Origin of the sequence: Streptomyces sp. T39, from assembly GCF_008042045.1 — a bacterium.
Lineage (GTDB): Bacteria > Actinomycetota > Actinomycetes > Streptomycetales > Streptomycetaceae > Streptomyces.
Window position 1 is genome coordinate 1,122,340 of record NZ_RDBP01000012.1, and the last position, 47,777, is coordinate 1,170,116.

At 71.5% G+C, this 47,777-nt stretch carries 54 protein-coding genes and 1 pseudogene; 22 read left to right on the top strand and 33 right to left on the bottom strand.

Features of this window, described 5'->3' with window-relative positions; genetic code table 11:
• The 6 genes and pseudogenes from EAO77_RS05910 to EAO77_RS05935 all read right to left on the bottom strand — a co-directional run.
• Positions 1 to 214, bottom strand: a pseudogene (locus tag EAO77_RS05910) (hypothetical protein); the annotation flags it as partial.
• 221 nt (positions 215 to 435) lie between these two features.
• Positions 436 to 1,383, bottom strand: coding sequence for a 23S rRNA (guanosine(2251)-2'-O)-methyltransferase RlmB (rlmB, locus tag EAO77_RS05915; protein ID WP_147987027.1), 948 nt, complete (start codon positions 1,381 to 1,383; stop codon positions 436 to 438).
• Between the two features lie 125 nt (positions 1,384 to 1,508).
• A complete protein-coding gene (gene cysS / locus EAO77_RS05920) occupies positions 1,509 to 2,909 on the bottom strand; it encodes a cysteine--tRNA ligase (protein ID WP_147987028.1) in 1,401 nt (466 codons plus the stop codon).
• Positions 2,910 to 3,013: 104 nt separating this feature from the next.
• Positions 3,014 to 3,511 (bottom strand): 2-C-methyl-D-erythritol 2,4-cyclodiphosphate synthase, encoded by a 498-nt coding sequence (gene ispF / locus EAO77_RS05925; protein ID WP_147987029.1) that lies wholly within the window; start codon positions 3,509 to 3,511, stop codon positions 3,014 to 3,016.
• Complete coding sequence (gene ispD, locus EAO77_RS05930) at positions 3,501 to 4,238, bottom strand: 2-C-methyl-D-erythritol 4-phosphate cytidylyltransferase (RefSeq protein WP_147987030.1); 738 nt, start codon at positions 4,236 to 4,238, stop codon at positions 3,501 to 3,503. The genes ispF and ispD overlap by 11 nt, the downstream gene beginning before the upstream one ends.
• Positions 4,239 to 4,568: 330 nt before the next feature.
• Positions 4,569 to 5,051: a CarD family transcriptional regulator gene (locus EAO77_RS05935; protein WP_003953493.1), complete on the bottom strand. Its 483-nt coding sequence runs from the start codon at positions 5,049 to 5,051 to the stop codon at positions 4,569 to 4,571.
• Positions 5,052 to 5,694: 643 nt separating this feature from the next.
• Here EAO77_RS05935 and EAO77_RS05945 point away from each other — a divergent pair.
• The gene (locus tag EAO77_RS05945) at positions 5,695 to 6,366 is read left to right on the top strand and encodes a DUF461 domain-containing protein (protein WP_147987031.1); all 672 of its coding nucleotides are present in this window, start codon (positions 5,695 to 5,697) and stop codon (positions 6,364 to 6,366) included.
• 133 nt (positions 6,367 to 6,499) lie between these two features.
• Here the strand turns inward: EAO77_RS05945 and EAO77_RS05950 are convergent, their stop codons facing one another.
• On the bottom strand, positions 6,500 to 7,180 hold the full coding sequence (locus tag EAO77_RS05950) for a response regulator transcription factor (protein WP_018847140.1): 681 nt from the start codon (positions 7,178 to 7,180) through the stop codon (positions 6,500 to 6,502).
• Positions 7,177 to 8,493, bottom strand: a complete 1,317-nt coding sequence (locus EAO77_RS05955; RefSeq protein WP_147987032.1) for a sensor histidine kinase — start codon at positions 8,491 to 8,493, stop codon at positions 7,177 to 7,179. Before EAO77_RS05955 ends, EAO77_RS05950 begins: the two co-directional genes overlap by 4 nt.
• 199 nt (positions 8,494 to 8,692) lie before the next feature.
• On the opposite strand from EAO77_RS05955, the gene phoU reads away from it, so the two are divergent.
• The gene (gene phoU / locus EAO77_RS05960) at positions 8,693 to 9,370 is read left to right on the top strand and encodes a phosphate signaling complex protein PhoU (RefSeq protein WP_147987033.1); all 678 of its coding nucleotides are present in this window, start codon (positions 8,693 to 8,695) and stop codon (positions 9,368 to 9,370) included.
• A gap of 501 nt (positions 9,371 to 9,871) precedes the next feature.
• On the opposite strand, the gene EAO77_RS05965 is transcribed toward phoU, so the two are convergent.
• From EAO77_RS05965 to EAO77_RS05970, 3 genes are all read right to left on the bottom strand, one after another.
• Positions 9,872 to 10,060, bottom strand: coding sequence for a hypothetical protein (locus EAO77_RS05965; protein WP_187283128.1), 189 nt, complete (start codon positions 10,058 to 10,060; stop codon positions 9,872 to 9,874).
• A gap of 322 nt (positions 10,061 to 10,382) precedes the next feature.
• Positions 10,383 to 10,559: a hypothetical protein gene (locus tag EAO77_RS38450; RefSeq protein ID WP_187283129.1), complete on the bottom strand. Its 177-nt coding sequence runs from the start codon at positions 10,557 to 10,559 to the stop codon at positions 10,383 to 10,385.
• 169 nt (positions 10,560 to 10,728) lie between these two features.
• Positions 10,729 to 11,484, bottom strand: a complete 756-nt coding sequence (locus tag EAO77_RS05970) for a GntR family transcriptional regulator (protein WP_147987034.1) — start codon at positions 11,482 to 11,484, stop codon at positions 10,729 to 10,731.
• 78 nt (positions 11,485 to 11,562) lie between these two features.
• Between EAO77_RS05970 and EAO77_RS05975 the strand changes: the two genes are divergently transcribed.
• The 7 genes from EAO77_RS05975 to EAO77_RS06010 all read left to right on the top strand — a co-directional run bounded on the left by EAO77_RS05975 (position 11,563) and on the right by EAO77_RS06010 (position 15,255).
• Positions 11,563 to 11,841, top strand: a complete 279-nt coding sequence (locus tag EAO77_RS05975) for a hypothetical protein (protein ID WP_147987035.1) — start codon at positions 11,563 to 11,565, stop codon at positions 11,839 to 11,841.
• Positions 11,842 to 11,964: 123 nt separating this feature from the next.
• On the top strand, positions 11,965 to 12,165 hold the full coding sequence (locus EAO77_RS39775; protein WP_261993814.1) for a hypothetical protein: 201 nt from the start codon (positions 11,965 to 11,967) through the stop codon (positions 12,163 to 12,165).
• Entirely contained in the window at positions 12,165 to 12,377 is a 213-nt protein-coding gene (locus tag EAO77_RS05985; RefSeq protein WP_187283130.1) for a hypothetical protein, read from the top strand. Before EAO77_RS39775 ends, EAO77_RS05985 begins: the two co-directional genes overlap by 1 nt.
• Positions 12,374 to 12,598: a hypothetical protein gene (locus EAO77_RS05990; protein WP_147987037.1), complete on the top strand. Its 225-nt coding sequence runs from the start codon at positions 12,374 to 12,376 to the stop codon at positions 12,596 to 12,598. The genes EAO77_RS05985 and EAO77_RS05990 overlap by 4 nt, the downstream gene beginning before the upstream one ends.
• 8 nt (positions 12,599 to 12,606) lie before the next feature.
• Positions 12,607 to 13,362, top strand: coding sequence for a GntR family transcriptional regulator (locus tag EAO77_RS05995; protein WP_147987038.1), 756 nt, complete (start codon positions 12,607 to 12,609; stop codon positions 13,360 to 13,362).
• Between the two features lie 541 nt (positions 13,363 to 13,903).
• On the top strand, positions 13,904 to 14,698 hold the full coding sequence (locus EAO77_RS06005) for a TIGR04255 family protein (protein ID WP_147987040.1): 795 nt from the start codon (positions 13,904 to 13,906) through the stop codon (positions 14,696 to 14,698).
• On the top strand, positions 14,695 to 15,255 hold the full coding sequence (locus EAO77_RS06010; protein ID WP_147987041.1) for a hypothetical protein: 561 nt from the start codon (positions 14,695 to 14,697) through the stop codon (positions 15,253 to 15,255). The genes EAO77_RS06005 and EAO77_RS06010 overlap by 4 nt, the downstream gene beginning before the upstream one ends.
• A 1,181-nt stretch (positions 15,256 to 16,436) precedes the next feature.
• On the opposite strand, the gene EAO77_RS06015 is transcribed toward EAO77_RS06010, so the two are convergent.
• Positions 16,437 to 16,907, bottom strand: coding sequence for an NUDIX hydrolase (locus EAO77_RS06015; RefSeq protein ID WP_147987042.1), 471 nt, complete (start codon positions 16,905 to 16,907; stop codon positions 16,437 to 16,439).
• Positions 16,908 to 16,925: 18 nt separating this feature from the next.
• Here EAO77_RS06015 and EAO77_RS06020 point away from each other — a divergent pair, with 18 nt between their 5' ends.
• From EAO77_RS06020 to EAO77_RS39785, 4 genes are all read left to right on the top strand, one after another.
• The gene (locus EAO77_RS06020; RefSeq protein ID WP_147987043.1) at positions 16,926 to 17,705 is read left to right on the top strand and encodes a GntR family transcriptional regulator; all 780 of its coding nucleotides are present in this window, start codon (positions 16,926 to 16,928) and stop codon (positions 17,703 to 17,705) included.
• Positions 17,706 to 17,843: 138 nt separating this feature from the next.
• Positions 17,844 to 18,200 (top strand): hypothetical protein, encoded by a 357-nt coding sequence (locus EAO77_RS06025; protein ID WP_147987044.1) that lies wholly within the window; start codon positions 17,844 to 17,846, stop codon positions 18,198 to 18,200.
• A 2-nt stretch (positions 18,201 to 18,202) separates the two neighbouring features.
• Complete coding sequence (locus EAO77_RS06030; RefSeq protein ID WP_147987045.1) at positions 18,203 to 19,570, top strand: FtsK/SpoIIIE domain-containing protein; 1,368 nt, start codon at positions 18,203 to 18,205, stop codon at positions 19,568 to 19,570.
• 81 nt (positions 19,571 to 19,651) lie between these two features.
• Positions 19,652 to 20,317: a DUF2637 domain-containing protein gene (locus EAO77_RS39785; protein ID WP_261993815.1), complete on the top strand. Its 666-nt coding sequence runs from the start codon at positions 19,652 to 19,654 to the stop codon at positions 20,315 to 20,317.
• A 215-nt stretch (positions 20,318 to 20,532) separates the two neighbouring features.
• Here EAO77_RS39785 and EAO77_RS06040 read toward each other — a convergent pair whose 3' ends face one another.
• Complete coding sequence (locus EAO77_RS06040; RefSeq protein WP_147987046.1) at positions 20,533 to 21,504, bottom strand: asparaginase; 972 nt, start codon at positions 21,502 to 21,504, stop codon at positions 20,533 to 20,535.
• Positions 21,505 to 21,578: 74 nt separating this feature from the next.
• Positions 21,579 to 22,172 carry an ABC transporter substrate-binding protein gene (locus EAO77_RS06045; RefSeq protein WP_147987047.1) on the bottom strand — a complete coding sequence of 198 codons (594 nt, stop codon included), beginning with the start codon at positions 22,170 to 22,172 and terminating at the stop codon, positions 21,579 to 21,581.
• A 158-nt stretch (positions 22,173 to 22,330) separates the two neighbouring features.
• On the opposite strand from EAO77_RS06045, the gene dtd reads away from it, so the two are divergent.
• Positions 22,331 to 22,768 (top strand): D-aminoacyl-tRNA deacylase, encoded by a 438-nt coding sequence (gene dtd, locus EAO77_RS06050; protein WP_147987048.1) that lies wholly within the window; start codon positions 22,331 to 22,333, stop codon positions 22,766 to 22,768.
• Positions 22,769 to 22,872: 104 nt separating this feature from the next.
• Here the strand turns inward: dtd and EAO77_RS06055 are convergent, their stop codons facing one another.
• From EAO77_RS06055 to EAO77_RS06085, 6 genes are all read right to left on the bottom strand, one after another.
• Positions 22,873 to 23,838: a YgfZ/GcvT domain-containing protein gene (locus tag EAO77_RS06055; protein WP_147987049.1), complete on the bottom strand. Its 966-nt coding sequence runs from the start codon at positions 23,836 to 23,838 to the stop codon at positions 22,873 to 22,875.
• 9 nt (positions 23,839 to 23,847) lie between these two features.
• Positions 23,848 to 24,285: a Fur family transcriptional regulator gene (locus tag EAO77_RS06060; protein ID WP_147987050.1), complete on the bottom strand. Its 438-nt coding sequence runs from the start codon at positions 24,283 to 24,285 to the stop codon at positions 23,848 to 23,850.
• A gap of 55 nt (positions 24,286 to 24,340) precedes the next feature.
• Complete coding sequence (locus tag EAO77_RS06065; protein WP_147987051.1) at positions 24,341 to 24,913, bottom strand: FABP family protein; 573 nt, start codon at positions 24,911 to 24,913, stop codon at positions 24,341 to 24,343.
• Positions 24,914 to 25,136: 223 nt separating this feature from the next.
• A complete protein-coding gene (locus EAO77_RS06075) occupies positions 25,137 to 26,222 on the bottom strand; it encodes a hypothetical protein (RefSeq protein WP_261993816.1) in 1,086 nt (361 codons plus the stop codon).
• A complete protein-coding gene (locus tag EAO77_RS06080; RefSeq protein ID WP_261993817.1) occupies positions 26,219 to 26,962 on the bottom strand; it encodes a hypothetical protein in 744 nt (247 codons plus the stop codon). The genes EAO77_RS06075 and EAO77_RS06080 overlap by 4 nt, the downstream gene beginning before the upstream one ends.
• A 146-nt stretch (positions 26,963 to 27,108) precedes the next feature.
• On the bottom strand, positions 27,109 to 27,771 hold the full coding sequence (locus EAO77_RS06085; protein ID WP_147987054.1) for a hypothetical protein: 663 nt from the start codon (positions 27,769 to 27,771) through the stop codon (positions 27,109 to 27,111).
• A gap of 334 nt (positions 27,772 to 28,105) precedes the next feature.
• Between EAO77_RS06085 and EAO77_RS06090 the strand changes: the two genes are divergently transcribed.
• On the top strand, positions 28,106 to 28,468 hold the full coding sequence (locus EAO77_RS06090) for a DsrE family protein (RefSeq protein WP_147987055.1): 363 nt from the start codon (positions 28,106 to 28,108) through the stop codon (positions 28,466 to 28,468).
• Positions 28,469 to 28,541: 73 nt separating this feature from the next.
• On the opposite strand, the gene EAO77_RS06095 is transcribed toward EAO77_RS06090, so the two are convergent.
• The 9 genes from EAO77_RS06095 to EAO77_RS06130 form a co-directional block, all read right to left on the bottom strand.
• Positions 28,542 to 28,805, bottom strand: a complete 264-nt coding sequence (locus EAO77_RS06095) for a DUF3099 domain-containing protein (RefSeq protein ID WP_147987056.1) — start codon at positions 28,803 to 28,805, stop codon at positions 28,542 to 28,544.
• A gap of 111 nt (positions 28,806 to 28,916) precedes the next feature.
• Positions 28,917 to 29,210: a DUF1416 domain-containing protein gene (locus EAO77_RS06100; RefSeq protein ID WP_147987057.1), complete on the bottom strand. Its 294-nt coding sequence runs from the start codon at positions 29,208 to 29,210 to the stop codon at positions 28,917 to 28,919.
• A gap of 5 nt (positions 29,211 to 29,215) precedes the next feature.
• A complete protein-coding gene (locus EAO77_RS06105) occupies positions 29,216 to 29,503 on the bottom strand; it encodes a DUF1416 domain-containing protein (RefSeq protein WP_010985465.1) in 288 nt (95 codons plus the stop codon).
• Between the two features lie 32 nt (positions 29,504 to 29,535).
• Positions 29,536 to 30,375, bottom strand: a complete 840-nt coding sequence (locus EAO77_RS06110; protein ID WP_147987058.1) for a sulfurtransferase — start codon at positions 30,373 to 30,375, stop codon at positions 29,536 to 29,538.
• A 145-nt stretch (positions 30,376 to 30,520) separates the two neighbouring features.
• Positions 30,521 to 30,604, bottom strand: coding sequence for a putative leader peptide (locus EAO77_RS41250; RefSeq protein WP_355648638.1), 84 nt, complete (start codon positions 30,602 to 30,604; stop codon positions 30,521 to 30,523).
• Positions 30,605 to 30,841: 237 nt separating this feature from the next.
• On the bottom strand, positions 30,842 to 31,591 hold the full coding sequence (locus tag EAO77_RS06115) for a DUF2993 domain-containing protein (RefSeq protein ID WP_187283131.1): 750 nt from the start codon (positions 31,589 to 31,591) through the stop codon (positions 30,842 to 30,844).
• Between the two features lie 220 nt (positions 31,592 to 31,811).
• The gene (locus EAO77_RS06120; RefSeq protein WP_147987059.1) at positions 31,812 to 33,407 is read right to left on the bottom strand and encodes a hypothetical protein; all 1,596 of its coding nucleotides are present in this window, start codon (positions 33,405 to 33,407) and stop codon (positions 31,812 to 31,814) included.
• A 10-nt stretch (positions 33,408 to 33,417) separates the two neighbouring features.
• Entirely contained in the window at positions 33,418 to 33,672 is a 255-nt protein-coding gene (locus EAO77_RS06125) for a MoaD/ThiS family protein (RefSeq protein WP_147987060.1), read from the bottom strand.
• Between the two features lie 44 nt (positions 33,673 to 33,716).
• Positions 33,717 to 34,562, bottom strand: a complete 846-nt coding sequence (locus tag EAO77_RS06130; RefSeq protein WP_147987061.1) for an alpha/beta hydrolase — start codon at positions 34,560 to 34,562, stop codon at positions 33,717 to 33,719.
• A 264-nt stretch (positions 34,563 to 34,826) separates the two neighbouring features.
• Here EAO77_RS06130 and EAO77_RS06135 point away from each other — a divergent pair, with 264 nt between their 5' ends.
• Both EAO77_RS06135 and EAO77_RS06140 read left to right on the top strand, forming a co-directional pair.
• Entirely contained in the window at positions 34,827 to 35,606 is a 780-nt protein-coding gene (locus EAO77_RS06135; RefSeq protein ID WP_147987062.1) for a response regulator transcription factor, read from the top strand.
• A 23-nt stretch (positions 35,607 to 35,629) separates the two neighbouring features.
• Positions 35,630 to 36,658, top strand: a complete 1,029-nt coding sequence (locus EAO77_RS06140) for a LacI family DNA-binding transcriptional regulator (protein ID WP_147987063.1) — start codon at positions 35,630 to 35,632, stop codon at positions 36,656 to 36,658.
• A gap of 219 nt (positions 36,659 to 36,877) precedes the next feature.
• On the opposite strand, the gene EAO77_RS06145 is transcribed toward EAO77_RS06140, so the two are convergent.
• Complete coding sequence (locus tag EAO77_RS06145) at positions 36,878 to 38,092, bottom strand: peptidase inhibitor family I36 protein (protein ID WP_147987064.1); 1,215 nt, start codon at positions 38,090 to 38,092, stop codon at positions 36,878 to 36,880.
• A gap of 271 nt (positions 38,093 to 38,363) precedes the next feature.
• On the opposite strand from EAO77_RS06145, the gene EAO77_RS06150 reads away from it, so the two are divergent.
• The 4 genes from EAO77_RS06150 to EAO77_RS06165 all read left to right on the top strand — a co-directional run bounded on the left by EAO77_RS06150 (position 38,364) and on the right by EAO77_RS06165 (position 43,426).
• Positions 38,364 to 39,470: a S1C family serine protease gene (locus EAO77_RS06150; RefSeq protein WP_147987065.1), complete on the top strand. Its 1,107-nt coding sequence runs from the start codon at positions 38,364 to 38,366 to the stop codon at positions 39,468 to 39,470.
• A gap of 20 nt (positions 39,471 to 39,490) precedes the next feature.
• The gene (locus EAO77_RS06155; protein WP_147987066.1) at positions 39,491 to 40,204 is read left to right on the top strand and encodes a response regulator transcription factor; all 714 of its coding nucleotides are present in this window, start codon (positions 39,491 to 39,493) and stop codon (positions 40,202 to 40,204) included.
• Positions 40,201 to 41,661 (top strand): sensor histidine kinase, encoded by a 1,461-nt coding sequence (locus EAO77_RS06160; protein WP_147987067.1) that lies wholly within the window; start codon positions 40,201 to 40,203, stop codon positions 41,659 to 41,661. Before EAO77_RS06155 ends, EAO77_RS06160 begins: the two co-directional genes overlap by 4 nt.
• Positions 41,662 to 41,806: 145 nt before the next feature.
• Entirely contained in the window at positions 41,807 to 43,426 is a 1,620-nt protein-coding gene (locus EAO77_RS06165; RefSeq protein ID WP_410088279.1) for an ATP-binding cassette domain-containing protein, read from the top strand.
• Between the two features lie 39 nt (positions 43,427 to 43,465).
• Here the strand turns inward: EAO77_RS06165 and EAO77_RS06170 are convergent, their stop codons facing one another.
• Together EAO77_RS06170 and EAO77_RS06175 are read right to left on the bottom strand one after the other, a co-directional pair.
• Complete coding sequence (locus tag EAO77_RS06170) at positions 43,466 to 44,338, bottom strand: phosphatidylinositol-specific phospholipase C (protein ID WP_147987069.1); 873 nt, start codon at positions 44,336 to 44,338, stop codon at positions 43,466 to 43,468.
• Positions 44,339 to 44,451: 113 nt separating this feature from the next.
• Positions 44,452 to 46,272, bottom strand: coding sequence for a bifunctional metallophosphatase/5'-nucleotidase (locus EAO77_RS06175; RefSeq protein ID WP_147987070.1), 1,821 nt, complete (start codon positions 46,270 to 46,272; stop codon positions 44,452 to 44,454).
• Between the two features lie 251 nt (positions 46,273 to 46,523).
• Here EAO77_RS06175 and mshD point away from each other — a divergent pair, with 251 nt between their 5' ends.
• Positions 46,524 to 47,447, top strand: coding sequence for a mycothiol synthase (mshD, locus tag EAO77_RS06180; RefSeq protein ID WP_147987071.1), 924 nt, complete (start codon positions 46,524 to 46,526; stop codon positions 47,445 to 47,447).
• Positions 47,448 to 47,592: 145 nt separating this feature from the next.
• Here mshD and EAO77_RS06185 read toward each other — a convergent pair.
• The coding region (locus EAO77_RS06185; protein ID WP_147988980.1) for a GNAT family N-acetyltransferase at positions 47,593 to 47,777 on the bottom strand (185 nt) is incomplete at its 5' end.

The window sequence follows — 47,777 nt, forward strand, 5'->3', positions numbered from 1 at the left end:
CCGCGCCGGGCACTCCCGCGCCGCCGGCCGCGCCGAAGGGGGCGAGCCGCGCGGAGTCCGCCAGGTCGCGCGCGGGGCGCGCGCTCTGCCCGAGCTGCACCCGGAAGCTGGCGTGGTTGACGATGACCTGCGCGGGATCGCAGTGCACCTTGACCATGCTCAGCGCAGGCTGATCGTCGAACCCGGACCGGGGTGTTCTGGTGTCCACACTCATCTAACCGAGTGATGCGGGTTTAGGGCACGGCCCCGGGACGCTCTACGTGTCCGAGACCCGTCAAGAGCACCTTGTGTGCATTTTTGACCGCCCCGCCCCCGATCCGTACCGCGGGGACACCGTGCCTGTGCGGACCGGAGCGCCGGCCGTCCCGCCCGGGACGCCGCCCACGGCGCACCCGCCCGGCGGCCCCGGCCGGACCGGGGCCGCTCCGGGAGCGGTCAGCGGCGCTTGGCCGCCTCGTACAGCACGACGCCCGCGGCGACACCGGCGTTCAGCGACTCGGCGCCGCCCGGCATCGGGATGCGGACCAGGAAGTCGCACGTCTCGCCGACGAGGCGGGACAGACCCTTGCCCTCGCTGCCGACGACGATGACGACCGGGCCGCCCAGCGCCTCCAGCTCGCCGACCTCCGTGTCACCGTCGGCGGCGAGGCCGACGACCGTGAGACCGGCCTTCTGGTACGACTCCAGCGCACGCGTCAGGTTGGTGGCACGCGCCACCGGCGTCCGCGCGGCGGTGCCCGCGGACGTCTTCCAGGCACCCGCCGTCATCCCGGCGGCCCGGCGCTCGGGCACCACGACGCCGTGTCCGCCGAACGCCGACACCGAACGGACGACCGCACCGAGGTTGCGCGGGTCGGTGACGCCGTCGAGCGCGACGATCAGCGGGTCCTCGCCGTCGTCGAAGGCGGCGGCCGCGAGGTCCTCGGGGTGGGCGTACTCGTACGGCGGGACCTGGAGGACCAGACCCTGGTGGTTCAACCCGTTCGTCATGCGGTCCAGCTCGGGGCGCGGCGCCTCCATGATGTGGATGTTGCCGCGGCCGGTGGCGAGCTGGAGCGCTTCGCGCACCCGCTCGTCGTTGTCGATGAACTGCTGGACGTAGAGGGTGGAGGCGGGCACGCCGTCGCGCAGTGCCTCGAAGACCGGGTTGCGGCCGACGACCATCTCCGAGGTGCCCTTGCCGCCGCGGCGGGCGACCGGGCGGCGCTGGGCCTGCTTGGTCCTGGCGTTGGCGATGCGGTTCTTGACGTGTCCCTTGCGCGCGGAGGCGGGCGGCGTCGGGCCCTTGCCCTCCAGGCTGCGGCGCCGCTTGCCACCGCTGCCGACCGTCGCGCCCTTCTTGTTGGACGTGCGGCGGTTCCTGCGCTGGCTGTTCCCGGCCATGACCTACCTGTTCCTGTAAAGCTCGCTCAGACGAAAAAACGAGTCTGCGTCTGCGTGTGTCTGCGTATGTGTCTACGTAAGGAAGTGTGCCGCCCGGAGCTCCGGGCGGCACATCGCCTGCGGCCTCAGCGGGGCCCGAGGGTCCACCGGGGCCCGTCGGGGCTGTCCTCGATGACGAGGCCGGACTGGTTGAGCTGGTCGCGGATGGCGTCGGCGGTCGCCCAGTCCTTGCGGCCGCGGGCGGCCTCGCGCTGGTGGAGGACCATCTGCACCAGGGTGTCGACGACACCGTAGAGGTCGTCCCCGCGCTCGCCGGCGCCGCCGCCCCACCGCTCGTCGAGCGGATCGAGGCCGAGCACGCCCAGCATGGCGCGGACCTCGGCGAGACGGGCGACGGCGGCTTCCTTGTCGTCGGCCGCGAGCGCCGAGTTGCCCTGGCGGACGGTGGTGTGGACGACCGCGAGCGCCTGCGGCACCCCGAGGTCGTCGTCCATCGCCTCGGCGAACGCCGGCGGCACCTCGTCGGCGGGCGCCACGACGCCGCCGGCCTTCTCCATCACGCGCTGCACGAAGCCCTCGATCCGCGCGAACGCGGACTCGGCCTCGCGCAGGGCCTCCTCGCTGTACTCGATCATCGAGCGGTAGTGCGGGGTGCCGAGGTAGTAACGCAGCACGATGGGACGCCAGTTCCTGACCATCTCGCTCACGAGGACCGAGTTGCCCAGCGACTTGGACATCTTCTCGCCGCTCATGGTGACCCAGGCGTTGTGCACCCAGTACGTGGCGAAGGCGTCGCCGAACGCCTTGGCCTGGGCGATCTCGTTCTCGTGGTGCGGGAAGATCAGATCGAGCCCGCCGCCGTGGATGTCGAAGGCGGAACCGAGGTACTTGTGGGCCATCGCCGAGCACTCCAGGTGCCAGCCGGGCCGTCCGCGTCCCCACGGCGTCTCCCAGTCGGGCTCGCCCGGCTTGGTCGCCTTCCACATGGCGAAGTCGCGGGGGTCGCGCTTGCCGGAGACGCCCTCGTCGGGCTGGCGCAGATCGTCGATGTCCTGGTTGGACAGCTCCAGGTAGCCGGGGAACGAGCGCACGTCGAAGTAGACGCTGCCGTCCGACTCGTAGGCGTGGCCGCGCTCGATCAGGCCCCGCATCATCTCGATCATCTCGGGGACGTGCCCGGTGGCACGCGGCTCGTAGGTCGGCGGCAGGCAGCCGAGGGCCTCGTAGCCGCTGTTGAACGCGCGCTCGTTCTCGTAGCCGATCGACCACCAGGGGCGGTTCTGCTCGTCCGACTTCTTGATGATCTTGTCGTCGATGTCGGTGACGTTCCGCACGAAGGTCACGTCGTAGCCGCGGTACTCGAACCAGCGGCGCATGATGTCGAAGTTCAGCCCCGACCTGATGTGCCCGATGTGCGGGGCCGCCTGCACGGTGGCGCCACACAGGTAGATCGAGACACAACCCGGCACGAGAGGGGTGAAGTCACGGATCTGCCGGGCGCTGGTGTCGTACAGGCGAATGGTCACGCAACCAGGGTAGTGGGCGAAGGGCAGTGCCCCACGCCCCCCGGGCACACTCAGGGGGCGGTCTTCCGCACCGCCCCCGGCCCCGCCCGCCCCCCTGTGCCGGATCAGGCCGTCCGCACCACGAGGGCGGTCGCGACGGCGGCCAGACCCTCGGCCCGTCCGGTCAGGCCGAGGCCGTCCGTCGTGGTGCCGGACACCGAGACCGGGGCTCCGGCCGCGGCCGACAGCGCCTTCTGCGCCTCGTCCCGCCGCTTGCCGATCTTGGGCCGGACGCCGATCACCTGAACGGAGACGTTGCCGATCTCGAACCCCTCCGCCCGCACGATCCGCGCGGCCTCCGCGAGGAGGGTGACGCCGGAGGCGCCGGACCACTCGGGACGGGAGGTCCCGAAGTGGGCTCCGAGGTCGCCGAGCCCGGCGGCGGAGAAGAGGGCGTCGCAGGCGGCGTGGGCGGCCACGTCGCCGTCGGAGTGCCCGGCGAGGCCGTAGCCGTCGGCGTCCTCCCACAGCAGACCGGCGCACCACAGCTCACGGCCCTGTTCGAAGGCGTGCACATCGGTGCCGATCCCCACCAGGGGGAGAAGCGGGCGGTCAGAAGCCATCGTTGGCCCTCCTGCGGGCGAGTACGGCCTCGGCGAGGACGAGGTCGAGCGGACGGGTCACCTTGAAGGCCTCCTCGTGCCCGGGCACCACGACCACCTTCCGGCCGAGCCGCTCGACCATGCTCGCGTCGTCGGTGACCTCACCGGTGACGGTCCGGTGGGCGTCCGCGAGGGTCTCGTGGGCGAAGCCCTGGGGCGTCTGCACGGCACGCAGCCGTGCCCGCTCCGGGGTGGCGACGACGGGCTCGGGCTCGCCGGCCGGGGCCGGTCCGACCTCCTTGACGGTGTCCGCGAGCGGCAGCGCCGGCACGACGGCGGTGGCTCCCTCGCGCACCGCGTCGATCACGGCGTCCACCGTCTCGACGGGGACGAGCGGACGGGCCGCGTCGTGGACGAGGACGATGTCGATGCCCTCGGGGAGCGCGTCGAGCCCGAGGCGTACGGACTCCTGGCGGCTCTCCCCGCCGGGGACGACGAGGTAGTCGGTCCGCTCGGGGAGGGTGTGGTCGTCGAGGAGGCGTCTGACGTCGGGGGCGCCCTCGGGGGGAGCCACGACGACGACGAGGGAGACGGCGCGCGAGGCGGCCATCGCGCGGACCGCGTGGACGAGCATCGGCGTGCCGTTCAGCGTGCGGAGCGCCTTGGGGGCGCCCGGTCCGAGGCGCACGCCCCGGCCGGCGGCCGGGATCACAGCGGCGGTGCGACGAGGACGCGGTTGGTCGGACATCGGTTGCACTCCGGAGGTTTGTTTCCTGAGTCGACGTGGGTATGGCCTGGTCGTGCCCCCGGCCGACAGGTCGGGGGAGTGCCGGGCGCGTCGCCTTGACCGGACCCTTCCGTGACCACTGGTCTGCGCCAGCCGCCCGGGCCCGGCACATCACAGCATCACGTCGGTGACAGACGTCGGCACCGGTCGTGCGAGTTGCCGGCCCCCACGCGGGATCGGGGAACGGACCGCACAGGGAGCGGACGGGCAGAGGGCGAACATGCCGCAGCGCCCGGCGACAGGCTGGAGACTTCCCAGCATGTCAGCGGGCACCGCGGCATCAATCGTGCGTCAGGACGCGAGAACCTCGTCGAGCAGGGCCTCGGCCTTGTCCTCGTTGGTGTTCTCCGCGAGCGCGAGCTCGCTCACCAGAATCTGGCGCGCCTTTGCGAGCATCCGCTTCTCACCTGCGGACAGCCCTCGCTCGCGCTCCCGACGCCACAGGTCACGCACCACTTCGGCGACCTTGATGACATCGCCGGAGGCGAGCTTCTCGAGATTTGCCTTGTACCGACGGGACCAGTTCGTCGGCTCCTCGGCATAGGGTGCACGCAGCACCTCGAAGACCCGGTCCAGCCCATCCTGGCCGACCACATCGCGAACGCCGACGAACTCCGCATTGTCAGCAGGGACGCGAACCGTCAGGTCGCCCTGAGCGACCTTGAGCACCAAGTAGGTCTTGTCCACGCCTTTGATCTGGCGAGTTTCGATGGCCTCGATCAGCGCGGCCCCGTGATGGGGATAGACCACGGTGTCGCCAACCTTGAACGTCATGTGACAGGTACCCCTTCCGTGGCTATCCAGGGTAACACGAGAACAGCGTGTTCTGAATGGCGTTTTCGCAGGTCAGGGCATATCTCAGGGCTTGACAACACGGACAGGAACGTGCTGCGGACGACGAGCGGAAGGGGGTATTCGCAGGTCGGAGCGGCTGCGCGGGCGCACGGAAACTCCCGTGTCACACCTCGCACTACCCTCCCCCGACGGGGCGAAAGTCCCGTTTTGTCCGGGTGGGGAGCGATCACTTTCCGTACTCCGTTCGGGGATCGCTCACCCGTACGGAGTGACGCCGCGCCGATTCATGAATTGATCACTAATGATCACGCCGCCGTCTCGTCCGCGCTTTTCCGGGAAAGCCCGAGCGCGCGAGAGAATTGATCACTCACGTTATGTGAACAGCATGTGTACTGCTCCTGCCCGAGGTCTTCGCACACGTCCGCGCCACTCCCCGGCGCCGGCGTCCGAAAACCGCCGCCCGCCACGGCGGACCGCGAGCCCGCCGCCGCGTGACGCCAAAGGGCGGGTCGGGTGCGGGGGGTGACGGGCCGCTCGGTAACCTAAGCGCGAGCTGACGCCCAGCCCGGTGACAGCCGTTCCACAGTCCGTACGTCCGCTCGTCCAAGGAGATGCCGCCGCCGTGAGCAGCAGCCTTCGTCGCGGTGCCCTCACCGGCGCTGCCGTCGTCTTCTCGATCGCCTCGCTCTCCGCCTGCGGTGCGGGCAACGACGCGCAGACCCTGGGCGTCCGCCCGGACAACGCCGCGACCGCCGTCGACAGCCTCAAGCTGCAGAACGGCACCGTCATCACCCAGCCCGAGCCCGACGCCGAAGGCCCGGCCGTCGTGTCCGTCACCGTCTTCAACGACGGCACCAAGGACCAGACGCTGGAGTCGATCACCCTCCCCGGCTCGGACGCGAAGGTCGAGCTCAAGCCGGCCGAGGGCTCCGGTCCGCTGACCGTCCCCGCCGGCGGCCGCGTGATCATCGGCGGCAAGGGCAACGCCTCCGCCGTGATCGCCGACGGCCGCGAGGCCGTGGAGGACGGCCGCACGCAGGAGGTCGTCTTCACCTTCAGCGAGACCGGCGACGTCAAGCTCCTGGCCTTCGTCGTCCCGGCGAGCGGCTTCTTCTCCGGCTTCGGTCCCAGCAGCGTGCCCAGCCCGCCGGCCGCCAAGCCGTCGCCGTCCGCCTCCGGGTCGCCGGACGCCTCCCCCTCCGGGTCTCCGTCGGGCTCCGCCTCCGGTGAGGCCGAGGGCGAAGCGGGCGCCGAGGGCGACGCGGCCTCGGCCTCGCACGAGGCCGGTCACTGACCCGGCTCCGCCACAGACGGCCCGAGGGGGCGTCCACCACGACGGTGGACGCCCCCTCGGCGTATCCGGGGGCCCTGGGCCGGAGAAGTCCCGGAACCCCCAGAGGGCCCCGGGCCGTGCCGGGCCGTGCGGCCTACGGCTCGAACTTGTAGCCCAGGCCGCGCACCGTCACCAGGTACCGCGGCGCGCCCGGGTCCGGCTCGATCTTGGCGCGCAGGCGCTTGACGTGGACGTCAAGGGTCTTGGTGTCGCCGACGTAGTCCGCGCCCCAGACCCGGTCGATCAGCTGCATACGGGTCAGCACCCGGCCCGCGTTGCGCAGCAGCATCTCCAGCAGGTCGAACTCCTTCAGCGGCAGGTCGACCTTGCCGCCGGAGACGGTGACCACGTGGCGGTCGACGTCCATCCGCACCGGGCCGGCCTCCAGGGCCGCCGGCGTGACCTCCTCGGGCTCCCCACGGCGGCGCAGCACCGCGCGGATACGGGCGACCAGCTCCCGCGAGGAGAAGGGCTTGGTGACGTAGTCGTCGGCTCCTATTTCCAGGCCGACGACCTTGTCGATCTCGCTGTCCTTGGCCGTCACCATGATGACCGGCACGTTCGACCGGCCGCGGAGCTGGCGGCAGACCTCGGTGCCCGGCAGGCCGGGGAGCATCAGATCGAGCAGGACGAGGTCGGCGCCGTTGCGCTCGAATTCGTCGAGCCCCTCGGGCCCCGTGGTCGCCACCGCGACCTCGAAGCCCTCCTTGCGGAGCATGTAGGACAGAGCGTCGCTGAAGGATTCCTCATCCTCGACGACGAGCACTCGGGTCACGGAAGGACCTCCGGGGCTGGAATTTCGCTGTTCGGATCGGTGTCGTAGAGCCGGTCGTCGTCCTTGACGACTCGATCGCGGCCTGAGTGGTCCCGGGCGGCCGCCTCGGGCAGCCGCAGGGTGAAGGTGGAGCCCTGTCCCTCGGAGCTCCACACCGTGACCTCCCCGCCGTGCGAGGCGGCCACGTGCTTGACGATGGCGAGGCCCAGGCCGGTGCCACCGGTGGCGCGGGAGCGGGCGGGGTCGACGCGGTAGAACCGCTCGAAGATCCGCTCCCGGTCCTTCTCGGAGATGCCGATGCCCTGGTCGGTGACGGCGATCTCGATCAGCCCCGGTCCCGACCCCGGTGAGATGCCGGCGGTCCCGGGCCCGGCGACGCGGCGCGCGGAGATGCCGACCCGGGTGCGGGCCGGTGAGTAGTTGACGGCGTTCTCGACGAGGTTGCCGAGCGCCGCGGCGAGCTGGCCGCGGTTCCCCCAGATCCGCAGGTCGGCGGCGGCGCCGCCCTCGCGTCGCCCGCCACCGGTGTCGGGCGTCCACATGTTCGACGCCATGGTGATCTGCTTGGTCGACGCGGTGTGCCGGGAGCGGTCGATGGCCTCGGCCACCAGTTCGTCCACCCGCACGGGCTCGGAGTCCTCCAGCGGGTCGTCGTTCTGGACCCGGGAGAGGTCGATGAGCTCCTGCACGAGGTTGGTGAGCCGGGTCGCCTCGATCTGCATCCGGCCCGCGAAGCGGGTGACCGCCTCGGGGTCGTCCGAGGCGTCCATGACCGCCTCCGAGAGCAGGGAGAGCGCCCCGACGGGGGTCTTGAGCTCATGGCTGACGTTGGCGACGAAGTCGCGGCGCACCGCCTCTATCCGGCGCGCCTCGGTGAGGTCCTCCACCAGGAGCAGCACGAGGCGTGAGCCGAGGGGCGCCACCCGGGCGGAGACGGCCAGCGCCTCGCCGCGGCCGGTGCCGCGCCGGGGCAGGTCGAGTTCGACCTGCCGTATCTCGCCGTCCCTCCGGGTGTCACGGGCCATGTGCAGCATGGGTTCGACGGCGAGCTTCCCGCCGCGGACCAGGCCGAGGGCGTACGCCGCGGAGCTGGCCTTGACGACCGAGTCGGACTCGTCGAGGACGACCGCGGAGGAGCGGAGCACGGACAGGACCGTGTCGACGCCGGGCGGGAGCACGGCGTCCGTGTGGAGGGAGGTGCGGGTGGGGCGTTTCTGTTCGCGCTCGCTCCAGCGGAACGCCAGCACCGCGATGACACCGGTGCACAGACCGGCAATCGCTGCTGCTGCGGCGACCGCCGCGTTCACGTCCATGCTCACCAGGTTATGCGGGGTGCCGGGCGGTCTCCCAGCCAAACGGGTGGCACCTCGAACAGTCGTCGCTCAGAGTTCACCGAGGGGAAAGTGCTGGTTCATTTGAGCGGGAGGGTCCGGACCACTGCGGGCTCGAACGTGGGAGCGTGGGGGTTCGGAGCCCCATCCGGACCCCGGTCGCACAAGAGAGGGACACCCCATGCGGGACGCGTACCACGAGGAACTGGACTCCATCGGCGAGGGCCTGGTCGAGATGGCCCGGCTGGTCGGGTCGGCGATCGGGCGCGCCACCACGGCCATGCTCGACGCCGACCTCAAGCTGGCGGAGAACGTGATCGCCGGCGACCAGAAGGTCGACGACCTCCAGCACGACCTGGAGGCACGGGCGATCGCGCTGCTGGCCCGGCAGCAGCCGGTCGCCACGGATCTGCGGATCGTGGTGACCTCGCTGCGGATGAGCGCCGATCTGGAGCGCTCGGGCGACCTGGCCCAGCACGTCGCCAAGCTGGCACGGCTGCGCTTCCCCGACCGTGCGGTGCCCAACGACCTGCACGCCACGATTCTCCAGATGGGCCAGCTCGCCCAGCGCCTGATGGCGAAGGCGGCGGAGGTCATCATCACCAAGGACGTCGACCTGGCGCTCCAGCTGGAGCAGGACGACGACGAGATGGACCTGCTGCACCGCACGCTCTTCCAGCACCTGATGGACGACCGCTGGAAGCACGGCATCGAGACGGCCGTGGACGTGACCCTGCTCGGCCGCTACTACGAGCGCTTCGCGGACCATGCGGTCTCGGTCGCCAAGCGGGTCGTCTACCTGGTCACCGGTGAGCACGCGGACGAGCTCCAGCAGCCGACGCAGGTCGAGGGCGCGTAGCGCGCCGACAGGGCGCGTTCCGCACCACCGCGGGCCCCGGGAGGGCGCATTGCGGCACTGACGGCGCGTTCGGGGGCGCTTGCGCGGGTGCGCCGTCCATGCGCCGTTGATGCGGGCGACCGGCCGGGCATGCAATGGGCGAAGGCGGCAATCCGCACGCCGGTGATACGCGCACGCCCGGGGGCGTGCGCCCGTCAGGAGGCACCTCATGGCCGATACCCCCATGCCCGACTCCCCGCAGGAAGCGAGCCCGGTCGGCGTGGACTTCCTCCCCCTTCTCGGCGCCTGCGGATGCGGCTCGGGCTGCGGCTGCGGCTGCCAGTCGGGCTCTCCGTGCCAGTGCGGCGGCTGCTGCGGCTGACCACACAGGGAAGGGCCCCGTCCGCTGTCCGGACGGGGCCCTTCCCTGTGCGCGCGCCTGCGCGTCTCACGGCGCCCGGCGCCCGGCGGTCGTACCGCCGGCGCACCCGGCCCACCCGTGCGTGCCCACGCCACGCCGGCTCAGCGCCCGGCCGCGCGGTACCGCTTCAGCAGCACCGTGATGCGCGCCTGGTCGGCGGCGCCGTTCAGTTCCGTCAGCAGATCGTCGGGACACAGCTCGTAGTGGTCCCCCCACCACGTGCGTCCCCTGGTGTCCCAGATCCGGTATCCACCGGGCACGCCTCTGGCCACGGAGCGCCGTCTGGCCATGACACCCCTCCCCCAGGTCCCGGCACGCTACCGCCCGTGCGGGACCGGCGGACAGCGAAAAAGCCCCCGCCCCGCGAGTTCCTCGCAGGTCGGGGGCTTCTTCGTGGCGTCGGGCTACTTCTTGCCCTGGGTCTTGCCGCCTCACTCGTCCACCAGCGGTCGTTGCAGGTCAGAGCAACTGCAGCCCGCTTCGGAGGGATCGTCAGTGGTCGTCGTTGGCCGCTGCGGAGTGCCCTCGGACGGCCCAGGGACGGCCCAGATCCGGGGCGGCTCAGCACCTCCGCGATGGCAACCGCTGGGAGCTCGGCAGCCACTCGCTTCGCTAGCGCTTCTTCCGCAGCTTGCGCATCTTGGCTTCGGCTTCCTTCTTCTTGCGCTGCTCCACTCCGTACGAGGACCACGGCCCTTGGTGCCTGGCACAGCGTGAGCTGTTCATGATCGCCTTGTTCCGGCAGCGCGTCCCGGACTGCGTCAGAGCGCCGCACTTCGACTGAACCATCCCGCCCCCTCCGTCGGTCATCGGCATCCCTCAAAGGTTCGCGATGCGGAGGGAGGCGCGGGTAGGGCGTACAGCGGCACAACACCGCGAACGGCTGGAGGGAGCGCCATCAGAAGCCGACAAGGTAGGAGCGTTGCCCGGATGTTCAAGGGCGCCCCCTTGCGCGGCGTCAACGGCTAACCGGCACCTCGTACACGATCTCGCACAGCGCGGCGGGAACGACGATGTCCGCCGTCTCGACGGGCCGTCCGTCGTCGCTGTAGTAGGTCCGCCGGATGTGGGTGACGAGTGCGGCCTTCTGGATTCCGAGCAGCGTCGCTTCGTCGGCGGTCGCCTGCCTGGGCTCCGGCTGCTCGACGGCGTGGCTGACGGTGATGCCGATCTCGGCCATGCGGTTCACGACGCCAGCGCCAGCATGCGGCCCGCCCTCGGGAAGGACTACGAGCGTTCCGCCGGTGAGGTCGTAGGGCTCCCAGCTCGTCGACAGCTGCACCGGGCGTCCGTCGGCGAGGAACTCGTACGTCGTCCGCACGCACAGCTCGCCCTCGGCGATCCCGAGCCGTGCCGCGATCTCCGCCGGCGCGGGCACCTTTGCATCGGTCCGGCTCTCCCAGCCCCCGGCCCGCCCGACAGCCTTCATGTCGGCACGGAACGGCGACCTGTCGGGCTGCTCCCGCGCCGACGAACGCACCATCCGCACCCGCTGCCTGGGCTCGGCCACGTACGTGCCTGACCCGGCACGGCCCTCCAGCACTCCCTGGGAGATCAGCAACTCCTGAGCGCGGCGGACCACGTTGTCGCCCACGCCGTACTCCTGGCCGATCCGGGCGCGTGAGGGCAGGCGGTCACCCGGCTCCCACACATGTTCCGCGATGCGCTGCCGAAGTTCGTCGGCGATGCGCAGGTATGGCGGCTGCTCAGGCATATGGAAAATCTAGTCCACTAGCTCTAATCTAGTTAACTAGCTTCACCCAAAGTGATCGTCGGTGACGGAGGCTGCCCTGTGCCCGCTTCGGGATCGACCGCGGCGGCCCTCGCCGTCCGGCTGTCCGCCCTCGGGCTCTCCACCCGCGTGGAAGAGCACGCCCGTCACACGACGGTCGTGGCGGAAGTACCGGACGCGCTCTCCGCCGAGTCATGGCGGGAGGTCCTGGGAGCGGTTGCTGAGGCCGACCGCTTCGGCCTCCTCGCCACCAGCCAGCACGGCCGCACCCTCTGGGCCGTCTTACGCAAATCGGTCCCCACGACGGGCGATGTCGGGGGACCGGGCCATCAGCGATAGGAGCTGACCAGCATGCTCAACCGTATTCGCCGCGCCCTCGCCCACGCGAGAGCGCGAGGCGCACACCAGGGCAGGCACCGCCGTCCGTTAGCCCCCTCCCGCTCCTCAGCCGACTCGCTGCCCATGGCGCAGGCCGACGGTCCGGCCCCGCACCTCCCTCACCCGCGTCATGCCGATCACACCGGCCTGATCACGGGCGAGGAGACGGCGCTCGTCCGCCCGTACGTCCTGGCATGGGAGAAGCGCACCCGCCTCCGTCCCACTGTCGTCGCGCCCCACGTCCCGGCCTCGGCCACCTGGTCGGCACTCGCGGGAGCACGCTGATGACCTCCCTGCCTCCTTCTCGACGGCTCGGGGTCACGCGCTTCTCCATGGCCCTCTACCGCTCGCCGTCCTGCCGGATCGGCACCCACCTCACCTGCACGACATCCTCCGCAGCCGTCGCCCTGTCCGACCTCCCGGTCGTCTTCGAGACCTGCTCCTGCGCCTGCCACTCCGCCGTCGGCCGGTCGGTACCGACAGAGGAGGGGCAATGAGGGAACGGGTACCGACCCCTGGGATGGCCTCGACCGTCGAGATCACATCGGCCACTGTGCAACGCGGCGACATCCTCCACATCGGCGGCCTCGTCTGCCGGGTGCAGGACCTCTTCCAACTACCTCATGGCGCCAAGCAGCTCCTGTTCGACACAGGGGAACTCCTGACCATCCACGTGCGAACCCACTTCGTCGCCGTACGGATGACGAGAAGGAGGTGATCACCCCCATGCGCGTCTCACGGGCGCACGCCATCGCCGACGACCTCAGGTCGCAGATCACCACCGGGCAGCTTCAAGCCGGCCAACGCCTGCCCGCCGAAACCGAACTGGCCACGCGCTACGGCGTCAGCACGGCGACGCTGCGGAACGCTCTCGGCATCCTTCAGGCAGAGGGCATGGTCGAGAAGATCCACGGGCGGGGGAACTTCGTCCGCCGACCGCTGCGAAGAACCACGTACGTCGGCGGCTGGGGAACGCTGGACCCGCGCACCGCTGCCGACGCGGCCCAGCGCGTCACCATCCGCACCACGAAGACAACCGGCACGACGGAGCACCCGGCCGCGCTACTGGCCCGCCCCGCCGGAACCCCCCTGACGGAGATCCTCTGCATCACCTACGAGGGGGAGGTGCCCCACGGCTTCGCACGCACCTACATCCCCCACGACACGGCGTCGCCACCCGACACACTTGGCCTGGTCGCCGACGACGCCCCACACCAGGGGCCAGCCGGACGCTTCGCCGTCCTGACCCCTCCGCCAGCGGAAGTCCGCGAGATCGTCTGCTCCCGCCTCCCCACCCCGGACGAAGCCTCGACGCTCCACGTCTGCCCCACAACAACGGTCCTCGTCATCACCCGCACTACGACGGACGCAACCGGCCTCATCGTCGAAGCGGCCCAACTGGTCTTCCCCGCCGATCGCGTCAACGCGGTCTTCACCAGCCAGCTCCTGGACAACGCCGACGAGAGGCAGCCCCGACCATGACCGCGCCGGCCCACCTCCGCCTCCTGCCCTGGACGGGCCCTGAGGGCAAGCCCTGCTACCTCAGCACCGACGACCGCCGCAGCTTCATGTCCCGCCTGGCGGACAACATCGAATCCATCCAACTTGGCATCGCGGTCAACCTCCTGGAACAGGCCACAGAGGTCCTGAACGATGCGCATGCAGAACCAGGCGACCTCCATCGACTGGCCCACGAGCTTGCTGGAGCATTGACTGAGATTCTCCGCGTAGCAGTCAGCCGAGGCCACATTCTCGCAACCAACCGACCTGACGGAAGCTGACGCCAGGCCAGCCCATCGCTCCGCACCAGAGCGACCTTCTCAACCCGGCGGGGCGAGAGCTGGAGCAGCAACTCTTCAGCTCTCCCCCGCTTTGCCGTACCAGCGATCACCCGACCGAGTGAACTTTGACGTCATAACGGAGCAAATCGGTTGCACGAGCCTGTTGAGATCGCATCCTGGACACGTAACCATCTGTTCCTCAGGCAAGACTTCCAGGTAGCCTAGACTGAGGGGGAGGTAACATGTCTGGTTCGTTGCGTTTCGAGCGTCCGCCCGTACGTGAAGTGACGCTGGCGCTGATGCTTCAACCCATGCCAAAGCTCCAAACACTTGATCTGGCACCACTTCGCGTTGACTGGCGCCCGAGCTATCCGCTCCTTCAGGAGGTAGCACCGCTACCTCCGTGGGGCCCTGCCGATCGAGACGCTGTCGAGTTTGTTCGCTCCGGCGTCTCCTGGCCTATGGCATTGTGCACCTTCTCAACCGATTCCGGCGATCGAAACATAAGGTTCCAGCAGGATCGGTTTTTGCTGAGCTGGACATTCGGCGACGAAACGCAAGAGTACCCGGGCTTCGGGGCCTTGCGATCGGAACTCCTCGAGAAGTTTTCTCAGTACTCGAAGCTTACGCAAGACGCTTCTGGAGTTGCCCCCATTGTAAAGCGGGCTGACATTCAGTACGTAAACCACCTCCCAGGAGTTTCCGCCCAGAACGCCATGGCGGGCGTGCTCAATGGATGGACGGCGCCCGCTTCCTTCCCCTTCAGAAGCCCGGACTATTGCGGATTCAGGGTGCACTACCACGAATCTGAGTTGAGTCCGCAGGTCGCCGTTCTTGTAGGTGTCGACTCTGCCGGTGAAGAATCACTTGAAGGTGAAATCGTTCAAAGTTCGGCACTCTCACTCGACGCTGAGGCGACTGTCGACGAGAGCGCCAACTATGTGGAAATGCTAGAATTGGCCCACAACGTCCTAACTGATGCATTCCTTGAAGTCACGAGTAACGCAATGCGTGAAGGATGGGGTGAAATCTCTTGACGACATACAGCATCGGACGACAGGAATACTTTGCCTCCGTCGGGAAGCGTGCGGGCATCCGCGAGACTGCTGAACTTTGGCTCATTCGCAGAAACCGGTCTGCAGCGAACTTCAGTGAGCAGCGTCTCGCTGGAGAGCGTGAGGTCGAAGGAAAGCTTGAGGTGCAGAATTACGTTAGCGGAAAGCTTCGCGAGCTAACGACTCTACCTCTGGGATGGGATGGCGCCTCCGGTGGGCCAGTCGCACAAGAAATCGCCGATCAAGCTTACCGCGCAATAGAGCGAATTGCCGATTCTCGAACGATCTACCCCTTCGTGACTCCTGGCGAAGAAGGGTCTATCCTGTTCGAGTGGCGAGCAGGAGTGGAACGGCTGGAAATCGAGTTCATTCCAGATGAAGCACCATACGTATGCTACGTCGACTCTGATGGCTTGATGCGAATTCAGGGGGCTCTGGGTGCGGGAGAGATTGGCTATGGCGAACTGCGGAGAGCTCTCGCCATTTTGTCATCCCGCATCTGGTCGGTGAATCCTGGCTGGAAATCTCTGTTCTCTTAGCCGGGCGTTAGGGGGAAGTTTTGGCCTGGGATGACGCATCAATACCTAACGGGGAATCAATTTACCGACGCATTCCCGATAGGCCGGATTTCTATACTCCCGACTTGGAGACCGGAGAGCGTCGCCCCAGTCGAACCGCCTTTCAGTGGGACTCAGACGGTATTTCCGTGCATAGAAGCTCAGTCCTGAGTGATTGCGGGCTTGGCCCTGAGGCTGTCGTGAAGAAAGAGGGGCAAGAGGTCTTTGGATTCTCCGCCGCAGCCCCTCGCTCGTGTGGCGCTGGCATCGTGAATGATCCAGTTCCCGATGACCCACCCGCTGGCGTGGCACATGCCCTAATTCAGTGTGAGACGAGCAAGCCCGACAGGGCGCGTCGACGGGAGATCGCCGAGACGCTCGCAAGGGCTTCCCGACGCTTATTCCCACCAGCAAGAGGTTCTTGACGATCATAGGGACGGCCGCTGAGTACGAAGGTTGGTGTAGCGGCTTTGGGCGGGAGCTGCCATGGGGCGAGAGATCATGGCCCCGTAAGCTTCCGGCGAGTCGGGCAGTCTGTGGACCTGCCCGTAAAGCACGACGTTGGGGCCATGATCTTCGAGGCTCGCCCCATGGTGGCTGCCTAAAGCCGTGGAACCGACCGCCCCAGCCCCGTCGGGGTTGACCCCATCAAGCCCTCGTCTTGCTGGCGTGCGGCCGGCGGCCGGGCCGGAGCGGGGCGAAGACAGGAGCACGGCCCGAGTCGCCGGGCCGCGCGACGCCGCGCTGTGCGCGGCGGATGCGCCTTGATGAAGTAGAGAAACTCTTACCGCGCCGCGTCCTCAGCTCCGTTGCCGCATTCCGCACGGAACTCGTCCACGAGGCTGAAGAACAGATCCAGAGGCGGGGTGTCTGTCGCTTCTGCCGCTAGTTCGATCTCGCGCGACCAGCCCAAGGAGCTCTCATAGCCCAGGCCGAGGCGCACCCCAAGCCATCTGGTGAACGGTCCCCCGGTTCGAACTCTGTCGTGGATGGCAACCCGTTGATCTCGCACGCAAGCCGGTACCCGTACAGGGTCGAGCTGAGGTGATGGATGCAGCGGTCTCGTACATACATGGATGGCCAGCGACGGACGTCGTCGAGGAAGTCGTTTAGGTGCTTGAGCTCGTGCAGCGGCCTCGGCCTGGGGGTTCCTGAGCTGTCGCTCATGCCGATGCTCCCAACAGGTGCTGCCCGTCGTGGCTCCTGACGTGGGGCCCTGCCCCGTCCAGCGCATCGAGAAGCCGGACCGCGTAGACCTCGGTCATACGCTCTGCGACTTGCTCGGGCGTGAGCCATTCGACCGCGGTCGACTCGTCGCTGGTGCGCTCGATACCGCCGGAGGGCTTGCAGCGGAACACGAGGGCGACGATGCCTCGCGTGGTGTTCTTATAGACGCCGGTCAGCTCGTCGACCTCGACGCGTACGCCGGTCTCCTCCCAGACCTCCCGGACGACACCCTCCTCGGGGGCCTCGGTGAGTTCGAGGACTCCGCCGGGCAGTTCCCATGTCCCGTTGTCCGCGCGGCGGATCGCCAGGAGTCGGCCGTCCTCGCGCACGACTGCCCCCGCGACTGACACGGAGTGCAGTGGCGTTGACGACGTCTCGCGGGCGCTGTTACTCATGTACAGGAGCATAGGAGAGTGAGAAGGACTATGGGAACAGCCTCAGGAGGTGGGAGGGCCGTACCGAGGTACGTCCAGATCGCCGAGGAGATCGTCCAGCAGATCCGGGCCGGGGTGCTCAAGCCCGGTGACCTGGTGCCGAGCGAGTCCGAGTTGGTCGAGCGCTACGGCGTGGCCGGCGGGACGATCCGCAAGGCGATGGTCGAGGTCCGGGCGAGTGGGCTCGTGGAGACCCGGCATGGGAAGGGCTCGATCGTGAAGGACCGGCCGCCGGTGCGGCTGCGCTCCTCCGACCGTTTCCGCGCCTCGCACCGCCGGGGTGGCAAGGCGGCCTACCTTGCCGAGTCGGCCCAGTCCGGCGCGACCGCGAAGGTGAGCGTCCTCTACATCGGCCCGATGGAGGCCCCGGAGGACATCGCGGAACGCCTCGACGTCCCCGCCGGCACTCAGGTCCTCGCGCGCCGGCGCCTCTACTTCCGCAACGGCGTCCCCGTCGAGACCGCCAGTTCCTACCTGCCTTGGGACGTGGTCAAGGACATCCCGCAGCTGTTCTCCGAGAACCCCGGCCCCGGCGGCATCTACGCCCGCCTGGAGGACGACGGCCACGTCTTCGCCGAGTTCGTCGAGACGCTGACAGCTCGCCCGGCCGCCAAGGCAGAGGCCTCCGAACTCGCCCTGAGCCCCGGCGCTCCGGTCATTCACCTGCTGCGGAACGCCGTCACCGAAGCCGGTCGGGTGGTCGAGGTCTGCGACACCCTCATGGCCGCTGACCAGTTCGTCTTCGAGTACCGCATCCCCGCCGCAGACTGACGCAGCCTCAACTCCTCGCAACCCGCCGAGACTTCTTCGCCTCGGCGGGTTGACTCATGTACAGGAGTCCTGCACTCTTCTTCATGTCACTCCTATACATGAGTGATAGAGTCCAGCACTTCTAAAGGAGTGATCTCTGTGCGTCAGATCCCCGTCGACACCTCCGCCGCGTCCGTGATGGTGGCGAAGCCCCCGCAGCCGAAGGTGAAGGACCGTCGTACTGGCGAGCGGTCCGTGGACATGGAGACCGGTGCCGCGCTGTCGACCGTGGACGTGATGTTCGCGGCGAACGGTGAGGTGGAGATCCTTTCGGTGACCGTCCCGGAGACCGGTGTCTCCGCCGACCTGGTCATGGGCACCCCGGTCGCGATCACGGGTCTCGTGGCCCGGCCCTGGGAGAACGAGTTCAACGGGCAGCGCCGTCACGGCATCGCGTTCCGGGCGGTCGCGGTGACCTCGCTGGCCGAAATCGCATCGCAGCCGAAGGCCGCCTGATCATGGAGTGGCTGACCACTGCGGTGGTGCTGCTGGTCGTCGCCGTCGCGGGTTTCCTGCGGTGGCGGCGTCCCGCCTGGTACTGGCTGAGCTTCGGGGTCGCGCTGGCCGCGGTGCGGGTCCTGGTCCGGTACACGTCGGTGATGGAGGCATGCGGGCTGACCGTTCCGCCTCCGCGCTGGCGGCTCACCCTGGCCCGGCTGACCGGCCGTCCCGTCCCGGAGTCCCGCGCTCCGCGGCTGCTGCGGCTCCGCCCCACCCGCACCGGCCTCGTCTTACGGCTGGGGCTCCGCCCGGGACAGGACGCCTTCGACGTCTCCGCCTCGTGCGACCGGCTGCGGCACTCCTTCTCGATGTACGGCGTCACGTCCCGCGAGATCCGCTCCGGCGTGGTCGAGCTGCGGATGACCGGCTACGACGTCCTCAAGCGGGTGCAAATGCCGGCCGTCGTCGAGCGGTCCCCGATGCGGGTGCCCGTCGCGCTGCGGGAGGACGGCGCCGTGCACTTCCGGGACTACCGGTCATGCCCGCACGCGCTGACCATCGGCGCCACCAAGTCCGGGAAGTCCGTCTACCAGCGCAACCTCGTCGCCGAACTGGCCGCGCTACCGGTCGCCTTGATCGGCATCGACTGCAAGCAGGGCGTCGAACTGTTCCCGCTCGCGCGCCGCTTCTCCGCACTCGCCGACAACCCCGACTCCGCCGCCGACCTGCTCGATGCGCTGCTGGCCCACATGGAGGGCGTTTACCAGCTCATCCGGGCCGAGCAGCGCATCACCGCTGATGTCCCAGACGCGGAGATCGCTGCCGACATCTGGGACCTGCCCGACCACCTCCGGCCCACCCCTGTCGTCGTCCTGGTCGACGAAGTCGCCGAACTCGCCCTGTTTGCCAACAAGGACGAGGAGAAGCGACGGGACCGGATCATCACCGCCCTGGCCCGGCTCGCCCAGCTCGGCCGCGCCGCCGGCATCTATCTCGAAGTCTGTGGGCAGCGCTTCGGCTCCGAACTCGGCAAGGGCATCACCATGCTCCGCGCCCAGCTCACCGGCCGCACCGCCCACCGCGTCAACGACGAGACCTCCGCCAACATGGCCTTCGGGGACATCGCCCCGGACGCCGTCCTCGCCGCCATCCAGATCCCCACCAGCGCCCCCGGCATCGCCGTCACCGGCGACACGACCGGCGGCTGGCACCGCATCCGCGCCCCGCACACCACGCTCCGCCAGGCCGTGAACGCCTGCAACCGGCACGCGCACCTGACCCCGGTCCTCCGCGGCCTGGACGCGTTCCGGCCCGCCGTCGCCCCGCCCCCGCGACCGCCCAAGGTCATCCCGGCCCAAGCGGCTGAGACACCCGCCACCGCCTGATCCACCCCACTCCCGATCGGCGCACCCGCGCCGACTCCCTACCCCCGCCATGCCCGAAACGCCTGCGAAGGAGGTGAGGACATGACCCGCAAGCTCCGCGTCGACGCCGTCCTGGTGCAGGCCCTGATCGCCGGGGCCCTGTCCTTCTCCCACCTGCACGACCTGGCCGAAGCCGCCGGACAGACCGGATGGAAGGCATGGGCCTACCCCGTCTCCGTCGACCTTCTTCTGGTCGCCGCCTGGCGACGCATGAGCAAGCACGCCGACAACGGCGCCGCCTGGCTCTGGTTCACCATCGCCCTCGCCGCCTCCCTCGGCGCCAACATCGCCACCGCCGGCCTCCTCGACCTGAGCGACGTGCCCGACTGGCTGCGCATCCTCGTCGCCGGATGGCCCGCCCTCGCCTTCCTCGGCGGCACCCTCCTGGCCCACGCCCCCACACCGCACGCCGATCCCGAACCGCGCGCGGTCCTCGACCGCGAACCCGTCACCGCCGACGCACCGACCGCTCCGGAGCCCGCCACCGCCACCGAGCCGGGCCAGGGCGGTGATGATCCGGTCCCGTCGCTTCTCCTCGTCCTTGTTGGCAAACAGGGCGAGTTCGGCGACTTCGTCGACCGCCGGGCGGCCACCTCCTCGTCCGTGACCAGCGGGGGGCGCAGGAAGCCGGTGGCCAGGGCTCGCAGCCAGTCGGACAGTTCGGACTCGGTGACCGGACGGATCTCGACGCTCATACCGTCACGCTAGGCAGACCGCCGCCCGGGCCGCACTCGGTTTTCGCGCCACCGGGCACGGGGCCGGGGCGTCGCCCGGAATCCGGGCCGCTCGGCGGCTCAGAAGGCCGCGCGGACCCGTATCGCGATGCGCGGCCCCGCAGCCCGTGCCCGTGCCCGCGTCCGGGCGGCCCCGGGCACGGTGCGGGGTGGCCCCACGACCTCGCGCAGCCCGCGCCGCTCGGCGGCTCAGAACGCCGCGCGGACCTCGCCCACCTCGTCGCCGCCGCCGAGCAGCGGCATGTGGCCGATGCGGTCCAGGACCGGCGCGTCCACGCCCATCAGCCGCAGTGCGCGGGCGAGCACCGGGCCGAGCGCCCGGCCCGCACCGTCGTCGATCTTGAAGGCCAGCGCCCTGCCGTCCGCCAGCGCGACCGCCTGCACCGCCTCGGCGCCCATCTTGGACAGCGTCCCCGGCACCTCCCGCATCAGCCAGGTGTCGGGCCGCCGCGTCCCCGCGACGTACTCGGGGTGCGCCCGCATCGCGTCCGCCACCCGGCGCTCGGCCGTGCCGGGCGCCGCGAGGACGAAGTGCCGGAACGCCCGTGCCAGACCGGTCAGCGAAAGAGCCATCAGCGGGGCGCCGCAGCCGTCCGTGCCGACGGCCGCGACCGGCTCGCCCGCGGCCTCCTCCACGACGGAGTGCACCAGGCGCTGCAGGGGGTGGCCCGGGTCCAGATACGCCGCGCGGTCCCATCCGTTCAGCTCGCAGGCGGCCAGCATGGCCGTGTGCTTGCCGGAGCAGTTCATCGTGACGCGGTCCCGGACGTGTCCGGTGGCGAGGTACGCCTCGGCCGCGACCGGGTCGAGCGGCAGGTCAGGCGGGGTGCGGAGCTCGTCGGCGGAGATCCCGTACTCGGCGAGCATCTTGCGGACCAGGTCGAGGTGGAAGTCCTCGCCCGAGTGGCTCGCCGCGGCCAGTGCCAGCCGCTCGCCCGCGAGGTCGAGACCGGCCCGGAGCACGGCGGCGGCCTGCATGGGCTTGTTCGACGAGCGGGGGAAGACCGGGGCCGACGGGTCGCCGAGCGCCAGCTCGACGCTGCCGTCCGCAGCCAGCACCACCAGCGAGCCGCGATGGTGGCCCTCGACGAAGCCGGAACGGACGACCTCGGCGAGGACCGGGGGTATGACCGCGGTGGCGGGGGCGACGGAGGAGGTCATGGTGGCCGGCCTTCCGGTACGTGCGACCCGCGCACCCCCGAGGCGACGCCGGAGGATCGCCCCGGCCGGACTCGTCAGATGAGCAGGTCGTCTACTTGTGCTTCGCCTTCACGGTACCTGCGGGCGATCTCGGCACTGCAATCGTCGGCGGTCCGCTGGAGCTGCTGCCGGCGCCGCGAGACACGCTGTTCGTAGGCGAGCAGGCGCCCCATGGCGTCGTGCAGCTCGTCGTCCGTCCGGGCGCCGAGGTCCGAGAGGCCGATCTCGTCGAGCATGTCGGAGGCCAGCCGCCGGTACTCCTCGCCGTGCGGCGTGGAGAGCGTGACGTGGCGGACCGAGGAGCCGCGGCGGGAGGGCGCGTCGGCCAGGATCTCCGAGAGCCGGTCGACGACGGGAGTCTCCGGGTCCGCCCGGCGGGCCACCTCCGCACGGAGGATGTCGAGCCGGCCCTGGACGAGGCGCCGGACGTAGCTGAGGTCCGCCTCGTCCCGCTGCGAGTCCCGGCGCAGCGCCCGCAGCTCCGGCAGCCGCAGGGCCTGGAGATCGGGTTGCGGAGGTTCGGGGAGCAGGTCTCCGGCACGGGGCCGGGGCGGGCGGGCGGGCTCCGGGAGGTCCGCCGGGCAGCTCTGTACGGGACCGAGCCGAGGCCCGGCTCCAGATGTGGTCATGTGCGTCGTCCGTCCCCTCGCGACCGGTGCATGGGCCACCCGGGGCCCGACGGGCCGCGGGATTGCACCGCCTGGGTGCATGGTGCCACTCCGGTACCCCCGACGCGGTCGGTCTGCACCTGTTCGGCCCCGAATGGCGGCCAGGTAGTTTTCTCCGCATGCGTGCAGTGGTGCAGAGGGTGGACGGCGCGAGCGTCGTCGTACCGGGTGAGACGGGCCCCGAGACGGTGGGCGAGATCACGGGCGAGGGCCTGTGCGTGCTGGTGGGGGTCACCCATGACGACACACCGGAGAAGGCGGCCCAACTGGCCCGCAAACTATGGTCCGTTCGTATGCTCGCGGACGAGAAGTCCTGCTCGGACGTGGACGCGCCCCTGCTGGTGATCTCGCAGTTCACCCTCTACGGGGACGCCCGCAAGGGGCGCCGCCCCACCTGGAACGCCGCCGCCCCGGGCCCGGTCGCCGAGCCCCTCGTCGACGAGGTGGTGGCGCAGCTGAGGGCGCTGGGGGCGACCGTGGCGACCGGCCGCTTCGGCGCGCAGATGCGGGTGTCGCTCACCAACGACGGCCCGTTCACCGTCCTCGTCGAGATCTGACGGGCCCTCGTCGAGGCCCGACGGGCGGCGCCGCCGGCCCGTCGGCGGGACCCGTCGTGCTCTGCCCCGCCGGCCGGAGCCGCCGGCACGCCGGGCCCGCGCGTCTACGGCTCGACGACGGCCTCCTGCGCCGCGGCCGTGCCGCCCGCGACCAGCGCGGCGTCGAGGGGCACGTTCCGCTTCACCAGGGCGAGCGCGATCGGCCCGAGTTCGTGGTGGCGGCCGGAGGTGGTGATGAAGCCGAGCTGACGGCCCTCCTCGCCGTCGGCGGCCAGTTTCAGCGGCGTGCCCGGCGCCGGAAGGTGGACCTCGCTGCCGTCCAGGTGCAGGAAGACGAGGCGGCGCGGCGGCTTCCCCAGGTTGTGGACACGGGCGACGGTCTCCTGGCCGCGGTAGCAGCCCTTCTGGAGATGGACGGCGCTGCCGATCCAGCCCAGCTCATGGGGGATGGTGCGGTGGTCGGTCTCGAAACCGAGCCGCGGCCGGTGCCCCTCGATCCGCAGCGCCTCGTACGCCAGGATGCCCGCGAGAGGGCCCTGCTCGGCCGCGTACGCCTCCAGACCGCCGCGCGGCAGGAAGAGGTCGCGGCCGTGCGCCGTCTCCCGGACGACCACGCCGTCGGGCACCGCGGCGATGGATCCCGCCGGCAGATGGACGACCGCGAAGTCGTCGGTGCGGTCGGCGACCTCGACCCGGTAGAAGAACTTCATCGACTCCAGATAGGCGATCAGCGCCTCCTGGGTGTCCGGCTCCACGTGCGCCCAGACCGTCGTCCCGTCGTCCACGAGATAGAGGGCGTGCTCGATGTGGCCGTTCGCGGAGAGGATCAGCGCCTCGGTCGCCCGGCCCGCGGGCAGCTCGCTCACGTGCTGGGTGAGCAGCAGATGCAGCCAGCTCAGCCGGTCGTCCCCGGTGACGGTGACGACACCGCGGTGCGAGAGGTCGACCAGCCCCTTGCCGTCGGCGAGTGCGCGCTGCTCACGGAACAGGTCGCCGTAGTGCGCGGCGACCCCTTCGTCGCGTCCCTCGGCCGGCACCGCGCCGGGCAGGGACAGGAGAGGGCTCTTCATGCGACAAGCCTACGACCCGGTGGACGGCTTCCCCTCGGCGCAGTCCCCGCACCTGCCGAAGATCGCGAAGTGCTTCATGTCGGTGTCGAACCCGAACTGCCGCCGCAGCTTCTCGGTGAACTCCGCCGCCACCGTCACATCGGCCTCGATCACCTCGGTGCAGTCCCGGCACACCAGGTGCAGATGATGGTGCCGGTCCGCCAGGTGGTAGGTGGGGGCGCCGTGACCGAGGTGGGCGTGGGAGACGAGCCCCAGCTCCTCCAGCAGCTCCAGGGTCCGGTAGACCGTGGAGATGTTGACTCCGGACGCCGTCTTGCGCACCTCGCCCAGGATGTCGTCCGGGGTGGCGTGCTCGAGCGTGTCGACGGCTTCGAGGACAAGCTGGCGCTGCGGGGTCAGCCGGTAGCCGCGCTGCCGCAGATCGCTCTTCCAGTCGGTGCTCACCACGCCCCCAGTGTAGGCAGCGGCGCCCCTGTGCGAAGGGGCGCTTGCCCGACGGCCCCTACTTGAAGAACGCGATCCCGTCGTCGGGCAGGTCGCCCAGGTCCTTGGCCCAGGAGGCGACCTCCTCGGGGGTGACGACCTTCTTCAGGTGCGCCGACATGTACGGCCGCAGCGGGACCTCCGGGGTGGCCTTCTCGCCCACCCACATCAGGTCGCTCTTCACATAGCCGTAGAGCCGCTTGCCCCCGCTGTACGGCCCGGAGGCCGCGGTGCGCGCGACGGCGTCGGTGACCAGGTCGATCTGCGGCTTCTGGTCGGCCAGCTCTCCGTACCAGATCTCCACGATGCCCTGGTCGCGCACCATGACGACCTCGACCTTGCGGTCCTTGTCGATGCGCCAGTAGCCGCTCTCGCTCTCCAGCGGACGCACCTTGTTGCCCTCGGCGTCGAGGACCCACGAGTGCGAGACGTACTCGATGAAGTCCCGGCCGTCGTGGCTGAAGGTGACGGACTGGCCGAAGTTGCACTTCTCGGCGCCGGGGAAGTCCGATACGCCCGCGCCTTCCCACGTGCCGAGGAGGAACGCGAGGGGGACGAGGTCCGGGTTGAGGTCGGACGGGATCTCGATCATGAGCAGCTCTGTCGGTCGGTGGTGGAGGTACGGGCGGTCAGCGCTGGCCCTGGTACAGCTTCTTCACGGCGAGGCCGGTGAAGGCGAGCACGGCGACGCAGACCAGTGCCAGCAGGACTTCGAAGAAAACGATCACGGGAGAGCTCCTCGCGGGGCGTGACGGCAGTACGGGCCGGACCCCAGCTTAGTGGGCCGGGGTCCGGCACGTTCTGCGAGGTCGGCGTCAGCCGAGCAGCTGGTTCTGCAGGACCACCGTCTGGTGGAACGGCACCCGCGGCACCTCGCCCTTCCGGGAGAGCACCACGAAGGCGACGGTGTCGCCCGCGGTGATGTAGGCGTGCCGCACATGGACGGGGCCGCGGGGGGCGGCCTCGTCGTAGACGTAGCGCTCGGTGGACAGCATCTTCGCCCTCGGGTCGTACGCGTCGTCGACCGACGAGAGCTCCTCGACGCCCTCGGGACGCAGTGCCATGTCGGGCCCGCCGCTCATATGGGTGCGGAAGTAATGGCCGGCCACGGCGGACGTGTGGAAGCGCAGCAGGAAGACCCGGGCCCTGGTGCCGTCCGGCATGGTCCAGCCGCGTGCCACCACCTGTCGCACCCGCGCCTCGGTGAGATGCTCGCGCAGCGCCTCCCGCTCCTCCTCGGCGTACTCGCCGAGATAGCGGTCGACACTTACGCGCCCCTGCTCGGTGCGGAGCGCCGGGTCTGGCCGGCCGCCCGCCGGGGCGGGAAGCAGCAGCTTGCCCAGGTCGGCGTAGTGGATCTCGCCGGGGTTCTCCTCCGCGAACGGCAGCGGTGCGCCGGCCGGCAGGGCCGGCTTGACGAGGCGCGGGTACTCCCAGCGTCCGTCGGACAGCGTCGACAGACCGGGCACGTCCGTGCGCTCCTGCGCGAGGATCCCGTACGCCGTACCCGTGCCGGTGGCGGCGAGCACGAGCACCGCCGCGGTCCAGCGCAGCACGGCGCGCAGCACCCGGCGGTCGCGGGGAACCGCGGGCGCGGAGACGTCCGCGACGGCCGTGGCGGGTGCGTCCGGAGCCGGGACGGGAGCCTCGGCAGGCGGGAGCGCGGCCGTGGCGGGTGCGTCCGGAGCCGGGACGGGAGCCTCGGCAGGCGGGAGCGCGGCCGTGGCGGGTGCGTCCGGAGCCGGGGCGGGAGCCTCGGCCGCGTCGGCGGGCGGAGCCGGAACCGCCGAGGCCGAGGGCGAGGCGTCCGCCGCTGCCGTCGGCACGGCGGCGGGTGCCGGCTCGGCCACGGTCACCGCGGTTCCACCGTCCTCGGCCGCGGGCTTGTTCTCCTCGGTCACACTGCCTCCCCGGGCGACGTGATGTGGTCGAGCTGATCGGCCACGAGGCGGGCGATGTCGCGGGTCGGCAGCTCCTCTGGGCCGTATCCGGCGACGGAGACGAGCACCTCGCCCACCTGCGCCCAGCACATCATCATGTCCATCTCCGTGGTGTCCGTCTCCGGCAGCAGGACGCAGACCGCCTCCCGGTGTCCCTTGATGGAGGGCCCCTTCCGGAAGAGGCCGGACTCGTCCCGCATCTCCTTCGTGAGCGCGACGAATTCCTCGCCCGCGCCGCGGTTGCCCATCCTGGCCAGGGTCGTCTCGACCGCGAGAGACCCGTCCATGGCCCGGTAGCTCCGCATGGCCAAGCCCTTGAGCCGCAGCGCGTCGATCTCCTTGTCGTGGCGCCTGCGCTCCTTGCTCGGCAGTCCGCGCGAGCTCTCCTTCAGCAGGGCGACGGCACGCCGCGCGTCCACCACCGTGTCGTTGCCGAATTCGGCGACGTCGGGCCCCGGCACATATCCGGCCGGCATCGGCAGGAGCTGGGCACGCAGTCCGGTGGGCGCGGAGGGCTCGGAGGCCGGCTCCGCGTTCTCGTCCGGCCCGGCCCACACGGTCGTGGGCGCCGTGCGGTCCGCGTCCCCCACCGCGGACCAGCCCCACCCGCCGGCCCCCGCGAGAAGGGCCAGTCCCACGGCGCCCGCGACCAGCGCGAGTACCTTTCGCCTGCGGCGCTCAGAAGCCGGGGCGATCGCCACAGCGGCCTCCGGCACAGGCGCGGCGGTCCCGCTCCCCCCGTCGGCCGGCGGTGCCTGCGCATCCCCGGGCAGCGGCGGCGCGTCCGGAGCGGGCGCTGCCGGCGGGTCCGGCACCACGGGCCGTCCGGTGGGTTCCGTCCGCTCGCTCACAGGCGCTCCAACTGACGCTTCGCGAGCGACTTCAGGTCCTTCTCGTTCACCGGACCGGAGTTGTTCGCGTACTCGATGATCATCACGATGTCGCCGCGCCAGGCCACCGCCCGCCCCTCGTAGAGCGGCTCGTAACCCGGCTCGCGCTTCGGCTCGTCGAAGACCCAGGTGCGGCCGTTGGCGCTGTCGTCCATGGGCTCGCCCTCGTTGCCCGCCCACTCGTCGTCGCCGAGGTACGCCTGCTGTCCCTCGCCGAACCGTTCGGCGCGGACCTCGCGGATCTCCTGGAACTGGACCAGACGGATGTCGACGTAGACCTCGTCCCGCTGGGACCAGCTCACGGTCGCGGACCGGCGGAAGTCGCTCTCCGACAGACTGTGGAACATCCACTCCTCGTCGTCGAACCACGTGGCGTAGGAGAAGAGGTCCTCCCAGTCGGCCTTCGCCTCGTACTTCGCGCCCTTGGGCTTCGGCAGCAGCAGCTCGCGCAGGTCGCCGTCGGTCTTGACCCAGCGGTTGACGTTCAGGGAGCGCGACGTGGTGCCCGGCTTCGCCGGGACCGGCTTCGGGGTCCGCAGGTCGGGCTGCGAGAGCGCGGGCAGCGCCGTGGGCTCGCGGTGGTACTGGACGGCGTAGCCGGTGACCGTGCCGCCCAGCACCCCGAGGGCCGCCGCGGCGGCGATCAGCGCGGCGGTGCGRCCGCGGCGGCGGGGCCGGMGGCCMGGCGCGGCAGCGTCCGGGGCCGGGGGCGCGACGGCCCCGGCGTCCGGTCCGGGTGCCGCGGGCGCGGCGGCTGCACCGTCCGGGCCATGCGCCGGGTCCGGTGCCGGCGCGGGTGGTGCGTCAGGGGCCGGAGGCAGCGATGCCCCGGTGACCTGCGATTCCAAGGAGTCCCCCCACGAGACATGAAGCGCGGATTCCGTATCCGCGTGCTGCACACCAGACGGCCGACGCGCAGCGGAGGTTGTACCCCGGCGCATTACAGTTCGGCATATGGCGAAGAAGCTCGTGATCAAGGTGACCGCCGGGGCCGACGCCCCCGAACGCTGCTCCCAGGCCTTCACCGTGGCGGCCGTCGCCGTGGCCAGCGGTGTGGAGGTGTCCCTCTGGCTGACCGGTGAGTCCTCGTGGTTCGCGCTCCCCGGCCGGGCGGCGGAGTTCGAACTGCCCCACGCCGCGCCGCTTCCCGAGCTGCTCGACTCGGTCCTCGCGGGTGGCACGATCACGCTGTGCACGCAGTGCGCGAAGCGCAGGGAGATCACCGAGAAGGACGTGCTGGAGGGCGTGCGGATCGCGGGCGCCCAGGTGTTCGTCAGCGAGGCGGTCCAGGACGGCGTGCAGGCGCTCGTCTACTGACGCGGCCCGCTACGGACGCGGCCTGCAAGGGCGGGGGCCGGCTACGGACGCGGCCCGCTGAGGGCGGGGCCCGCTAAGGGCGGGGCCGGCGCTTCCCGTCGAGCTCGTCCCACCACTCGTCGGACGTCGGATCGCCGCTGGGGTCGTCCCACCAGCGGTCGTCCGGGCCCCGCCGGTTCGCGACGATCGCCGCGACCGGCGGGATGACCATGGCCACGACGCACATGCCGACGGCCGCCGGGACCGACCACAGCCGTACGACGGCCCAGGCGGAGACGAACAGGGCGAGGCATCCGCCCATCATCCACAGGTACGCGCGGCGCCTACGGGCGAGCATGTCTCAAGCCTACGACCGGCTCCGGCCCCCGGGCATGACCGAAGGGCCGCACCTCGATTCCCGGTAGCGTCCAACCCCCAGGAGGTGCGGCCCTTCGGCCGGTCACGATGTTCAGACGGCGATCGCGACCTCGGCGAGGCCGCCCGTCTGGGCGACGACCGTGCGGTCCGCCGTGGCGCCCGGGACGAGGGCACGCACGGTCCAGGTGCCCTCGGCCGCGTAGAAACGGAACTGCCCGGTGGCCGAGGTCGGGACCTCGGCGGTGAACTCACCGGTCGAGTCCAGGAGTCGGACGTAACCGACGACGGGCTCGCCGTCCTTGGTCACCTGGCCCTGGATGGTGGTCTCACCGGGCTTGATCGTCGAGGCGTCGGGGCCGCGAGGTGCGGCCCTTCGGCCGGTCACGATGTTCAGACGGCGATCGCGACCTCGGCGAGGCCGCCCGTCTGGGCGACGACCGTGCGGTCCGCCGTGGCGCCCGGGACGAGGGCACGCACGGTCCAGGTGCCCTCGGCCGCGTAGAAACGGAACTGCCCGGTGGCCGAGGTCGGGACCTCGGCGGTGAACTCACCGGTCGAGTCCAGGAGTCGGACGTAACCGACGACGGGCTCGCCGTCCTTGGTCACCTGGCCCTGGATGGTGGTCTCACCGGGCTTGATCGTCGAGGCGTCGGGGCCGCCGGCCTTCGCTCCACACATGCTGCTCTCCAGAAAGGTCGGGGGGGAGGGGGTTACTTGTTGGCGCCGAGCTCGATCGGCACGCCGACGAGGGAGCCGTACTCGGTCCACGAACCGTCGTAGTTCTTGACGTTCTCCTGGCCGAGCAGCTCGTGCAGCACGAACCAGGTCAGCGCGGAGCGCTCACCGATGCGGCAGTAGGCGATGGTGTCCTTCGACAGGTCGACCTGCTCGTCCTCGTAGAGGGCCTTGAGCTCCTCGTCCGACTTGAACGTGCCGTCGTCGTTGGCGTTCTTCGACCACGGGATGTTGCGGGCGCTGGGCACGTGGCCCGGGCGCTGCGACTGCTCCTGCGGCAGGTGCGCGGGGGCGAGCAGCTTGCCGCTGAACTCGTCGGGCGAGCGCACGTCGACCAGGTTCTGCGAACCGATCGCGGCGACGACGTCGTCGCGGAAGGCGCGGATGGAGGCGTCCTGCGGCTTGGCCTTGTACTCGGTGGTCTCACGGACCGGCACCTCGGCGACCAGGTCGCGGGAGTCGAGCTCCCACTTCTTGCGGCCGCCGTCGAGGAGGCGGACGTCGCCGTGGCCGTAGAGCTTGAAGTACCAGAAGGCGTAGGAGGCGAACCAGTTGTTGTTGCCGCCGTAGAGGACGACGGTCGAGTCGTTCGCGATGCCCTTCGCCGAGAGGAGCTTCTCGAAGCCCTCCTGGTCGATGAAGTCACGGCGGACCGGGTCCTGGAGGTCCTTGGTCCAGTCGATCCGGATCGCGTTGGTGATGTGGTTCTTGTCGTAGGCCGAGGTGTCCTCGTCGACCTCGACGATGACGACCTTCGGGTCGTCGAGGTGGGCCTCGACCCAGTCGGCGTCTACCAGGACGTCGCTGCGGCTCATGCTTCTTCTCCTCCGGGGCAGTGTGCGGCGGTGGTGCGCGAGGGGTGGTGCGCAGGGGATGTGCGGGTACGCGAGGAGCGCGTCGGCCGGCACGGGGCGGCCCCGACAGAGGTCGAAGGGCCTGAGGGATACGGGAGGAACCCGCTCAGACAGTGCGACAGAGCATGGCGGCGACGCGGCACAGGTCTACTGCCCGCCGCTTCGTGAGATCCGCCTGTCGCTGCTTCATGGGTCCGATCGTAGGGACGAGACGGGCGAGATGTCACCGGCGTGTCGCATGATGAGACGCGATCATCCACTATCCGATACGAAAAGGGGGACGGATCACCCTTCCGCCGCGTCGGCGGAGGGATCCGTCCCCCGTTCTTCTGCCCACCGGACACAGCCGTCTCACCATGCGGCCACACCCCGTTCCCCGGGCCCGCCCGCCGGCCCCGGAGGGCCGGCGGGCACCCGCGCGGCGGCGTCAGCCCGTCAGCGCGACGTCCTTGCCCGTGCCCGTGAAGCGCAGCCCCGCGTCCGTCACCTCGACCGTGTCGAGCGTGATGCTCGACGGCAGTCCGTCGATCTTCAGGTCGTAGTCGACCGCCTTGCGCAGCCGGTCGTCGAAGCCCGGCACGGGCAGCTTCGGCAGCGTCTCGGCCTTCAGCCGGACCGTGGTGCCCTCCTGGAGGGACACCGTGCTGTACGTGGAGACCTGCCGGTCGCCGATCAGCGCCTTCACCGTGCCCGGCACCTCGATGCCGGCGCCCTCCAGCACCTCGACCAGCGGGCCGGTCACCTTCACCTGGCCCTTGGCGGCACGCTCGGGGCCCGCGTAGGCGACGGTGGCGCCCTTGGGAGCGGCGGCGGTCAGATCCGTGTACGAGATGCGGGCCGAGCCGTCGGCGGTGCCGGCGGTCGCGGAGGAGAAGCTGCTGTCTATCCGCACGTCCCGCAGGTCCGCCCTGACCTCGGTGACGTTGACCTGGCGGCCGCCCGCGGTCGCGGTGATGCCGCCGAGGCTGACGTCCACCTCGTCGAGCTCCTTGCCGATCACCTGGGTGAGGAAGGGGAAGCCGTGGATGGAGACCTCGGGCGTCGAGTCCAGGCCCTGGCTGCTCCTGATCTTGTCGGCCGCCTCCGACTCGGCGAAGCCGACCGCCAGCCGGTCGGCGGCGACGAAGAGACCGCCCAGGATCACGCCGATGATCAGAAGTATCCGCAGTGCACGCATTGCTCGGTGTCCCCCACCCTTTTCCGTGGCCCCCGGTCGCCCACGGGCGAGAATCAGTCCGGACGACGCCATCTGCTCAATGATCGACGCCCGGGAACCCTTGTTGGTTCCTGCGCGCCTTCCCGCCGTGCGCCGCCCGGATGCCTGCCGGCGGCGGGTGCGGCCCTCCCGCACCCGCCGGCGCCCGGTCCTCGAACGCCCCGGCCGGGGCCGCGCGGCCTCAGACCAGCGCGCGGCCGACGAGGTAGAGGGCGGGCACGGCGGCGGTCAGGGGCAGCGCCACACCCGCCGTCATGTGCACGAAGCGGGACGGGTAGTCGTAGCTGGCCACCCGCAGCCCGATCAGCGCGCAGCCTCCGGCGGCCAGTCCGAGCAGCGCGCCCTTCGTCCCCAGGTCGGTGAGCCCGCCCGCGGCGATGCCGGCACCGGCACCGGCGGCCAGCGCCACCACGACCGACACGGCGCCCGGCAGCGGCAGCGCACGGGCGACCGTGGCCGCGGCGACCGCGATGCCGCCGACGACGACCGCGTCCGGGGCGGCGGCGAGACACCCCGCCGCGAGGATCGCGAGGGCCGCCGAGACGATCGTCGCCATCAGGCCCTGGAGCCGTTCGTCGGCACCCGCGTGGCTGCGCAGCTGGAGGACGAGGGCGAGCAGCACCCACACGCCGAGCGAGCCGATGATCGCGGCCGGGCCGTGCCCCTCGCCCGCCGCGAGCAGCGCCGCGTCGGCGGCGAGTCCGCCGGCGAACGCGAGGGCGATCCCCTGGCGGGCGGGCCACATGCCGTTGAGGCGGAACCAGCCGGCCGCGGTCACCGCCTGCAGCAGCACCAGGGGCACCAGCAGGGCGTACGGGCCGAGGGCGGCGCCGCCGGCGAGCAGCAGGCCCAGCACGGCGGTGAGTCCCGCGGGCTGCACGCCCGGCGGGATGATCGGCGAGCGCCCCTCGGCGCGGGCGCGCTGGGCGTCGGTGATCCGGCTGTTGCCGGACGTCGTGGGGGTGCCGTAGCCGTCGGTGGCGGGCGCCGGGGCGGCCGCCGTCGTCCCGGTCTCCGGCGGCAGCGCGCCGGCGGACGGGGCCGCCGACGCGGCGGTGGGCGCGAGGGCGGGCTGGTACTGCGTGTCCCAGGTCTCGCCCTGCCAGGTCTGCGCGGCACCCGGCTCCTGGGAGGCCGCCGGGTCCCGGTACCCCTGCGGGTACGCCGCCGCGCCCGCCCCCGAGGAGGGAGCGCCGCCGCCGGGCGCGTACGCCCCGCCGGCCCGGGGTGCGTACGACCCGGCGGCTTCCGGCGGGTACGGGTCGCCTGTCCGGGGTGCGTACGACCCGGCGGCTTCCGGCGCGTGCGGGCCCCCGGCCCGGGCCGGGTACGCCCCCGCGCCGCCCTGGCCCGGGTACCGCTGGGGGTGGGCCGCGTCCTGGGCGGACGGGTCGCCGGACGGCGCGTACGCCCCGTCGCCCCCGCTCGCGTACGCCCCCGCGTACGGGTCGTGCGCCTGGGCGCCCGCCGCGTACGGGTCGCCGCCCGGGGCCGGGTACGGAGCACCGTCCGCGGCCGCCCAGCCGCCGGACCGGTCCGCGTACGGCCCGGCGGCGCCGGCCGGGTACGGGTGGTGCCCGTACCCCTCGGGGCCGGGTCCGTCCTGCGGGGGCTGCGGGTAGGGCGACGCCTGGCCCGGGCCGTACGGTCCGGGGGCGGCGGCCTGCTGCGCCTGCCCGTGGGATCCGTACGCGCCGTACGGATCCTGCGTCCCGTACGGCTCCTGGGGCTCGTAGCCGCTCGGGGGGCGGTTCGGATACTGCTGATCGCTGCTCATGCTGTGGGGTTCACCCTCCTGCGAACGGCGGGAGCACCTCGACCGTGCCGCCCTCGGCAAGCGTCACGGTCTCATGTCCGCGCGTCCCCACGGGGTCCCCGTCGACCAGGAACGAACACCGCAGGAGCACACGGGTCAGTTCCCCGGGATGGCGTTCGCGCACCGCGGCGAGCGCCTCGGCCAGCGTCGTGGCCGCGTACGGCTCCTCCGCCGTCCCCGCCGCGGCCTTGGCCGCGGCCCAGTAGCGGATGGTCCCCGCTGCCATGCCGGCACTCCTCTCGTCGGTGTCGCGCCGGCCTCCATGATGGGTCATTCCGTCAGCAGCCATTCCGCGAGCCGCGTCAGCAGCGCCTCGTCGGCGGCGTTCTCCGCGTGGCCCATGCCGGGCTCCAGCCACAGCTCGGCGCCGCCGTTCGCCGCGGCCGCCAGCATCCTGGGATGGTCGAGCGGGAAGTACGGGTCCCGGTCGCCGTGGACGATCAGCAGCGGCGTGGGCGCGATCAGCGGGACGGACTCCACGGGCGACAGCGGCACCGGATCCCAGTCCTCGGTGTGGATCCTGGTCCGGAAGCCGAACCGGCCCACCAGCCGGCCGGCGGGGCGGGTCACCACCCAGTGCAGGCGGCGCATCGGGGCCGTACCGCGGTAGTACCAACGGGCGGGCGCACTCACGGCGGCGACGGCATCCGTGTGCGCCCCCACGCGCCCTGTGCGCCCCTCGTGCTCCCGCGCGCTCGCCGCCGTATACGTCGCGGCATGGCGCAGGACGACGGAGCCGCCCATGGAGAAGCCGACCGTCACGACCCGCGGGTATCCGAGGGAACGCGCCCACGCCACGGCGGCGGCCAGATCGAGCACCTCCCGGTCACCCACGGTGGACCGTCCGCCCGAACGGCCGTGACCGCGGAAAGAGAAGGTCACGACGCCCGCGCGCCGGGCGAGGACCCGTGCCGCGCGGCGGACCGCGGGCCGGTCGACGGACCCGGTGAAACCGTGTGCCACGACGACCGCCGTCGTCGCGGAACCGGCCGCGCACGGGTCGTGGACGGCCTCGATCGGGACCCCGTCGGCGGTGAGCAATGTTGCGCGCCGGGAGCCGGAAGAGATCCTGGACACGTCCACAGTGTGAAATCGGCCCTCTTCGGCAGAACTCATGTGGGCTATTGTGCTGGGCAGAGGATCCGGGCGAAGCAGCCCCCGGGTCCTTTTGTGTTTTCCCGCCGTTGTTACGGCGAGGTGAACACAAACTCACACAGGCTCTCGGGCGCGAGAGAGCCGCCGTACGAAGCAGTGCCGCAGGCGTCCTCGCAGGGACCGAGGAGGAACCGACGTCATGGACGAGCGAACCGCACACCGACCCGACCACCGAAGCCGATCCGCACACGACGACCGCAAGGCGATCCGGGCAGGTGGGACGCGATGAGCTCTCTGCTGCTCCTGACCAACGCCCTCCAGCCCTCGACGGAGGTGCTGCCGGCCCTCGGGCTGCTGCTGCACAACGTCCGCGTGGCGCCCGCCGAGGGCCCCGCCCTCGTCGACACCCCCGGCGCCGACGTCATCCTCGTCGACGGCCGCCGCGACCTCCCGCAGGTGCGGTCGCTGTGCCAGCTGCTCCGCTCGACCGGACCCGGCTGTCCGCTGATCCTCGTGGTCACCGAGGGCGGCCTGGCCGCCGTCACCGCCGACTGGGGCATCGACGACGTCCTCCTCGACACCGCGGGACCGGCCGAGGTCGAGGCGCGGCTGCGTCTCGCGATGGGCCGCCAGCAGATCACCTCGGACGACTCCCCCATGGAGATCCGCAACGGCGATCTCTCGGTGGACGAGGCGACCTACAGCGCCAAGCTGAAGGGCCGGGTCCTGGACCTGACCTTCAAGGAGTTCGAGCTGCTGAAGTACCTCGCCCAGCACCCGGGCCGGGTCTTCACCCGCGCGCAGCTGCTCCAGGAGGTCTGGGGCTACGACTACTTCGGCGGCACGCGCACGGTCGACGTCCACGTACGGCGTCTGCGCGCCAAGCTCGGCCCCGAGCACGAGTCGCTCATCGGCACCGTGCGCAATGTGGGCTACCGCTTCGTCGCCCCCGAGAAGGTCGAGCGGGCCGCCGAGGAGGCCAAGGCGAAGGCCGCGGCCGCCGTCACCCACACGGAGGACGGACCTGTGATCGAGGAAGCAGTCGTACGCCCTGCCCAGAGGTAGGTCACCCCGCGTAGACTTCGCGCGTGGCCAAGGTGACGCGGGACGATGTGGCGCGACTGGCGGGTACTTCGACCGCCGTCGTCAGCTATGTCATCAACAACGGACCCCGGCCGGTCGCCCCGGCCACGCGCGAGCGGGTACTCGCCGCGATCAAGGAACTGGGATACCGGCCCGACCGGGTAGCCCAGGCCATGGCCTCGCGGCGGACCGACCTCATAGGCATGATCGTGCCGGACGCCCGGCAGCCGTTCTTCGCGGAAATGGCGCATGCCGTCGAACAGGCGGCCGCCGAGCGCGGGAAAATGGTGCTCGTCGGAAATTCGGACTACCGCGACGAGCGGGAGGTCCACTACCTGCGGGCCTTTCTCGGCATGCGCGTCTCCGGCCTGATCCTGGTCAGCCAGGGGCCCAGCGAGCGTGCGGCCGCCGAGATCGAGGCGTGGGACGCGCGGGTCGTGCTGCTGCACGAGCGCCCCGAGGCGATCGACGACGTCGCCGTCGTCACCGACGACGTCGGGGGCGCGCAGCTCGCCACCCGGCACCTGCTGGAGCACGGCCACGAGTACGTCGCCTGCCTGGGCGGTGTGGAGAGCACCCCGGCCGTCGGCGACCCGGTCGCCGACCACGTCGAGGGCTGGCGCCGCGCCATGCAGGAATCCGGGCGCTCCACGGAGGGGCGCCTTTTCCAGGCCCCGTACAACCGCTACGACGCGTACCAGGTCGCCCTGAAGCTGCTCGCCGGCCCCGACCGGCCGCCGGCGATCTTCTGCTCCACCGACGACCAGGCCTTCGGTGTGCTGCGCGCCGCACGGGAACTGCGGATCGACGTCCCGGGCGAGCTCGCGGTCGCCGGCTTCGACGACGTCAAGGAAGCCGCGCTGACCGACCCGCCGCTGACCACGATCTCCTCGGACCGCCCGGCGATGGCCCGTGCGGCCGTGGACCTGGTGCTCGACGACGGCCTGCGGGTGGCCGGCTCGCGCCGCGAGCGGGTCAAGCAGTTCCCGTCCGGTCTGGTGATCCGCCGCTCCTGCGGGTGCGGCGGGGCGTAGGGGCGCGCCGCCGGGGCCGGGGCGCTCCCGGGGCCGGCCGGCGCCCGGTCCGATGCACGCGGTGCGCGGCCCGCCCTCCGGCGGTCATGAGACGTTCCGCCTCACCGCTCCGGACGGGCTGACCGGGCCGGCACCTGCACGGCGCCCCCGCCCCCTGGCGGACGTGAGAGGGCCCGGCGCGCGGAGGACCACCTCCGCGCGCCGGGCCCTCGCCGTCGGTCACCAGGCGCCGTTGAGGCCCCACCAGTCGCCGTCGAGCTCCTCCGATGCGCGGAACGGCGTGGCGCCGCCCGTGCCCCGGTAGCCGAGCAGCCAGCCGGGGTGGCCGCCCCGGTACCGCTCGTCGGTCACCGTCAGCACGTCGTTCAGGGTGCCGCCGTTGTACGAGCCGACGGCGACGAGGTTCTCCATGACCTGCCAGCCGCCGCCCACCAGCGTGCGGGCGCCGAAGCCGCCGCGGCCGTTGCCCGGGTAGAGCCAGAGCCTGCCGGAGGTGTCACGGGCGAGCAGGTCGGGCCGCTTGTCGCTGCCCAGGTCACCGGGCCCGAGCAGGGCGTTCATGACCTGCCAGCCACCGCCGACCGCCTTGCGGGCGCCGAACGCCCGCCCGTTGCCCGGGTACATCCACAGCGTGCCCGCCGCGTCACGGGCGAGGAGATCCCCCTTGCCGTCGCCGGTCAGGTCGCCGGCGGCAGCGATCTGGCGCATGCCCTGCCAGCCGCCGCCCACCAGGGTGCGGGTGCCGAAGCCGCCGCGGCCGGTGCCGGGGTAGAGCCACAGCTGACCGGCCTTGTCGCGGGCGAGCAGGTCCTCGTCGCCGTCGCCGGTGAGGTCACCGTGGCGGGTCATGGCGGTCATGCCGTTCCAGCCGCTGCCGACGAGCCGGCCGGTGTTGTCGCCGGGCAGCCGCCACAGCCGCCCGGCCGTGTCGCGCACGAGGACGTCCGGGACCAGGTCGTGATCGAGGTCGCCGAAGCCCGCGGGCGCCGCCGCGAGGTCGACCCACCAGCGCGGGTAGGCGTTCAGCCAGCACTCACGAGCGGTCCTCACGAACCTGATGGAGCTGATCCTGCGGTCCATGAAGGGCGTGTGGCCGTACTCGCCCGCGGAGGCGTTCGGCTCCTCCCGCAGGAAGTCGGCGCCCTCGGCGGACAGGTCGTAGTTCGGCTCGCTGTAGGCGCAGGCGTAGTTCCCGGCGCGGTTCACCAGCGAGCGGATCCGGTTGTCCCAGGAGCCCAGGGTCGCCAGGTCCTTGTTCGTCGTGAACATCTCCCCGTCGCCCGAGGTGCCGGTGAAGCCGCAGAAGTACCCCTTCGGGCAGCGTTCCGCGCCGCTCGCGGCCTGTGCGGTCGGAGCGGGCAGTGTCGCCGTCAGCAGGCCGGCCGTCACGAGCCCGGTCAGCGCGATGAGAGCCCGTCTGATCCCCTTGTGCAATGCGGTGTCCTTTTCCTGACGCCCTCCGGGCGTATGGGTGCACCAGGGAGACCGACGACCGCCCGCGAGGGTTGTGCCGCCCGGACGCGGTTCCGCCCCCGTCCGCCCCCGTCCGCCGTCGGCCCGCCCGGCCGTCCCGCGGCCGCGCGCACGCTGCGCCGTCGCCGGCACGCGCTCCGCCCGGCGTCCTTATATCGGGCATACAGGCTTCTGCCGGGCTTCTCAGCACCGTCTCAGACCGCTCTCATGTACCCCGGCGAGAGTCGTTGCCATGAGCGACCACTACCGCCGCGACGGCCACGAAGAGACCGGATTCCCGCAGCAGCCGTACGACGCGCCCCCGGCCGCGCCTCTCACCCGGGCGGACGGCGGCTACCCGCCGCCCCCGCCGCACCGGCCCGCCGGCCCGGTCACCGTGTGGCCCGGCGGCGGCGGTCCCGGCTTCGAGCCGCCCGCTCACCACCTCACGCCCGCCGCACCGGCGCCCGGACCCGGGCCGGCCCCCCGGTCCCGGCGCAGGGCCAAGGGCCCCGCCGCGCTGATCGCCGCCGTGGCGATCGCCGCGGCCGCCGTCGGCGGCGGGGCGTCCGCGCTCGTCGGCCATCTGGCGGGCGACGACACGGCGCGCGCCTCCGGAGGCGTGAGCGGGACGACCGTGTCCCGGAGCAGCGCGGGCACCGTCGCGGGCGTGGCCCAGGCGGTGTCGCCGAGCATCGTGGAGATCAGTGCCGCGTCGAGCTCCGGGCAGTCCACCGGTTCCGGCGTCATCATCACCGCGGACGGCGAGATCGTCACCAACAACCATGTGATCTCGGGCGCCGACACGGTGAAGGTGCAGCTCAGCGACGGGACGACCTACACCGCGGACGTCGTCGGCACGGACCCCGACAAGGACCTCGCCCTGATCGAGCTGCGGGACGCCTCCGGCCTGAAGGCCGCGACCCTCGGCGACTCGGGTGCCGTCGGCGTCGGCGACCAGGTCGTCGCCATCGGCTCGCCCGAAGGGCTCACCGGCACGGTCACCAGCGGCATCGTCTCCGCCCTCGACCGCGACGTGACCGTCGCCAAGGACGAGGAGCCGCAGCAGGACCCGCGCCAGAACTGGCCGTTCGAGTTCGGCGGGCAGCAGTTCAACGGCGACACCGGCGAATCGAAGACCACCTACAAGGCGATCCAGACCGACGCCTCCCTCAACCCGGGCAACTCCGGCGGCGCGCTGATCGACATGAACGGCAGGATCATCGGCATCAACTCGGCCATGTACTCCCCCAGTTCCGCCACCGGTTCGACCGCGGGCAGCGTGGGGCTCGGCTTCGCCATCCCGATCGACACCGTCAAGGCCGACCTGGACACCCTCCGCTCCGGCGGGGACGCCTGATCGCGTGCGAGGCTGGGCCCATGACTGAAGGCGAGCGCATCCTCATCGTCGACGACGAGCCTGCCGTGCGTGAGGCACTCCGGCGCTCGCTCGCGTTCGAGGGGTACGGCACGGAGGTCGCCGTCGACGGTCTCGACGCGCTGGCCCGGGCCGAGGCGTACCGCCCCGAACTGATCGTGCTCGACATCCAGATGCCGCGGATGGACGGGCTGACCGCCGCCCGGCGGCTGCGAGCGGCGGGCTCCCGGGTGCCGATCCTGATGCTCACGGCACGCGACACGGTCGGCGACCGCGTCACCGGACTCGACGCGGGCGCCGACGACTACCTGGTCAAGCCCTTCGAGCTGGACGAGCTCTTCGCCCGCATCCGGGCCCTGCTGCGGCGCAGCTCCTACACCGCCGCGGTGGCGGCGGCCGACGACGAGGACGTGCTGGCCTTCGCCGACCTGCGCATGAACCTGTCGACCCGCGAGGTCACCCGCGGCAGCCGCCGGGTGGAGCTGACCCGCACCGAGTTCACCCTCCTGGAGCTGTTCCTGGCGCACCCGCGCCAGGTGCTGACCCGTGAGCAGATCCTCAAGGCCGTCTGGGGATTCGACTTCGAGCCCAGCTCCAACTCCCTGGACGTGTACGTGATGTACCTGCGGCGCAAGACGGAGGCCGGCGGCGAGCCGCGCCTCGTGCAGACGGTGCGCGGTGTCGGCTACGCCCTGCGGCCGGGCGGCACCGAGTGATCCGACGGCTGCGCGCGCTGCCGCTGCGCTCCCGCCTCGCCCTGCTGGTGGCGACGGCGGTGGCGGTGGCCGTGGCCGTCGTCTCGACGGTCTGCTGGGTCGTGGTGCGCGGCAAGCTGTACGACGAGGTGGACGCCAAGCTGCGCAGCACCCGGCAGAGCATCGACCTGCGGGCCGTGGACGTGGCGGCGACCCTGCGGGGCTGCCCGCCGTCCGCCACGTCGGAGGACGAGTTCGGCCGGCCGAAGGACTACTACTTCCAGCTGATCCGCTCCGACGGCGAGCAGCCCTGCGTGTTCGCCGCCGTCTCCGCCGGGACCGTGGAGGTGACCGAGGGGGACCGGTCGGTCGCCCGGGAGGCCGACCGCCTGGTCCGGCCGGGCGAGGCGGACACCGGCACGTTCCGCGACGGCACGGACACGGAGGGCCGGTCCGTGCGGGTGCTGACCGTCCCCGCCGCGGCGGACGGCGCGGTGTTCAAGGACACCGCGCTGATGATCGGCGTGCCCCTGCGGGAGACCGAGCGCACCCTGAACGACCTGGCCCTGCTGCTGCTCCTGGTCTCCGGCATCGGAGTGATCGGAGCGGGCGCGACCGGCCTGTGGGTGGCGCGCACGGGGCTGGCACCGGTCGACCGGCTGACGGGCGCGGTCGAGCACGTGGCCCGCACCGAGGACCTGAGCGTGCGCATCCCGGTCGAGGGCGACGACGAGATCGCCCGGCTGTCGCGCTCGTTCAACGCGATGACCGCCGCGCTCGCCTCGTCGCGCGATCTCCAGCAGCAGCTCATCGCGGACGCCGGGCACGAACTGCGCACCCCGCTCACCTCCTTGCGCACCAACGTCGAGCTGCTGGCCAGGAGCGAGGAGACCGGCCGGGCGATCCCGCCGGACGACCGCAGGGCCCTGCTGGCGTCGGTGAAGGCGCAGATGACGGAGCTGGCCGCGCTCATCGGCGACCTCCAGGAACTGTCCCGGCCGGACGGTGCGGCGCACGGTCGCACGGTGCAGGTCGTGGCTCTGCACGAGATCCTGGACGGCGCGCTGGAGCGGGCCAGGCTGCGCGGCCCCGAGCTGACCTTCACCGCCGACGTCCACCCCTGGTACGTCCGGGGCGAACAGGCGCCGCTGGAGCGGGCACTGGTCAACGTGCTCGACAACGCGGTGAAGTTCTCGCCGCCCGGCGGGCGCGTGGAGGTGGAGCTGCGGGACGGCGCCCTGTCCGTGCGCGACCACGGGCCCGGGATCGGCGCCGAGGAACTGCCGCACGTCTTCGAACGGTTCTGGCGGTCGCCTTCGGCGCGCTCGCTGCCCGGCTCGGGGCTCGGTCTGTCGATCGTGGCCCGGACCGTCCAGCAGGCGGGCGGCGAGGTGACGCTCGCCCCGGCGGACGGCGGCGGCACCCGCGCGGTGATCCGCCTGCCGGGCGCGCCCACCCCGCCGCCGGCGTCGCCCTGACCTGCCCCTGCCATCCTGCACCGCCCTTCGCGAGACGTTACGTCTTGCGAAGGGCGGAGTCATGCGCTACCTTCTTTTCGAGACGACACGTCTCGTCTCGATAATCTCGTCTCGATCATCTGCCCCCGACGGAAGAAGCCGCCCCTTGTTCCCAGCCGCCACCGCCACCACCGCCCGCTCCCAGCTGACCCTGACCGGCGTCGGCAAGCGCTACGACGACCTGGTCGTGCTCGACCAGGTCACCTTCGCCCTGCGTCCCGGCGAGAAGGCCGGCGTGATCGGCGACAACGGCTCCGGCAAGTCCACGCTGCTGCGCCTGCTCGCCGGGGCCGAACAGCCGGACACCGGCACGGTCACCGTCGTCGCCCCCGGCGGCACCGGACACCTCCCCCAGACCCTCGGCCTGCCGGGATCGGCCCGCGTCGGCGACGCGATCGACCTCGCGCTGGCACCGCTGCGCCGGCTGGAGGGACGCATCCGGGCCGCCGAGGCGGCGCTGCACCGCACCGGCGAGGCCGGTGCGCAGGAGTACGCCCGGCTGCTGGCCGAGTTCGAGGTGCGCGGCGGCCCTGACGCCGACCGCCGCGTCGCCCGCACCCTGCACCGGCTCGGCGACCGCTCGCCGCTCGACCGCGACCGTGCACTCGGCACCCTCTCCGGGGGCCGCCGGGCCCGGCTGGCGCTCGCCGCGACCCTCGCGGCCGCTCCCGAACTGCTGCTGCTCGACGAGCCGACCAACGATCTCGACGACGAGGCGGTGGCCTGGCTGGAGGAGCACCTGCTGGCCCACCCCGGCACGGTCGTCGCCGTCACCCACGACCGCGCCTTCCTCGACCGGGTGACCACCACCGTGCTGGAGGTCGACCCGGAACGGCGGACGGTCCGCCGCCACGGCAACGGCTACCAGGGCTTCCTCACCGCCAGGGCGGCGGACCGGGCGCGCCGGCAACGGGAGTACGAGGAGTGGCGCGCCGAGTTCGCCCGGCAGTCGAGGCTCGCGGACACCGGCATCGCCCGCCTGTCGGCGGTCCCGCGCAAGGGGCCGCGCGGCTTCAGCGGGGCGGGCGCCTTCCGCGCCCGGTCACGGGCGCACGGCGCGATGGGCCGCATCCGCAACGCCCGCGAGAGGGTGCTGCGCCTCACCGACGATCCGGTGCGCCCCCCGGCGGAGCCCCTGCGCTTCACGGGATCCGTCGAGGGCGGCGCGAAGGGTCCGGTGCTCCTGTCGGACGTGCGGGTGCCCGGCCGGCTGGCGCTGGACGCGCTGGAGATCCCGGCCGGCGGCCGGCTGCTGGTCACCGGTCCCAACGGCGCCGGGAAGACGACCCTGCTCGGCGTGCTGGCGGGTGAGCTCGTCCCCGCCTCGGGAGGCGTCACCCGCCCCCGGCGGGTGGGCCACCTGCGCCAGGGCGCCGACCCGGTGACCCACGGACGCACGGCCGCCGAGGTGCACGGCGAGGAGACGGCCGCCCGGATCGCGGCCACCGGGCTGCTGCGGGAGACCGACCTCCTGCGGCCGGTGCGGGCGCTCTCCACCGGGCAGCGGCGCAGGCTGGAGCTGGCCCTGCTGCTGTCCCGCCCGGTGGACCTGCTGCTGCTCGACGAGCCCACCAACCACCTCTCCCCCGGCCTGGTGGAGGAGGTGGAGGCGGCACTCGCCGCCTACGCGGGCACGCTGGTCGTCGTCACCCACGACCGTCTTCTGCGGTCCCGTTTCACCGGGGCGCGGCTCCGCCTGCCGGCCCCCGGAGCGACGCCGCGGTGACCGGCCCGGGGCGCGGCGCCCCGGGCCGGGTTGCCGGGGTCAGCCGTTGTGGCGGATGAGGGACTCGACGAGCCCGGCGCGGGTGTTGGGAAAGTCCATGGGGACGATCCCGAGCCCGCGCCAGCCGCTCGCCTCCGCCCCGTCGACGAAGGCGTGGACGCGCGGGTTGAGGTTGTCCGAGTTCCAGCGCGGCGGCAGATACGCCGACGTGGACACGTAGTTGACGTAGAGCCTGCCGGGCTGCTGCGCCGCCTTGCGGAAGTGCGCCTGGATCTTGGAGAACTTGGGGTCGGGCAGGGCGTTCCAGTCGTCCTGGATGTCGAAGTGGGCGCCGTCGGCGTACCGGACACCGGGCAGTCCGCCGTTGTCCCCGAGGAGCACCACCCGGCCACGGGCCTCGCCGAGTGCGGGGATGCCGTCGCCGATGCGGAACAGCGGGCGCCAGCCGCGGTTGTCCAGGTAGTCGTCGAAGACCGCCCGGAAGGTGGCGTCGCTCTCGCCGGAGTACTCCTGCTTGACCCTCATCAGCACGGTCTCGGAGGGCTGCGCGGCGAGGAAGTCGCGGCAGGCGACGAGGACGTCGCCGAACATCATGTTCTGGTAGGACGGCCCGTGGTGGATCGCGAACGACCCGCCGGTGACCCGGCAGCGGACGTCGAGGAAGCGGATCCCGCTCTCCAGCTGCTGGGCGATGGTGGTGTTCTGGCACTCCGACCACGGTCCGCCGAAGCGGGCGCCGGAGTCGTGGGTGCCGGGAATGGTCAGTCGCTGCAAGGGCGTCGAGTCGGTGGCACCGGCCATCCAGTCCCTGGTGGACAGGGTGCGGCGGGGTGCTGCGGCGGCGTGGGGGGTGCCGATGAGGGCGGCGGCCGGGACGGCGGCCAAGCCCGCGAGGAATCTCCGTCGGTCCATGGCGCGGAGTATGACGCGTCCGCGTCAACCGCACCAGGACGCGGGCACCCCCCGCCGGACGCGGAAGAGGCGGCGGGCACGTGGCCCGCCGCCCCTCGCCGTACGTACCGCACCTACCGGATGACGGTGATCCGGTCCGTGGCCGGCGGCGCGATCGGCGCCGCGGCCGAGGAGTTGGCGGCCAGGTAGGCGTTGAAGACGTCCAGGTCGGAGGCGCCCACCAGCTTGTTGGTGTGCTCCTTCAGCACCGAGAAGCCGTCACCGCCGCCCGCGAGGAACTCGTTCATCGCGACCCGGTAGGTCCTCGCCGGGTCGATCGCCTCGCCGTTCAGCTTCACCGAGTCCACGACGATCCGGGCGGCGCCCGTCCTCGTCAGGTCCAGGGTGTACGTGAGGCCCTTCGACACCTGGAGGATCTTCGGCGACGCCTCGTTGGAACCGCTCACCTGCTGCTGGAGCGTGGTGATCAGCTGGGCGCCGGTGAGGTCCACGACGTTCATCATGTTGGTGAACGGCTGCACCGTGAAGGCCTCGCCGTAGGTCACCACACCGTCGCCCTCGCCGCCCGACGCCTTGAAGACCAGGTCGGAGCGGATGCCGCCCGGGTTCATCAGCGCCAGCTGCGCGCCGCCCTTGTCCGCCGGCTGGAGCCCGGCGAGCTGCGCGTCCGCGATCAGGTTGCCCAGCGGCTTCTCCGGCTCGGCGGAGCCACGGCCCGCGATGTCGGCCGAGATCCACCCCTGCGGACGGCTCGCGATCGGCGCCGCCAGCTTGTTCCAGCGCGCGATCAGGTCCGTCATGTCCTGCGCCTTGGGCTGGTCACGGCGGACGATGTGGTTCGCCGAGGTCACCGCCGTACGGACGATGTCGCCCGTGCGCCGGTCGTAGGTGAGCGTGGTGTCCGTGTACAGCTTCCCGAACGACGAGGCCGAGGTGACCATGCGGGGCTTGCCCGCCGGGTCCGGGATCGTGCACACGTACGCCTGGTGGGTGTGGCCGGTCACCAGCGCGTCGACCTTGGGCGTGATGCCCTTGGCGATCTCCGCGATCGGACCCGAGATGCCGTCGCCGGGACCGGGCGAGTCGCAGTCGTAGTTGTACGCGGTGGACGCCGGCGAACCGCCCTCGTGGATCAGCGCCACGATCGACTTCACGCCCTTGCGGTCCAGCTCGCGGGCGTACCGGTTGACGGTGTCGACCTCGTCGTGGAACTTCAGGCCCTTGATGCCGTTGGCACTGACGATGTCCGGCGTGCCCTCCAGCGTGACGCCGATGAAGCCGATCTTCACGCCGTTCTTCCGCCAGACCGTGTACGGCTCGAGGATCGGCTTGCCGGTCTTCTCCTTGGTGACGTTGGCCGCCAGGTAGGGGAAGTCGGCGCCCTCGAACTCGGTGCCCTCCTCGAAGCAGCCCTCCACCGGGTGGCAGCCGCCGTTCTGGAGCCGTGCCAGCTCCACGGCACCCTCGTCGAACTCGTGGTTGCCCACGCCCGCGACGTCGAGGTTCAGCTTGTTGAGCGCCTCGATGGTCGGCTCGTCGTGGAACAGGCCCGAGAGCAGCGGGCTCGCGCCGACCAGGTCACCCGCCGCGGCAGTGACGGAGTACGGGTTGCCGGCGCGCGCGGTGCGCAGCGAGGTCGCCAGGTACTCGACACCGCCGGCCGGGACCGACGCGACCGTGCCGTCGGGCCGGATCTCGGAGACCGTGCCGGACGAACCGGCCGGCGGCTCCAGGTTGCCGTGCAGGTCGTTGAAGGAGAGCAGCTGCACATCGACGGTGCGCGGCTTGTGGTGGTGACCGCCGTGCCGGTCGCCGGACGCGGCGCCGGCCGGCATCGCGGCGACGAGCGCACCGACGGTGGCGAGGCCCGCGGCGGCGGCGAGCACACGCCGGGTGCGCCGGGTCGCGCGGTTGTTCTGGGATCTCGCTGACATCTGTCCCCTTGTCAGTTACAGCGTGGGGGTGGGACGCAGGGCCGTTCGTCGACAGCCCGCAGGGCCGCAGCCTAGAGTCAACGCGCGTAGCGCGACAGGGGGGCGCGGGTTACGACCTGGTTGCCATCGCCCGCCATCGTGCGCCATCGTGCGAAAGGGTGACGTACCGCCCACCCGGGCACCGGCGCCGCGTCCGGTCGCCGCGCCACGCGCCGTGCCGCCACGGCCCGCACCCGCCGTACCGTGGACCCATGACGATCGACGCAGTGATTCCGGAGCCCGGCCGGCAGATCCACTCCCTCGACGAACTGAGCCCCGAACAGGCCGACGCCGTGTCCGCCATGCTGGCCGAGGCCGCCCGGTCCGACGGGATGCAGGCCGTCTCCGAGCAGGGCCGGCTGCAACTGCGCGGAGCACGCCGGGAGGGCGTACGGCACTTCCTGCTCACCGTGGAGGGCCTGCTCGTCGGTTACGCCCAACTGGAGGACACCGACCCGGTCGAGGCCCCCGCGGCCGAACTCGTCGTCCACCCCTCCCACCGCGGACGGGGCCACGGGCGGGCGCTCGGCACCACGCTGCTGGACGCCTCGGGCAAGCGCCTGCGGATGTGGGCCCACGGCGGAAAGCCGGCCGCCCGTCACATGGCACAGGTCCTCGGTCTGACCCTGTTCCGTGAACTGCGCCAGCTGCGCCGCCCCTTGGGCCCCGACTCGGTGGCCCCGCAGGACTACCCGCCCGGCGTCACCGTCCGCACCTTCGTGCCCGGCGAGGACGACGCCGAGTGGCTCGCGGTGAACGCCGCCGCCTTCGCCCACCACCCCGAGCAGGGCTCGCTCACCCAGCGCGACCTGGACGACCGCATGGCCGAGCCCTGGTTCGACCCCCAGGGCTTCTTCCTGGCGATCCGGGACGGCCGGATCATCGGCTTCCACTGGACCAAGGTGCACGCCGAGGAGCAGCTGGGCGAGGTCTACGTCGTGGGCATCCGCCCGGACGCCCAGGGCGGCGGCCTCGGCAAGGCCCTGACCGCCACCGGCCTGCGCCACCTGGCCGCCCAGGGCCTGCCGACGGCCATGCTCTACGTCGACGCCGACAACCCGGCCGCCCTGCGCGTCTACGGGCAACTCGGCTTCGTCACCCACGAGGTGGACCTGATGTACCGCACCGAGTCCTGAAACCTGGGGCGCAGGTCCCGCCCGCCCCGCGGAGCTTTCGCCACACGCCCCGTGGCCGTGCGTCCGATCGGGGCGGATCGGGCCGCGTGGCCCCGGGGCGTGTGGCGAAAGCTCCGCGGGGCGGGCGGGACCTGCGCCCCAGGTTTCAGGACTCGGTGCGGTACATCAGGTCCACCTCGTGGGTGACGAAGCCGAGTTGCCCGTAGACGCGCAGGGCGGCCGGGTTGTCGGCGTCGACGTAGAGCATGGCCGTCGGCAGGCCCTGGGCGGCCAGGTGGCGCAGGCCGGTGGCGGTCAGGGCCTTGCCGAGGCCGCCGCCCTGGGCGTCCG

Bases quoted from the DNA above. Each gene is read 5' to 3' on its own strand.
- rlmB (WP_147987027.1), bottom strand. From the start codon at position 1,383: ATGGCCGGGAACAGCCAGCGCAGGAACCGCCGCACGTCCAACAAGAAG.
- ispF (WP_147987029.1), bottom strand. From the start codon at position 3,511: ATGGCTTCTGACCGCCCGCTTCTCCCCCTGGTGGGGATCGGCACCGAT.
- ispD (WP_147987030.1), bottom strand. From the start codon at position 4,238: ATGTCCGACCAACCGCGTCCTCGTCGCACCGCCGCTGTGATCCCGGCC.
- EAO77_RS05935 (WP_003953493.1), bottom strand. From the start codon at position 5,051: ATGACGTTCAAGGTTGGCGACACCGTGGTCTATCCCCATCACGGGGCC.
- EAO77_RS05955 (WP_147987032.1), bottom strand. From the start codon at position 8,493: ATGGACGTGAACGCGGCGGTCGCCGCAGCAGCAGCGATTGCCGGTCTG.
- phoU (WP_147987033.1), top strand. From the start codon at position 8,693: ATGCGGGACGCGTACCACGAGGAACTGGACTCCATCGGCGAGGGCCTG.
- EAO77_RS05965 (WP_187283128.1), bottom strand. From the start codon at position 10,060: ATGGCCAGACGGCGCTCCGTGGCCAGAGGCGTGCCCGGTGGATACCGG.
- EAO77_RS38450 (WP_187283129.1), bottom strand. From the start codon at position 10,559: ATGGTTCAGTCGAAGTGCGGCGCTCTGACGCAGTCCGGGACGCGCTGC.
- EAO77_RS05970 (WP_147987034.1), bottom strand. From the start codon at position 11,484: ATGCCTGAGCAGCCGCCATACCTGCGCATCGCCGACGAACTTCGGCAG.
- EAO77_RS39775 (WP_261993814.1), top strand. From the start codon at position 11,965: ATGGCGCAGGCCGACGGTCCGGCCCCGCACCTCCCTCACCCGCGTCAT.
- EAO77_RS05985 (WP_187283130.1), top strand. From the start codon at position 12,165: ATGACCTCCCTGCCTCCTTCTCGACGGCTCGGGGTCACGCGCTTCTCC.
- EAO77_RS05990 (WP_147987037.1), top strand. From the start codon at position 12,374: ATGAGGGAACGGGTACCGACCCCTGGGATGGCCTCGACCGTCGAGATC.
- EAO77_RS05995 (WP_147987038.1), top strand. From the start codon at position 12,607: ATGCGCGTCTCACGGGCGCACGCCATCGCCGACGACCTCAGGTCGCAG.
- EAO77_RS06005 (WP_147987040.1), top strand. From the start codon at position 13,904: ATGTCTGGTTCGTTGCGTTTCGAGCGTCCGCCCGTACGTGAAGTGACG.
- EAO77_RS06015 (WP_147987042.1), bottom strand. From the start codon at position 16,907: ATGCTCCTGTACATGAGTAACAGCGCCCGCGAGACGTCGTCAACGCCA.
- EAO77_RS06020 (WP_147987043.1), top strand. From the start codon at position 16,926: ATGGGAACAGCCTCAGGAGGTGGGAGGGCCGTACCGAGGTACGTCCAG.
- EAO77_RS06030 (WP_147987045.1), top strand. From the start codon at position 18,203: ATGGAGTGGCTGACCACTGCGGTGGTGCTGCTGGTCGTCGCCGTCGCG.
- EAO77_RS39785 (WP_261993815.1), top strand. From the start codon at position 19,652: ATGACCCGCAAGCTCCGCGTCGACGCCGTCCTGGTGCAGGCCCTGATC.
- EAO77_RS06040 (WP_147987046.1), bottom strand. From the start codon at position 21,504: ATGACCTCCTCCGTCGCCCCCGCCACCGCGGTCATACCCCCGGTCCTC.
- EAO77_RS06045 (WP_147987047.1), bottom strand. From the start codon at position 22,172: ATGACCACATCTGGAGCCGGGCCTCGGCTCGGTCCCGTACAGAGCTGC.
- dtd (WP_147987048.1), top strand. From the start codon at position 22,331: ATGCGTGCAGTGGTGCAGAGGGTGGACGGCGCGAGCGTCGTCGTACCG.
- EAO77_RS06055 (WP_147987049.1), bottom strand. From the start codon at position 23,838: ATGAAGAGCCCTCTCCTGTCCCTGCCCGGCGCGGTGCCGGCCGAGGGA.
- EAO77_RS06065 (WP_147987051.1), bottom strand. From the start codon at position 24,913: ATGATCGAGATCCCGTCCGACCTCAACCCGGACCTCGTCCCCCTCGCG.
- EAO77_RS06090 (WP_147987055.1), top strand. From the start codon at position 28,106: ATGGCGAAGAAGCTCGTGATCAAGGTGACCGCCGGGGCCGACGCCCCC.
- EAO77_RS06095 (WP_147987056.1), bottom strand. From the start codon at position 28,805: ATGCTCGCCCGTAGGCGCCGCGCGTACCTGTGGATGATGGGCGGATGC.
- EAO77_RS06105 (WP_010985465.1), bottom strand. From the start codon at position 29,503: ATGTGTGGAGCGAAGGCCGGCGGCCCCGACGCCTCGACGATCAAGCCC.
- EAO77_RS06110 (WP_147987058.1), bottom strand. From the start codon at position 30,375: ATGAGCCGCAGCGACGTCCTGGTAGACGCCGACTGGGTCGAGGCCCAC.
- EAO77_RS41250 (WP_355648638.1), bottom strand. From the start codon at position 30,604: ATGAAGCAGCGACAGGCGGATCTCACGAAGCGGCGGGCAGTAGACCTG.
- EAO77_RS06115 (WP_187283131.1), bottom strand. From the start codon at position 31,591: ATGCGTGCACTGCGGATACTTCTGATCATCGGCGTGATCCTGGGCGGT.
- EAO77_RS06120 (WP_147987059.1), bottom strand. From the start codon at position 33,407: ATGAGCAGCGATCAGCAGTATCCGAACCGCCCCCCGAGCGGCTACGAG.
- EAO77_RS06125 (WP_147987060.1), bottom strand. From the start codon at position 33,672: ATGGCAGCGGGGACCATCCGCTACTGGGCCGCGGCCAAGGCCGCGGCG.
- EAO77_RS06130 (WP_147987061.1), bottom strand. From the start codon at position 34,562: ATGAGTTCTGCCGAAGAGGGCCGATTTCACACTGTGGACGTGTCCAGG.
- EAO77_RS06135 (WP_147987062.1), top strand. From the start codon at position 34,827: ATGAGCTCTCTGCTGCTCCTGACCAACGCCCTCCAGCCCTCGACGGAG.
- EAO77_RS06150 (WP_147987065.1), top strand. From the start codon at position 38,364: ATGAGCGACCACTACCGCCGCGACGGCCACGAAGAGACCGGATTCCCG.
- EAO77_RS06155 (WP_147987066.1), top strand. From the start codon at position 39,491: ATGACTGAAGGCGAGCGCATCCTCATCGTCGACGACGAGCCTGCCGTG.
- EAO77_RS06170 (WP_147987069.1), bottom strand. From the start codon at position 44,338: ATGGACCGACGGAGATTCCTCGCGGGCTTGGCCGCCGTCCCGGCCGCC.
- EAO77_RS06175 (WP_147987070.1), bottom strand. From the start codon at position 46,272: ATGTCAGCGAGATCCCAGAACAACCGCGCGACCCGGCGCACCCGGCGT.
- mshD (WP_147987071.1), top strand. From the start codon at position 46,524: ATGACGATCGACGCAGTGATTCCGGAGCCCGGCCGGCAGATCCACTCC.